This window comes from Hoeflea sp. 108, assembly GCF_000372965.1.
Taxonomy (GTDB): Bacteria; Pseudomonadota; Alphaproteobacteria; order Rhizobiales; family Rhizobiaceae; genus Aminobacter.
This window is the reverse complement of sequence record NZ_KB890024.1, coordinates 3597744-3655414: the sequence shown is the minus strand read 5'-3', so window position 1 is coordinate 3655414 and position 57671 is coordinate 3597744. Positions and strand designations below refer to the sequence as shown.

49 protein-coding genes and 1 tRNA gene (2 of these 50 cut by a window edge) are annotated in these 57671 nt (G+C 64.6%); 21 read left to right on the top strand and 29 right to left on the bottom strand.

Annotated features, from left to right (window positions below):
* The 14 genes from B015_RS0118150 to B015_RS0118085 all read right to left on the bottom strand — a co-directional run.
* Window positions 1–1101, bottom strand: the 5' portion of a protein-coding gene (locus B015_RS0118150) for an aminobutyraldehyde dehydrogenase (RefSeq protein ID WP_018429154.1). 333 nt of this gene lie to the left of the window's left edge; 1101 of the gene's 1434 nt are visible here — the first part of the coding sequence; its start codon is at window positions 1099–1101; its stop codon lies off the left edge, out of view.
* Between the two features lie 49 nt (window positions 1102–1150).
* Window positions 1151–2191 (bottom strand): ABC transporter ATP-binding protein, encoded by a 1041-nt coding sequence (locus B015_RS0118145; protein ID WP_018429153.1) that lies wholly within the window; start codon window positions 2189–2191, stop codon window positions 1151–1153.
* A gap of 2 nt (window positions 2192–2193) precedes the next feature.
* On the bottom strand, window positions 2194–2997 hold the full coding sequence (locus B015_RS0118140; RefSeq protein WP_018429152.1) for an ABC transporter permease: 804 nt from the start codon (window positions 2995–2997) through the stop codon (window positions 2194–2196).
* Entirely contained in the window at window positions 2990–3811 is an 822-nt protein-coding gene (locus B015_RS0118135) for an ABC transporter permease (protein ID WP_026227435.1), read from the bottom strand. The genes B015_RS0118140 and B015_RS0118135 overlap by 8 nt, the downstream gene beginning before the upstream one ends.
* A 26-nt stretch (window positions 3812–3837) precedes the next feature.
* Complete coding sequence (locus B015_RS0118130) at window positions 3838–4878, bottom strand: ABC transporter substrate-binding protein (protein WP_026227434.1); 1041 nt, start codon at window positions 4876–4878, stop codon at window positions 3838–3840.
* A gap of 42 nt (window positions 4879–4920) precedes the next feature.
* Complete coding sequence (locus B015_RS0118125) at window positions 4921–5397, bottom strand: DUF3830 family protein (RefSeq protein WP_018429149.1); 477 nt, start codon at window positions 5395–5397, stop codon at window positions 4921–4923.
* A 525-nt stretch (window positions 5398–5922) separates the two neighbouring features.
* Window positions 5923–6696 (bottom strand): gamma-glutamyl-gamma-aminobutyrate hydrolase family protein, encoded by a 774-nt coding sequence (locus B015_RS0118120; RefSeq protein ID WP_026227433.1) that lies wholly within the window; start codon window positions 6694–6696, stop codon window positions 5923–5925.
* A 188-nt stretch (window positions 6697–6884) separates the two neighbouring features.
* Complete coding sequence (locus B015_RS0118115) at window positions 6885–7667, bottom strand: exodeoxyribonuclease III (protein WP_018429147.1); 783 nt, start codon at window positions 7665–7667, stop codon at window positions 6885–6887.
* Window positions 7668–7677: 10 nt separating this feature from the next.
* Window positions 7678–8319 carry an alpha/beta fold hydrolase gene (locus tag B015_RS0118110; protein WP_018429146.1) on the bottom strand — a complete coding sequence of 214 codons (642 nt, stop codon included), beginning with the start codon at window positions 8317–8319 and terminating at the stop codon, window positions 7678–7680.
* A gap of 1 nt (window position 8320) precedes the next feature.
* Window positions 8321–9421: a tetratricopeptide repeat protein gene (locus tag B015_RS0118105; protein ID WP_018429145.1), complete on the bottom strand. Its 1101-nt coding sequence runs from the start codon at window positions 9419–9421 to the stop codon at window positions 8321–8323.
* Window positions 9418–10290, bottom strand: a complete 873-nt coding sequence (locus B015_RS0118100) for a Ku protein (RefSeq protein WP_026227432.1) — start codon at window positions 10288–10290, stop codon at window positions 9418–9420. The genes B015_RS0118105 and B015_RS0118100 overlap by 4 nt, the downstream gene beginning before the upstream one ends.
* Before the next feature lie 25 nt (window positions 10291–10315).
* The gene (ligD, locus tag B015_RS0118095) at window positions 10316–12772 is read right to left on the bottom strand and encodes a DNA ligase D (RefSeq protein ID WP_018429143.1); all 2457 of its coding nucleotides are present in this window, start codon (window positions 12770–12772) and stop codon (window positions 10316–10318) included.
* 7 nt (window positions 12773–12779) lie between these two features.
* Entirely contained in the window at window positions 12780–13019 is a 240-nt protein-coding gene (locus B015_RS0118090; protein ID WP_018429142.1) for a hypothetical protein, read from the bottom strand.
* A 136-nt stretch (window positions 13020–13155) separates the two neighbouring features.
* Window positions 13156–14019 (bottom strand): MurR/RpiR family transcriptional regulator, encoded by an 864-nt coding sequence (locus tag B015_RS0118085; protein WP_018429141.1) that lies wholly within the window; start codon window positions 14017–14019, stop codon window positions 13156–13158.
* Between the two features lie 567 nt (window positions 14020–14586).
* On the opposite strand from B015_RS0118085, the gene B015_RS0118080 reads away from it, so the two are divergent.
* The 9 genes from B015_RS0118080 (at window position 14587) to B015_RS33340 (ending at window position 33888) form a co-directional block, all read left to right on the top strand.
* On the top strand, window positions 14587–16095 hold the full coding sequence (locus B015_RS0118080; RefSeq protein WP_026227431.1) for a M81 family metallopeptidase: 1509 nt from the start codon (window positions 14587–14589) through the stop codon (window positions 16093–16095).
* Between the two features lie 36 nt (window positions 16096–16131).
* Window positions 16132–18153 (top strand): beta-N-acetylhexosaminidase, encoded by a 2022-nt coding sequence (locus B015_RS0118075; protein ID WP_018429139.1) that lies wholly within the window; start codon window positions 16132–16134, stop codon window positions 18151–18153.
* 59 nt (window positions 18154–18212) lie between these two features.
* Window positions 18213–18698: a GNAT family N-acetyltransferase gene (locus B015_RS0118070; protein ID WP_018429138.1), complete on the top strand. Its 486-nt coding sequence runs from the start codon at window positions 18213–18215 to the stop codon at window positions 18696–18698.
* Between the two features lie 40 nt (window positions 18699–18738).
* Window positions 18739–20388, top strand: coding sequence for an ABC transporter substrate-binding protein (locus tag B015_RS0118065; RefSeq protein ID WP_018429137.1), 1650 nt, complete (start codon window positions 18739–18741; stop codon window positions 20386–20388).
* Window positions 20389–20440: 52 nt separating this feature from the next.
* Window positions 20441–21421: an ABC transporter permease gene (locus B015_RS0118060; RefSeq protein WP_026227430.1), complete on the top strand. Its 981-nt coding sequence runs from the start codon at window positions 20441–20443 to the stop codon at window positions 21419–21421.
* Window position 21422: 1 nt separating this feature from the next.
* Entirely contained in the window at window positions 21423–22313 is an 891-nt protein-coding gene (locus tag B015_RS0118055) for an ABC transporter permease (RefSeq protein ID WP_026227429.1), read from the top strand.
* Window positions 22310–23113 carry an ABC transporter ATP-binding protein gene (locus tag B015_RS0118050; protein WP_018429134.1) on the top strand — a complete coding sequence of 268 codons (804 nt, stop codon included), beginning with the start codon at window positions 22310–22312 and terminating at the stop codon, window positions 23111–23113. Before B015_RS0118055 ends, B015_RS0118050 begins: the two co-directional genes overlap by 4 nt.
* Window positions 23110–24015 carry an ABC transporter ATP-binding protein gene (locus B015_RS0118045; protein WP_018429133.1) on the top strand — a complete coding sequence of 302 codons (906 nt, stop codon included), beginning with the start codon at window positions 23110–23112 and terminating at the stop codon, window positions 24013–24015. The genes B015_RS0118050 and B015_RS0118045 overlap by 4 nt, the downstream gene beginning before the upstream one ends.
* Window positions 24016–24738: 723 nt before the next feature.
* Entirely contained in the window at window positions 24739–33888 is a 9150-nt protein-coding gene (locus B015_RS33340; RefSeq protein ID WP_157632781.1) for an autotransporter-associated beta strand repeat-containing protein, read from the top strand.
* A gap of 93 nt (window positions 33889–33981) precedes the next feature.
* On the opposite strand, the gene B015_RS0118035 is transcribed toward B015_RS33340, so the two are convergent.
* Complete coding sequence (locus tag B015_RS0118035) at window positions 33982–35316, bottom strand: FAD-dependent oxidoreductase (protein WP_018429131.1); 1335 nt, start codon at window positions 35314–35316, stop codon at window positions 33982–33984.
* A gap of 1 nt (window position 35317) precedes the next feature.
* The gene (locus B015_RS0118030) at window positions 35318–36724 is read right to left on the bottom strand and encodes a PLP-dependent aminotransferase family protein (protein WP_018429130.1); all 1407 of its coding nucleotides are present in this window, start codon (window positions 36722–36724) and stop codon (window positions 35318–35320) included.
* Between the two features lie 243 nt (window positions 36725–36967).
* On the opposite strand from B015_RS0118030, the gene B015_RS0118025 reads away from it, so the two are divergent.
* The 5 genes from B015_RS0118025 to B015_RS32245 all read left to right on the top strand — a co-directional run bounded on the left by B015_RS0118025 (window position 36968) and on the right by B015_RS32245 (window position 42529).
* Window positions 36968–38047: an ABC transporter ATP-binding protein gene (locus B015_RS0118025; protein WP_018429129.1), complete on the top strand. Its 1080-nt coding sequence runs from the start codon at window positions 36968–36970 to the stop codon at window positions 38045–38047.
* A gap of 53 nt (window positions 38048–38100) precedes the next feature.
* Window positions 38101–39150, top strand: coding sequence for an ABC transporter substrate-binding protein (locus tag B015_RS0118020; RefSeq protein WP_026227428.1), 1050 nt, complete (start codon window positions 38101–38103; stop codon window positions 39148–39150).
* An 88-nt stretch (window positions 39151–39238) separates the two neighbouring features.
* Window positions 39239–40483: an ABC transporter permease gene (locus B015_RS0118015; protein ID WP_040456900.1), complete on the top strand. Its 1245-nt coding sequence runs from the start codon at window positions 39239–39241 to the stop codon at window positions 40481–40483.
* Window positions 40483–41298 (top strand): ABC transporter permease, encoded by an 816-nt coding sequence (locus B015_RS0118010; protein WP_026227426.1) that lies wholly within the window; start codon window positions 40483–40485, stop codon window positions 41296–41298. Before B015_RS0118015 ends, B015_RS0118010 begins: the two co-directional genes overlap by 1 nt.
* Window positions 41299–41449: 151 nt before the next feature.
* Window positions 41450–42529, top strand: coding sequence for a glycosyltransferase 61 family protein (locus B015_RS32245; protein WP_018429125.1), 1080 nt, complete (start codon window positions 41450–41452; stop codon window positions 42527–42529).
* A gap of 110 nt (window positions 42530–42639) precedes the next feature.
* Here B015_RS32245 and B015_RS0118000 read toward each other — a convergent pair.
* A tRNA-Met gene (locus B015_RS0118000) sits at window positions 42640–42716 on the bottom strand.
* Between the two features lie 232 nt (window positions 42717–42948).
* On the opposite strand from B015_RS0118000, the gene B015_RS0117995 reads away from it, so the two are divergent.
* Window positions 42949–43905 carry a Gfo/Idh/MocA family oxidoreductase gene (locus B015_RS0117995; protein WP_018429124.1) on the top strand — a complete coding sequence of 319 codons (957 nt, stop codon included), beginning with the start codon at window positions 42949–42951 and terminating at the stop codon, window positions 43903–43905.
* Window positions 43906–43960: 55 nt separating this feature from the next.
* On the opposite strand, the gene B015_RS0117990 is transcribed toward B015_RS0117995, so the two are convergent.
* Complete coding sequence (locus B015_RS0117990) at window positions 43961–44338, bottom strand: DUF1232 domain-containing protein (RefSeq protein ID WP_018429123.1); 378 nt, start codon at window positions 44336–44338, stop codon at window positions 43961–43963.
* Between the two features lie 11 nt (window positions 44339–44349).
* Entirely contained in the window at window positions 44350–45540 is a 1191-nt protein-coding gene (gene mnmA / locus B015_RS0117985) for a tRNA 2-thiouridine(34) synthase MnmA (protein ID WP_018429122.1), read from the bottom strand.
* A 265-nt stretch (window positions 45541–45805) separates the two neighbouring features.
* Here mnmA and B015_RS0117980 point away from each other — a divergent pair, with 265 nt between their 5' ends.
* A complete protein-coding gene (locus B015_RS0117980) occupies window positions 45806–46081 on the top strand; it encodes a DUF1153 domain-containing protein (RefSeq protein WP_026227425.1) in 276 nt (91 codons plus the stop codon).
* A gap of 107 nt (window positions 46082–46188) precedes the next feature.
* Here the strand turns inward: B015_RS0117980 and B015_RS0117975 are convergent, their stop codons facing one another.
* Both B015_RS0117975 and B015_RS0117970 read right to left on the bottom strand, forming a co-directional pair.
* Window positions 46189–46650 (bottom strand): paraquat-inducible protein A, encoded by a 462-nt coding sequence (locus B015_RS0117975; RefSeq protein WP_018429120.1) that lies wholly within the window; start codon window positions 46648–46650, stop codon window positions 46189–46191.
* A gap of 91 nt (window positions 46651–46741) precedes the next feature.
* A complete protein-coding gene (locus tag B015_RS0117970) occupies window positions 46742–47668 on the bottom strand; it encodes an NADP-dependent oxidoreductase (protein ID WP_026227424.1) in 927 nt (308 codons plus the stop codon).
* 91 nt (window positions 47669–47759) lie between these two features.
* Here B015_RS0117970 and B015_RS0117965 point away from each other — a divergent pair, with 91 nt between their 5' ends.
* The gene (locus B015_RS0117965; RefSeq protein WP_026227423.1) at window positions 47760–48164 is read left to right on the top strand and encodes a helix-turn-helix domain-containing protein; all 405 of its coding nucleotides are present in this window, start codon (window positions 47760–47762) and stop codon (window positions 48162–48164) included.
* Between the two features lie 48 nt (window positions 48165–48212).
* Here the strand turns inward: B015_RS0117965 and B015_RS0117960 are convergent, their stop codons facing one another.
* On the bottom strand, window positions 48213–48590 hold the full coding sequence (locus B015_RS0117960) for a hypothetical protein (RefSeq protein WP_018429117.1): 378 nt from the start codon (window positions 48588–48590) through the stop codon (window positions 48213–48215).
* Window positions 48591–49038: 448 nt separating this feature from the next.
* On the opposite strand from B015_RS0117960, the gene ctrA reads away from it, so the two are divergent.
* A complete protein-coding gene (gene ctrA, locus B015_RS0117955) occupies window positions 49039–49734 on the top strand; it encodes a cell cycle two-component system response regulator CtrA (RefSeq protein ID WP_018429116.1) in 696 nt (231 codons plus the stop codon).
* Between the two features lie 147 nt (window positions 49735–49881).
* Here the strand turns inward: ctrA and B015_RS0117950 are convergent, their stop codons facing one another.
* Both B015_RS0117950 and B015_RS0117945 read right to left on the bottom strand, forming a co-directional pair.
* Window positions 49882–50250 carry a response regulator gene (locus tag B015_RS0117950; RefSeq protein WP_018429115.1) on the bottom strand — a complete coding sequence of 123 codons (369 nt, stop codon included), beginning with the start codon at window positions 50248–50250 and terminating at the stop codon, window positions 49882–49884.
* A gap of 218 nt (window positions 50251–50468) precedes the next feature.
* Complete coding sequence (locus tag B015_RS0117945; protein WP_018429114.1) at window positions 50469–51098, bottom strand: histidine phosphotransferase family protein; 630 nt, start codon at window positions 51096–51098, stop codon at window positions 50469–50471.
* A gap of 488 nt (window positions 51099–51586) precedes the next feature.
* Here B015_RS0117945 and B015_RS0117940 point away from each other — a divergent pair, with 488 nt between their 5' ends.
* Window positions 51587–52120 (top strand): EipA family protein, encoded by a 534-nt coding sequence (locus tag B015_RS0117940; RefSeq protein ID WP_018429113.1) that lies wholly within the window; start codon window positions 51587–51589, stop codon window positions 52118–52120.
* Between the two features lie 192 nt (window positions 52121–52312).
* Complete coding sequence (locus tag B015_RS0117935; RefSeq protein WP_018429112.1) at window positions 52313–53440, top strand: hypothetical protein; 1128 nt, start codon at window positions 52313–52315, stop codon at window positions 53438–53440.
* A 67-nt stretch (window positions 53441–53507) separates the two neighbouring features.
* On the opposite strand, the gene B015_RS0117930 is transcribed toward B015_RS0117935, so the two are convergent.
* The 5 genes from B015_RS0117930 to B015_RS0117910 all read right to left on the bottom strand — a co-directional run bounded on the left by B015_RS0117930 (window position 53508) and on the right by B015_RS0117910 (window position 57071).
* Entirely contained in the window at window positions 53508–54311 is an 804-nt protein-coding gene (locus tag B015_RS0117930) for an RNA methyltransferase (RefSeq protein WP_018429111.1), read from the bottom strand.
* Window positions 54312–54369: 58 nt separating this feature from the next.
* The gene (locus tag B015_RS0117925) at window positions 54370–54666 is read right to left on the bottom strand and encodes a metalloregulator ArsR/SmtB family transcription factor (protein WP_018429110.1); all 297 of its coding nucleotides are present in this window, start codon (window positions 54664–54666) and stop codon (window positions 54370–54372) included.
* A gap of 129 nt (window positions 54667–54795) precedes the next feature.
* Window positions 54796–55560 carry a HugZ family protein gene (locus tag B015_RS0117920; protein WP_018429109.1) on the bottom strand — a complete coding sequence of 255 codons (765 nt, stop codon included), beginning with the start codon at window positions 55558–55560 and terminating at the stop codon, window positions 54796–54798.
* Between the two features lie 146 nt (window positions 55561–55706).
* Window positions 55707–56468 (bottom strand): 3-hydroxyacyl-CoA dehydrogenase, encoded by a 762-nt coding sequence (locus tag B015_RS0117915; RefSeq protein WP_018429108.1) that lies wholly within the window; start codon window positions 56466–56468, stop codon window positions 55707–55709.
* 66 nt (window positions 56469–56534) lie between these two features.
* Entirely contained in the window at window positions 56535–57071 is a 537-nt protein-coding gene (locus tag B015_RS0117910; protein ID WP_018429107.1) for an N-acetyltransferase, read from the bottom strand.
* A 271-nt stretch (window positions 57072–57342) separates the two neighbouring features.
* On the opposite strand from B015_RS0117910, the gene B015_RS0117905 reads away from it, so the two are divergent.
* A protein-coding gene (locus B015_RS0117905) for a glutathione S-transferase family protein (protein WP_018429106.1) crosses the window boundary here: on the top strand, window positions 57343–57671 show its start. Its footprint extends 661 nt past the window's final position; 329 of the gene's 990 nt are visible here — the first part of the coding sequence; its start codon is at window positions 57343–57345; the stop codon falls past the right edge of the window.

Sequence of the window (57671 nt, the reverse complement as noted above, 5' to 3'; positions counted from 1 at the left end):
CGTCGGCGCGTAGAAGAAGCCGGGCTGGTCGGGCACGGTGCCGCCGGCGATGATGTCGCAGCCATTGTCGTGGGCGCGCGAGACGAAGCCGGCGACCCGGTCGCGCTGGCGGGCGGTGATCAGCGGACCGAATTCGACGTCGTCACGTTCGGGCGCGCCGTAGACCAGCGTGCCGATCATCGCGGCCAGCCGTTCGGTCAGCTCGTCGGCGATGTCGCGGTGGGCGAGCACGCGGCAGGCGGCGGTGCAGTCCTGGCCGGCATTGTAGAAGCTCGCCTCGCGCAGCGTCTCGACCAGGCTGTCGAGATTGGCGTCGGCGGCGACGATGACGGGCGCCTTGCCGCCGAGCTCGAGATGGGTGCGCTTGATCATGTTGCCGGCTGCGGCGCGCAGCACGGCGCGGCCGGTGCCGACATCACCGGTCAGCGAGATCATGCGGACGAGGTCGTGCGAGATCAGCGTGTTGCCGATGTCGGGACCATTGCCGCAGACGACGTTGACGACGCCGGCGGGCAGCAGTTCGGCGAAGATTTCGGCCAGCGCCAGAAGGCTGAGCGGGGTGTGCTCGGACGGCTTGATGACCACGGTGTTGCCGGCGGCGATGGCCGGCGCGATCTTCCAGGCAGCCATCAGCAGCGGATAGTTCCACGGTGCGATCTGGGCAACGACGCCGATCGGATCGCGGCGCATGACGCTGGTGCGCTGGGCGTTGCGATAGTTGCCGGCGGCGGTGGCCGGCATGTTGCGCACGGCGGTGGCATAGAAACGGAAGACGTCGGCGACGTTGGCCAGTTCGCCTGCATGAACGTAGCGCAGCGGCTTGCCGGCATTGCGCGACTCGATCGGCGCCAGCAAATCTGCCCGTGCCTCGACGGCGTCGGCAATCGCAAAGAGGGCGCGGCTGCGCTCCTTCGGCGTGGTGCGCGACCAGCCCTTGTAGGCCTGGCCGGCGAAACGCACCGCTTCGTCGATCTGTGCCGGCGTGGCCGACCTCACCGAGGCCAGCGGCTTGCCGGTTGCCGGCTCGTAGGCCTGCTCGGCCTCGCCCTGACCTTCGACGAACTTGCCATTGATGAATAAACGCGTTTCAAACCCGCTCATAGTCGGCTCCATTTTCCGTCTTGTCTTTGGGTTGGTCTGCTGGGGGCGATCAGTCCGCGATGACGCGGATGCGCGCCGGATCGATCGACAACGACACTGCCTCACCGCTGGCGAAAACGTGATCGTTGCCGCTGAGCACCCTGACCGGCTGTCCCGCCAGCACCATCACGTAGCGGTTGCGCGCGCCGAGATAGACGCGGGTGCGCACTTCGCCTTCGATGTCGCCTGACTTGCCGATGGCGAGGTCCTCCTGGCGCAGCACCAGCCGCGCCGGGCCGCGCACCGCCTCGCTCTGCGACAGTTGCAGGCGCTGCCGGTCTGCAAGCACGGCCACCGGGCCGGTGTCGGTCGATTCGATGGTGACGGGGATGATGTTGGCCGAACCGAGGAAGTTCGAGGCGAACTCGGTCGCGGGGCGGCTGTAGATTTCGGCCGGGCTTCCCTGCTGCTCGACGCGGCCGCCATTCAGCAGCACGACGCGGTCGGACAGGCTGAGCGCCTCTTCCTGATCGTGGGTGACGAACAGCGTGGTCAGGCCAAGCCGCTTGTGGATCTCGATGAGCTCGACCTGCATGTCCTCGCGCAGGCGGGCGTCGAGATTGGACAGCGGCTCGTCAAGCAAAAGCACCTTGGGCTTGGAGACGATGGCGCGGGCCAGCGCCACGCGCTGCTGCTGGCCGCCCGAGAGCTGGCGCGGCTTGCGCTCGGCGAGGTGGCCGAGCTGCACGGTCTCGAGTGCGGCCTTGACGCGTTCGGCCTGCTCCTCGCGCGAGCCGATGCCGCGCATCCTGAGCGGAAAGCGGACGTTTTCCGAGACGCTGAGATGCGGCAGCAGTGCATAGGACTGGAACATCATGGCGATGTCGCGCTTTTCGGGCGGCAGCTCGGTCACGGTCTGGCCGTCGATGGCGACCGAACCTGAGGTGACGCTTTCGAGGCCGGCGACTGCGCGCAGCAGGGTGGTCTTGCCGCAGCCGGAGGCGCCGAGAAGGCTGACGAATTCGCCGGACGCGATGTCGAGCGTGATGCCATGCAGCACCTTCACATTGCCGAAGGATTTCTTGATGTCTTCAAGCCGTACGTTGGCCATGGTCAAGCACTCGCGAATTTCTTGATGCCGAGCAGCCGGTCGATGACCAGGATCAGCACGATGGTCAGGGCGATCATGATCGAGGACACTGCGGCCACGGAAGGATCGGGGCTGAATTCCAGCTGCCCGTAGATCTGCACCGGCAGGGTGGTCATGCCGGGCTTGCGCAGGAACAGCGACAGCACGGCCTCGTCAAAGGAGATGTTGAAGGCGAAAAAGGCGCCGGCCGCCAGGCCCGGTGCGCATTGCGGCACAACCACAAGCCACAGGCGCTGCATGCGGTTGGCGCCCATGGTCCGCGCCGCCTCCTCGAGGAAGGGATTGGATTCCGACAGCACGGCCAGCGTGGTGCGGATGACATAGGGCATGGCGATGACGGTGTGGCTGATCCACAGAACAGGCAGCGACACGGGGCCGACGACCGCGCTCCAGAACATCAACATGCCGATGGCGTAGATGATGGTGGGCAGCACCAGCGGCGACAGGAACAGCGAGGCCAGAACCTGCGAGCCGGGCAGCTGCTTGCGATGAATGGCAATGGCTGCAGCACCGCCGACGAACGTGGCCGTCACCGTCACCAGCAGGGCGACGATCAGGCTGACCAGTCCGGAGCTCAGATATTCCGGCGACGACAGCACCTTCTCGTACCACATCAGCGACAGGCCCTGCGGCGGGAAGCTGACGAACTGGTTGGCGGTCAGCGATGCGCCGACGACCACGATCAGCGGCGCAAGCAGCAAAAGGGCGGTCAGGGCGACGAAGACGATTGCCGCGATGCGGATCGAGGTGGGGACAGCCTTAACCATCGGAACGCCCCGTAAGCTTGATGTAGGGGATCAGCACCAGGATGACGCCGACGAAGAGGATGACGGCCTGGGCGGCGGCGAAGGGCCAGTCGAGCGTCTGGGTCACCGAATTGTAGATCGAGGAGGCGAGAACCTGGATTCGGGCGCCGCCGAGAAGGTTTGGCGTCACGAACGAGCTGGCCGAGAGCGTGAAGGCAAGCAGCGAGCCGGCGACGATGCCGGGCAGCGACAGCGGCAGCACGACCGAGCCGATGGTGCGCAGGAACGAACAGCCCATGGTGCGCGCGGCTTCCTCGAGGCGCGGGTCGATGCGGGTGATGACACCGAGGATCGACAGCGTCATGAAGGGCAGTAGCACCTGGACCATGCCGATGACGACGGCGGTCTCGGTCTGCATCAGATTGAAGCTGCGGCCGGCGAGGCCGAGATCGCGGAAAAGCTGCGGAATGAGGCCCGAGCGGTTGAGCAGCACCATCCAGCCGAAGGTGCGGACGACCACGCTGGTCATCAGCGGCAGGATCACCATGATCACCAGCCACAGGCGCAGCGACGGGCCGACGCGGGCCATGATGTAGGCGAGCGGAAAGCCGATGACGGCGCAGACGGCGGTGATGATCAGCGCCAGCTTCACGGTGCGCCAGAGCACGCTGAGATAGAAAGGATCGCCGAGGAAACGGGCGAAGTGTTCAAGTGTCGGGCCGCCAGGGCCCGACACCGAAAGCGCCAGCATCTGAAAGATAGGGAGGAAGAATGCCAGCGCGAGGAGGAGCAGGCCCGGGAGGACCAGTAAGAGGTTTTCAGTACGGTCGCTCACGGTGCCCGCTCTCCTGACGTCGAATGTTACTTGGCGATGGCCTTGTTCCAGGCCTCCACCCAGGCGGCGCGGTTGGCCTCGATCTTGGCCGGATCGAAGCGGATCAGGCCCTTCACGCCTTCTTCGCCGTAAGCGACGTCGGCTGCAACCTCAGGCGCAAGCTTGGCCTTCGAATTGGTGGGCGTGTAGCGCAGCGCTTCGGCAAAGCAGGTCTGGGCCTCGGCCGAGATCGACGTGTCGATGAACTGCAGCGCCAGGTCCTGGTTCGGGCGGTTGGCGACGAGGTTGGTCGTGATGTAGCTGGCCGGGGTACCTTCGGCGCCCTGGACGAACTTCGCCGGCAGTCCGGCAGTGCGCAGGGTGAAAGCGTAGTCCGAAGCATAAGGCGCAAGCCAGGCGTCGTTCTGGGCGAATTCCTGCTGGATCTCGGGCGACTTGGAGACGACGATGGCGCCGCCCTCGAGAAGCTTGCCGACGGCATCGAGACCCGGCTGGATGTTGTCGAGGTTGCCGCCCTCGACCTGATTGAGCATCAGGAAGCCGAGCATGCCGTAGCCGTTGGAGATGTCGGTGAGCACGAGATGTTCGCCGACGGCCGGATCGAGCAGGTCCTTCCAGCTCGACGGCGCCTTCGGTGCCTTGTCGCTGTTGTAGACCAGGCCGATGGCGGCGATCGAGTAGGCCGGGCCTTCGCCCTTGGCGAGGTTGGCCTTGGCGAAGTCATAGAGGTCGCCGGCGTTCTTCAGCTTGGTGGCGTCGATCGGGGCCAGCAGGCCTTCCGAAGCACCGACGATTTCCTGGCCGCCGGAGAAGTTGATGATGTCGAACTGGGGTGCCGCCTTCTGGGCGCGCAGCTGGGCGAAGGCATCGGAGGAGTAGGCGGTCACGATCTGGACCTTGGCGCCCGTCGCCTTCTCGAACGGCTCGATGATGCACTTCTTGTGGGCGGCCTCATAGGCGCCGCCGAAGGAATTGATGACGAGCGTCTTGTCCTGGGCACTGGCAGCACCTGCCGCCAGTGCAAGGATGGACGTGCTGAGCACAGCGATACTGAACCTGGATTTCATTGTAGTTCCCCTTCGGATTTAAGGTTGCAGTTAGAGGGTCGATCAGGCCAGGCGGCCGATTTCCACGACCTTGGCGCCTTCCGTACGGATCAGGCGGCACTGGGCGGCAATGCCCTCGAGATTCTCGGTCATCTTGCCGAAATAGGTGCAGGATATCCATCCGGTCGGGCCGAAGGTGCGGCCGCCGACGCCGTAGAACAGGCCGATCTCCCAGAACTCGGTCGGGTCGATCTTGAAGAAGTTCTTCGGCTGGTAGAACCACAGCAGCTCGCCGACTTCGGGCAGCACGGTCTGATTCTCGGGCGGAATGGTGGTCGGGTCGAAATTACGGGCTTCCTCGGGCAGGCCCATCATGATCTCGGGGCCGGAGAACATGGCGTGCGTTGCAGGCCACTGGATCGGCTTTTCCAGCGCGCCCCAGAGAGCCTTACAGGTCTCAGGAGCATTCTCCCAATAAAGCGTAATGATACCCGTCACGTCGGAATCGACGAATTTCAGGTATAGTTTGCGGTCGGTCATTGCGGCTCCTGTACGCTAAGAATGCCGTATTTCCGCGTTTTCGAGGTCCGATGTCCAATCGTCATTCGAAATTTGCCAGATAAAGAATTTTTATCGATGTAGGCTCGCCGGGGCATTTTTGTTCATTCGCTGCGGCTGGGGCGCAATAATATGCGCGGCGGCTTCAGTAGCTGACGTCAGGGCAACCGGAGCAGCCGCCAGTCGAGAGGCAAGCCGAAAGAACAGGATGAGCTGAGGAGGTGGCTTTCTGCGTTGGCGAGGCCGACAAGCTTGCTTTGCGCCAATGCGCCTTCATCGGTTTGCCACGCAAGCCACCTCTCCGCCATTTCATGGGGGCGAGGAAACGCCGATCGCCGACGCAGCACCCATAGCTGAGCAGTTGCTGCGATGTTGACGTGCGACCTCACAGAACTTGGGGTCCTCGCCCCCACGGAGTGGGGGAGAGGTGGCGCGGCGAAGCCGTGACGGTGGGAAACGAAGCCCGCTGTCGGTGGTCGCGACGGTGAGGAAAGGCTGGAGCGGATTTTACTCCGCAGCAGCCCTTGCCGCCTGACGCGCCACCGCATGGGCCCGCACGGCATCGCCAAACGCCTTGAAGATGCGCTGCGAGACATCGTCCGACTTGACCCAATATTCGGGGTGCCACTGCACGCCCACGGCAAAGGCCCTGGAATCGCGCACCGACACGGCTTCGACCGTGCCGTCGGGCGCGATGGCCTCGACCTGCAGCTTGGCACCGAGCCGCTCGACCGCCTGGCGGTGGACCGAGTTGACCAGGATGTCGCCGGGGCCGAATACACCGGCCAGGCAGCTGCCCGGCTTGATCGTCGCCGTCTGGCGGATGGCGAAACGTTCGTCCTGGTTGTCGCTGACGGGGGCGCGGTGATCGTCGATGCCGTCGCGCTCCTGGATCTCGGTGGCGAGCGAGCCGCCAAGGGCGACGTTGAGCTCCTGGATGCCGCGGCAGATGGCAAGCAGCGGCACGCCGCGCTCGATCGCCTTGCGGATCAGGGGCATGGTGGTGGAATCGCGGGCGAAATCGTAAGGACCATTGGCTTCCGTCGCCTCTTCGCCGTAAAGGCGCGGATCGACATTGGACTTGGAGCCGGTCAGCATCACGCCGTCGACCGACGACAACAACACGTCGAGGTCGAGGCGATCGCCGAAGGACGGCACCAGCACAGGCAGCACGCCGGCACCCGAAATTGCCGCCTCCAGATATTGCTGGGGCGCTGCATACCAGGTGTAGTTCTCGAACTGCTTGACGTCTGTCGACACGGCGACGAGCGGCTGGTGCATGATGGGACCTTCCAAACAACTGAGGTAACGAGGCAGGAATGCCTTGTCGCGGCGGCTGCCTTTCGGCCAAACCACCGCATCCTGGATGTCAGCTTATCTGCTCGCGGTCGGGTCGCTGTCCAATCGTCATTGGCAATGCGCCGCATAAGCGAGCGCTATCGAGGCCAGAGTTCCAGGATAAGTGCGCTCTAAGCCTGCGGCGCGCCGAGCTCGATCCAGACCGGCGCGTGGTCGCTGGCGTCGGCGAGGCCTCTGACGTCGCGGTCGATGCCGGCGGCTGAGAGGCGGCCGGCGAGATCGGGGCTCAGGAGCAGGTGATCGAGGCGCAGGCCGGCGTTGCGCTGCCACCTGTTTCGCCGATAGTCCCAGAAACTGTAGACGCCGTCGCCGGGAAATGCCCTGCGGATGCTGTCGGTCCAGCCTCGCTCGAGCAGTGCCTGGAACGCCGCGCGGCTCTGAGGCTGTACCAGCGCGTTGTCGTCATAGGACTGCGTCGCATAGACGTCGCGCACTTCGGGCGCGATGTTGTAGTCGCCGGCGAGCACGACAGGTATGCCGGCGGCGAGCAGGGCTGCGGCGTGTGCATTGAAGCGCTTGTGCCAGGCGAGCTTGTAGTCGAATTTCGGCCCCGGCTGCGGGTTGCCGTTGGGCGCGTAGAGGCAGCTAACGAGAATGCCGCCCACCGCAGCTTCGATGTAGCGGCTCTGGTCATCGTCGGGGTCGCCGGGCAGTTCCCATCGCGTCACCACAGGTTTTCCGTCCCTGGCCAATATCGCCACGCCGTTCCAGGCGCGCTCGCCGCGCCATACGGCGCCGTAACCGGCGTCTTCGAGCGCCTTGGCAGGGAACTCATCGTCGGCCGCCTTGAGTTCCTGCAGGCAGACGACGTCGGGTTTGGCCTGCTTCAACCACGCCAGCAGGTTTCCGAGCCTACGGTTGATGTTGTTGATGTTGAACGTGGCGATCTTCACGCCATTCGACCTAACGCTTCAGCTGCGCCGACCAAGACGCGACCTTGTCGGCCATCGATTTCAGATGGTCGGCGGCGGAGAAGCCCGAGATGCTCTTGCGCGGCTTGAGGTCGTGGTCGCCGTCTTCCAGCCAGAACAGCTCGATCTGGTCGGACAGGTCGTAGCCTGCAACCTCGTCGCGGGTGCCGAATTCGTCACGGGTGCCTTGCACGATCAGCGCCGGCGTCTTCAGTCCCGCCAGATGCTTCGTTCGCAATTGTTCGGGCTTGGCCGGCGGATGGAACGGATAGCCGAGGCAGAGCAGGCCGGCGATCCTGCCTGCTGCGAACAGCTCATCGGCGACCATGCTGGCGACGCGCCCGCCCATCGACTTGCCGCCGATGATGAGCGGGCCTTTGGCGCCGAGCTTTTCGATCGCAGCCTTGTATTCCGGGTTCAGCGTTTCCGCGCGCGGCGGCGGCTTGCGCCCGGCCTCAGTGCGTCGGGCAGCCATATAGGGAAACTCGAAGCGGGCGACGCGGAAGCCTTGTGCGGCCAGCGCCTTGGCAGTCGCTTCCATCGACGCCGAATCCATCGGCGCGCCGGCGCCATGCGCCAAAAGGATGGTGACGGCGGCGTCTTCGTCGCCGTTGAAGAGAAATTGCGTGTCCATGTCAGCCGGCTGAACGTTTCCTGAGGTGGAGGTCGGCATACTGGATGCCTTTTTCGGCGGTGCGCGCCCATTCCGACGTGCTGTCGAGCTGGAGATAGACAGACCACCAGTGCCGGGCCGCCGCGAGATCGCCAGCCTGGTATTCGAGATTGGCGAGGTTGTAGACGGCGTCGGCATATCCCGGGTCGAGCGTCACGGCTGCCTTGAGATGACGCCGGGCCGTTGCGACCTTGCCCTGTTCGGCGAAAAGCCCGCCGAGATTGAACCAGGCTTCGACGAAATTCGGGTCGAGCTTGATTGCCTGCATGTAGGCACCCGCTGCCTCTGTCGTCAGCCCGCCGGCGCGCAGGCAGTTTGCCCGGTTGAAGGCCGCGATGCCGTCGCCGGGGTCGGCTGCCAGATAGCGCCTGTAGAGTGCCGCCGCCTCGAGGTGGCGGCCTTCGTCCTCGGCTTCTTCGGCGAGGGAAAAAAGGGCCTCGATTTCAGTGTCGTTGGTCCGATCCAGCGGCAGCAGGCCCTGGCCGTCCAGTTCGGTCAGTTCGGTCCCCTGGCGCGCGTAGATCGCGTCCCCATCCTCCGTGTGCAGGTTCAGCGCCGTCAGCGAGGCGACCGGCCCGGAACGACGGACGGACCGTGCGATCCGTCCCCAGCTCGCCCCGCCAACCAGCAGCCCGGCATATTTCCTGGCGAGGATCAGGTCGCGGAAGGAGTAGGGCTCCATATGGTGCTCGAAGGCGTCGAACAGGCCGAGAAGCGCGAGCGCCTTGGGATCGAGCTTCGATTGCTCGCCGATCGATGCCTGCGAAAGGGCCGCGGCTTCGGGCGGATCGAGCAGGCCGAGCATGCGCAGGAAGCCGTTCTCGCTGAGCACAGTCATCTGGCCGCCTGACACGGCCTCATACTTGCCGGCGATACGGGCATCGCTTTCACGCCCAAGCAGGCCGCGCCCGAACACGACATGGGTCGTCCGCCGGGTCACGCCGTGCTGGAGGTCGCCGCCGAGGCGCCTGACCTCGCGCAGGGCGAGGCGCCGTGGAAACGCTTCCAGTGCGCCCACGAGACCGAAGGTCGTGCCCTGGAGAGACGATGCCGGATCTGTCACTTCTTGCCCTTGGCTGCCGATTTGCCGCCCGATGCCGCCACTTTTTCAGCCGGCTTGGCTGCTGCATCCACCTTGGGCTTGCTCTTGGCCGGCGGCTTGGATTGGCCCAGGCTCGCCTTCAGCGCGTCCATCAGGTTGATGACATTGCCGCGTTCGGGGGCGGCTGCGATGATCGGCTTGTGGCCCTTCAGCTTCTCCTTGATCATCTTCATCAGGGCGATCTCATAGCGATCCTCATAGTTCTTCGGATCGAAAGTCGTCAGCTTCTGCTGGATCAGCGCTTCCGCAAGCTGCAGCATCTCGGGGTCCGGATCGCCGGCCGGGATGTTGCCGAAATACTCGGCTGTGCCGCGCACTTCGCTCGGGTTCCTCAGCGTGCAGACGAACATGCCGTTCTCGCGCGAGCCGATGGTGACGACGCGTTCGCGGCTCGACAGCACCAGTCGGGCGATGGCGAGCTTGCCCGTCTTGTGCAGCGCCTCGCGCAGCACCGCGAAGGTTTCCTCAGCCATGGCCCCGTCGGGCGCCAGATAATAGGGGGCGTCCTGGTAGATCACGTCGACTGAGCCTTCCTCGACGAAGGCCTCGATGTTCATCGTGTGGTTGGACTCGATCCTGACGCTGTCGAGGTCGGCCTCGTCGATGATGATGTACTTCTTGTCTTCGTATTCGTAGCCCTTGACCAGATCGGTGCGTTCGACGAGCCCGAGTTCGGGGTCGACCGGCTTCATGTTGATCCGGTTATGGGTGTCCTTGTGCAATTGGTTGAAGGCGATGCGTTCGCTCGAGCTCGTTGCCGGGTACAGCCTTACCGGGCAGCTGACCAGACTGAGCTTGAGATATCCCTTCCAAGATGCCCTGGGCGCCATGCTTGTCTCCTACGCGACGACACAACTAAGCTTTACCTGTGAACGCTGCCGGCAATTCTCGGGCGTGATCGTCGATATCGGCCCAGGGATCGCCTGACGTAGCCAAAAGTCCGGGAAGCGAAGAATAGTTCAAATCCTGCGGAGCGTCGATGGACTCGAGATCACTCCAGACAAGTGGGGTCGAAGCCGGCATGTGGGTTCGCGCCCGCAGCGTGTAGGGGGCGGCGGCCGTTGCACTTCGCGCATTGCGATGGAAGTCGATGAAAATAAGCTGCTTGCGGTTGTCCTTGCCCATCACTGTTGTGAACGTCTTGGGCGCGGTGGCGGCGATACGGGAGGCGATGGCGCTGCTTGCCTGATGGATCTGCTTCCAGCCGAGTTTCTTCTTCACCGGCACCACGACATGGATGCCGCTGCCGCCCGAGGTCTTCACGAACGGCACGAGGCCGATGGCTTCCAGCTCGCCCTTGACATGGACCGCCGCCTCGACAACCTCGCGCCAGCCGATGCCTTCGCCGGGGTCGAGGTCGAAGACCACGCGATCGGGCTTGTCCAGCTGCTTTCGCAATGCGCCCCAGGCATGGAACTCGACGACACCGAACTGCGCCAGCGCCAGATAACCCTTGGCGTCCTCGACGGCGATGTAGGTCTTGGTTTCGCCGTCGGAATTGCTGGTCTCGAAGGAGGCGATGGTGGCCGGCATGCCGGTGAAGGCGTGACGCTGGAAGAAGCAGTCCTGCGGCCGGCTCGACGGGCAGCGGAACAGCGATACCGGCCGCCCCAGAATATGCGGCAACATGAAGTCGCCGACAGCCGCGTAATAGACGGCGATGTCGAGCTTGGTCGGCCCCGCCTTGCCGAGAATCCGGCGGGTCGGGTTGGTGATCGAGATGCCGGCAAGGTCGGCATCTGAGATCAGGCGCTTGCGCTCCACCTGGGTCTCCTTGGCGCTCAGTTCCACTTCCCGCAGTCCCTTGAATACCGCATGCCGCAAGGCGTTGTCCGATGTGCGGTTGACGTAATGGATGCGGGCTATCAGCACAGGCCGCACCGGGATCACCTCCTTGGGGGCTCCGTCGAGCCGTGCCGCGCCATCCCTGATCGCTTCGAGGCGCGGCAGCAGGGTGTCCAACGTCTCGGTGTCGAAACCGGTTCCGACCTTGCCGCGATATTCGAGTTCGCCGTCGATCCATTCGCCGAGCGCAAGGGCCGCCAGTCCCTCGGCTGCTTCAGATGTCGTGTAGCCGGCGATGACGAACTCGCCGCGCTGCAGCGCCTTGGTCTTGGTCCAGCTGTGGGTGCGGCCGGAGACATAGGGCGCGGAAAGCTGCTTGGAGACGATGCCTTCCAGCCCCATCTCGCTGACACTCTCGAAAAACTGCCCGCCGTCGCCGCCGACATGGTCGCTGTACTGGATGGCGCTGCGCGCATCGATCTGGCCGGCCAGCAGCTTTTCAAGCAGCGCCTTGCGCTGTCCGAGCGTCACCTTGCGCAGGTCCCAGCCATTGAGGAAGACGAGGTCGAAGGCATAGAAGACAAGCTGCCGGTCGTGGCCGCCGGCGAGTGCGTCCTGCAGCGCGGCGAAGCGGCTGATGCCCTTGTCGTCGAGCACGACGATCTCGCCGTCGATGATCGCCTCCGAGCAGGGCAGGCGGCGAAATGACATTGGCAGCGTGCCATAGCGCTTCGTCCAGTCGAGCCCGCTGCGCGTGATCAGCCTGGTAGCGCCGTCGGCGATGTGGGCCATCGTCCGATAGCCGTCGAGCTTGATCTCGTGCAGCCACTTCTTTGGATCGGCTGCCGGCCTTTCGGTCGCGGTGGCGAGCTGTGGCTCGATCCGCGCCGGCATGGCCGAGCGAACAGCGCCGGCAAGCGTTTCTGGCTTGATATTCTCGGGCTTCGTCGGCGGCTTTCTCTGGGGCACCAGCTCTTCGATCAGCCTGCCTGATTTCACGCTCTCGGGGCGCACCGCAAGGATGTCGGTCTCGGTGTCCTCGGCCTGGTCGTGCTCCTTGATCAGCAGCCAGTTGCGCTTGTCCTCGTCCGGCCTGGGTTTCAGCCGTGTCAGCATCCAGCCGCCCTTGAGCTTTTCGCCCCACAGCCGGAACTTGAAGGCGCCCTTGTCGAGAGCCGAGCGCGCATCGTCCATCGGCGCCCAGCTGCCGGCGTCCCAGACGATCATCGGCCCGCCGCCATATTCGCCCTCCGGGATCACGCCCTCGAAGTCGATATATTCGAGCGGGTGGTCCTCGGTCTCGACCGCCAGCCGCCGGTCGGCGGGGTTGAGTGAGGGGCCGCGGGGCACAGCCCAGCTCTTGAGCACGCCGTCGAGTTCGAGGCGCAGGTCGTAATGGTCGGCGGTGGCGTGGTGCTTGTGGACGACGAAGCGGTTGCCGTTGCTCGCCGGTATGCCGCCGCGCGGTTCGCGGGTTTTGGAAAAGTCGCGCTTGTCGCGGTAGCTGCGAAGCTTTTCGGCTGCCATGCGAGATTTAGGCCGGCCCGGGCTCGTCGGGAGCGGGATCGAGCTCCAGCTCGCGTGGCGAAGCACCGTCGAGAAGCTGCTGCAGCAGGGTGTCGCCGACGTCGTAATAGCGACCGGAAACGAGTACCCGCGAGATCGGCTGCCCGTCGCCCCTGAAGCGCCTGGAGGCAACAAAAACCTTCTGCCGCTCGCGAGCCTCCGCGACGGCCTTGCGCTTGGCGATCTGGTTGGCAACCGGTGTACGCATGCGCCTGCGGCTCCCAAGGGACGAGGCGAGTATCGTTCAAAGCCGGCTGGCGATCAACATGAAGCGATTTTTCACCTGACATCCCGTCGTCGCCGTGGTGTCAGGGGCGAGGTCGGGCGGCCTTCAGGGTTTGAAATCAGTCGCCCAGCACCTGCCGGTCGTCGCCGTCGCGGCGGCGCACGAGCTCTTCCTTGATGGTGCGCAGGGCCTTTGCCGCCTTGTTGCGGTCGGCATAGGCGACGAGGTTGGCGAGGATGTCGATCGCCGCCAGATAGGCATAGCGGGTCGAGGTCGGCCGGAAGATGTTCTTGCCTTCCGGCAGGTCGATGGTGATCACCACGTCGGCCGCGGCGGCGACCGGCGAATTGCTCTGGGTGATGACGACGGTGGGAATGGCGCGTTTGCGCAGCAGTTCCAGGCTCTGCACCAGGCCGGGATCTCGCCCGCTGAAGGACGAGCCGAACACGACCGTGCCCGGCTGGGCTGCGGCGGCCAGCATGATGTTGAGGTTGTGGTCGTTGGAGGCGTTGATGCGGCACCCCAGCCGGAACAGCCTGTTGTGCAGTTCGTTGACGATCATCGACGAGTTGCCGCTGGCGCCGAAGGCGTAGATGAATTCGGCCCCGCGGAGAAGCTGGGCCGCCTTGCCCAAGGCTTCGGGGTCGAGCTGGCGATGCAACTGAAACAGGGCGTTCTGGGCCTTGGCGACGATGTCTTCGGCGACCTCCGCCGGCGTGGCGGTCTGTGCCTCCGGCATCACATAGCGCAGCCCGACATAAGGCATCTTGGCCAGCTGGACCTTGAAGTCGGAAAAGCTCTGGCAGCCCAGCCTGCGGCAGAAGCGCGTCACCGTTGGCGGCGAGACCTCGGCGCGCGCGGCAAGGTCTCCGATCGAGGAGTTCACGGCGAAATCGACATCTTCCATCACCAGCCGCGCAAGCTTCTGCTCGAGGCCCGAGAGCTTGCCTTCCTCGTCCGACAGGGCGTGATAGAGGTCCATCAAAGCTCTCCAGTTCGAGTGCGCGGGCGCGGTTGTCGAACGACTCAATCGTGAAAAGGAATTTCTTTCAGACATGCCTCCATAACACAGGAAGCCTCTTCAGCAACGCCACCCGATATGCTCAGCCGGCGTCGAAGCGTCCGTGTAGATTGGCGCTACCCAGTTGAAATAAAACCACAAAAGCCATCAGTTCCACCTTGCCGGGAACTCGTTCCGTTTGTCAGTCGGCACCGTGTCGATCCGGCAGCATGTTTTTCAGTTACGTAAGTGAATTACATATTTGGGGAAAAATAGCCAGAATCTCGTTGACGAGAGCGAGATTGTCGCCCTAATATGAAAATTAATTACACCGCATGACGGTGCAGGGAGGAAAAACACTAAAATCGCACGCTCATGAGCGCAGTCGGCATGCTGCTCGCGACAACCGGTAAAGGTTCGAGCGGCGCGCAGCGTCCTGCGGCAGGTGGCGTGCGCCCAACAATCAGGAATGGCTGCTGCGGGCATGGACCTTCTCACGGAGGGGCAATGCCGTGCCGCCGTGTCGAAACCACTCGGATCGTCGGTTCAATGCGCATTTTCACGGCCTCGCTGGCAACGGAAACAAACACGTTCTCTCCCGTGCCGACGGACATCAACGCGTTCAAGGCTGCGTTCTATGCCGAACCGGGCGAGCATCCCGACACGCCGACCTTGTGTTCGTCGGTGGTGCCGATCCTGCGCCGCCGTGGCCGCGACGAGGGGTTCGAGGTGATCGAGGGAACGTCCTGCTGGGCCGAGCCAGCCGGCCTGATCCAGCGCCAGACTTATGAGATGCTGCGCGACCAGATCCTGGCCGAACTCGAGGCGGCCATGCCCGTCGATGCCGTCGTGCTCGGCCTGCATGGCGCCATGGTCGCCCAGGGGTACGATGACCCGGAAGGCGATTTCCTGCTGCGGGTTCGCGGCCTTGTCGGACCCGACGTGCTTGTCGCCGCCGAGTTCGACCCGCACAGCCACCTGACGGGGCTGCGCGTCGCCAATCTCGATCTGATGGCCACGTTTCTAGAATTCCCGCACACCGATTTCGAGCAGCGCGGCGAGCACGTCGTGGAACTTGCGCTGCAAGCGCTGCGCGGCGAGATCAAGCCCGCGATCTCGACCTTCGACTGCCGCATGATCACCATCTATCCGACCAGCCGCGAGCCGATGCGCTCCTTTGTCGACCGGCTGACTGACCTGGAGGGCAAGGACGGGGTGCTGTCGATTTCGGTCATCCATGGCTTCATGGCCGGCGATGTGCCCGACATGGGAACGCGCATCGTGGTGGTGACCGACAACGACAAGGCGAAGGGCGATGTCCTGGCGCGGACGCTCGGGCACGAGCTCTACGGCCTGCGCAAGCGGACATCCATGCCGATGCTCGATACGGAGGCCGGCCTCAATCGCGCGATCGAACTGCGCGACACCAATCCGGACCAGCCCGTCGTCATTGCCGATGTCTGGGACAATCCCGGCGGCGGCGTCGCCGGCGATGCGACCTATATCCTGCGCCAGATCCTGGCGCGCGGCCTTGATGATGTTGCCGTCGCCACGATCTGGGACCCGATTGCGGTCTCCTTCTGCCACGCGGCGGGCGAGGGGGCGGTGCTCGACCTGCGCATCGGCGGCAAGTCGAGCCCGGAGGGCGGCGAGCCGCTCGACCTGAAGGTGACGGTCATGAGCACTGCCGACGCCGGCTGGCAAAGTTTCCGCAACAGCCGGGTGACGCTCGGGAATGCCGCCGTGGTGCGCCCGCTCGGCACGTCGATCGACATCCTGTTGATCACCAGCCGCACCCAGACCTACGAACCCGACATCTTTTCCAACCAGGGCATCGATTTCGCCGCCAAGGCCTACCTCCTGGTCAAGTCGACCAATCATTTCCATGCGGGCTTCCAGCCGGTCGCGTCCGAGATCGTCTATGTCGCGGCCCCCACGTCCTATCCGACCGATCCGGCGACGACGCCTTATCGCAAGGCGAGCCTGCAGATGTGGCCGCGCGTCGCCGATCCGCTGGGGCTGGACAGCCCCGAGGCCCAATCGCGGCTGGCCAGCTGACGATTGCGGCAAAGATCACTTGAGGACGAGAACGAGATGACTGCGCCTTTCGAGCCTTCACATTCCCTGGTTTTCGAAACGATCTGGACGCCGGCCAGCGAGGGCAAGGCACCGATCTACACGATGCGTCTCACCAACAGGGGCGATGCGCCGCTCGCCGATTTCGTCCTTTGCTTCAGCGGGCCGGCACGGCTGGAAGCCAATGCGGCCATCGAAAACGGCCGTCTCGTTCGCCGTTTCTCCAATCACAGCGAAGTCGCACCTCCCAAGGACTTCGTACTGCAGCCGGGCGCCGTCTGGGAGTGCTCGGCCCGCCAGCTGTCTTATCCGCTGCGGCATTGGAGCGACGGCGCCACCAGCGCCTATGTCGTGAAATCGGACGGATCGATTGTCGTTGCCGGCACGAAACCTACGGTTTCGACCGTCGTCGAGAATGCACCCAGGCGCGGAACTGCGACCCTTGGCGATCCCGCCTCGTCGCCGGTTCCGCTCTCCATCCTCCCGTGGCCGGGCAGTGTCGAGGCCATCGTGCCGGGCCAGACGCCCGACGGGCTGGCGCTCGCGCCTGAAACCCAGGTCCAGCGCGGGGCCTGCCAGGCATTCGCCGACTTGACCCAGCGCCTGTTTCCAGGCGAGGCGCTGGTGCGCGAGGCCCATCAGGGCGGCCGCACGGTCCGTCTGGTCGAACGCAGCGGCGATGCCGAAGCCTATCGCATCGATTTCAGCGAAGGCGAGGTCGTCGTCACGGCGTCAGGCGTCACCGGTTATCTCTATGGGCTGATCACGCTCGGCCAGACGCTGCGTGGCGCCAGGCGCCACCGCCAGTCGTTTGTCTTCCCGGCGGCAGGCACCATCGAGGACGCTCCGCGCATGGGCTTCCGCGGCTGCCATCTCGACGTCGTGCGACAGTTCTACTCAAGCGGCGAGGTCGAGCAGTTCCTGGCCGTCATGGCCTGGAACAAGCTCAACCAGTTCCACTGGCACCTGACCGACGACGAGGCGTGGCGCATCGAGATCGTGGCCTATCCTGAGCTGTGCACGCGCGCAGCCTGGCGTGGCCATGGCCTGCCCGTGCCGCCGATGCTGGGTTCCGGCCCGCAGCCGACCGGCGGCTACTACACCCAGACAGAGGTGCGCGAGATCGTAGCCCTTGCCGGCAGCTATGGCATCGATGTGATCCCGGAGATCGACATCCCCGGCCACAGCTATGCGCTGCTCGAGGCGTTGCCCGAACTGCGCGATCCCGGCGAAACAGGCGAATACGCTTCGGTTCAGGGCGTGCCCAACAATTGCATCAACCCGGCGCAGCCGAAGGCCGTGGCCTTCATCAAGGAGGTGTTCCGCGAGCTGGCCGAGCTGTTCCCGTCCAAGGTGCTGCATATCGGCGCTGACGAGGTGCCGCTGGGCGCCTGGTCCGGTTCGCCGATGGCGCTCGACATGCTGCGCCAGCTTGCCGGCGACAATGCCGCGCGCTCGCATGCGGGCCTCACCAACACACTGACCAACCATGACGGCGCCGACGACATCGAGGGCGCTACCACCTCGATCCTTCAGGCGGCGTTCGTCCGCGAGATCCACGAGCTCATCAAGTCGCTCGGCTGCGTGACCGGCGGCTGGCAGGAGGCCGCCCATGGCGGCGCGCTCGACAAGGACGCTTCGTATCTTGTCGGCTGGCGCGACGTGCCGATCTGCGGTCGTCTGGCCGGCGAAGGCTACGACATCGTCGTCGCCCCGGGGCAGGCCTATTATCTCGACATGTCCCAGTCGACCGACTGGAACGAGCCCGGTGCTGGCTGGGCCGGAGCGCCGCTGCCGCGCGAGACCTACGAGTTCGACCCTGTCGGTGGCTGGACCGCCGAACAGCTCAAGCATTTCAAGGGCATCCAGGCCTGCATCTGGAGCGAGTCCATGACCGATCGCGCCGTGTTCGATCGCCTGGTCTTCCCGCGCCTGTCGGCCATCGCCGAGACGGCGTGGACGCCATGGGAGCGGAAGTCGTGGGACCGGTTCGCGGCCACGGCAGGCCTGATGCCCAACCTCTACGGACACTGGGAATAGCGCGAGCCGGCGCGCGGCCTGAAGCCGATGCGCGCTGGGATCGACAAGGGAGAAACAAGGTGCCTGATCTGCTCGTCAGTCTCCATTCGGCAAAGTTCGAGGACCTGCGTTCGCGTCGCCATGTGGCGGGCGTGGCGATCCGCCCGGCGCTGGCGCCGGAGATGGCGCTGGTCGTCGACTGGGTGCGCGAACACTTCAGCGACAACTGGGCCAGCGAAGTGACGGTGGCGTTTGCGCGGCGGCCCGTCGCCTGCCTCGTCGCAGTCGAGAACGGCAAGCTCCTGGGCTTTGCCTGCTACGACATCGTCGCGCGCGGTTTTTTCGGGCCGACCGGTGTTGGCCCGGAGGCTCGGGGCAGGGGTGTCGGCGTGGCGCTGCTCGCCGCCGCCCTCGAAGCGCTCAAGGCCGACGGTTACGCCTACGCCATCATCGGCGATGCCGGACCCGTCGATTTCTACGTCAATTCGGTCGGCGCCGTTCCGATCCCGGCACCCGACAAGGGTGTCTACGAAGGCATGCTCCGCCGTCCGAAGGCAGACCGCTGATTACCAAACCAACGACAATACGACTGAAAGGGGAACTGACGTGAAACTGCATACACTTACCGCCATCTCGGCGCTTCTGCTCGGCATTGCGCCGGCTGCTGCCGAAAACATCCTGACCGTCAATGTCGAGCCGGCGACGACCTGGGTGCGCAACTTCAACCCGTTCAACCAGGCCTCGGCGCGCCAGAGCACGCTCGACTTCATCTACGAGCCGCTGGTGGTGTTCAACCGCTTCGACAGCAACAAGCCGGTCTACCGCCTGGCCGAGAGCTTCAAGCTTGCCGACGACCTCAAGAGCATCGAGTTCAAGCTGCGCGCGGGCCTGAAGTGGTCGGACGGCAAGCCGTTTACCTCGGAAGACGTCAAGTTCACCTATGACCTGCTCAAGAAGTTCCCGGCGCTCGATTTCGTCAGCATCTGGTCGCAGATCGGCGGCGTCGAAGTCGTCGATGGCCAGAAGGTCCGCTTCACGCTGAACAACCCGAGCTCGCTCGCGGCCGAAACCCTGTCGCAGATTCCGATCGTGCCGCAGCATGTCTGGAAGGACATCGCCGACCCGGTCACCTACGCCAACGAGAAGCCCGTCGGCAGCGGCCCGATGACCGAGGTGCCGCGCTTCACCGGCCAGACCTACGACCAGTGCCGCAACCCGCACTACTGGGACGCCGAGACCCTCAAGGTCGACTGCATGCGCTTCCCGCAGCTGGCCGACAACAACCAGATCCTGACCGCGACCGTCAGCGGCACGCTGGACTGGGGTGTGTCCTTCATTCCCGACATCGAAAAGGTCTACGTCGCCAAGAACCCCGAGCACTTCCACTACTGGTATTCGCCGAGCTCGATGGTGGCCTTCATCTTCAACCAGGAGACGGCCAACGAGAACAACCGGAAGGCGTTCACCGACCTTAACTTCCGTCGCGCTGTGTCGATGGCGCTCGACCGCAAGGGCATGATCGATATTGCCGGCTACGGCTATCCGACGCTGAACGAGGATCCGGGCCTGATGGGCGAGCTCTACAAGAGCTGGTCCGACGAGACGGTCAAGGCCGACTTCGGCAAGTACGCCACCTATGATGAGGCCGCCGCCAAGGCGATGCTCGACGAGGCCGGCTACGCCGACAAGGACGGCGACGGCATGCGCGAGAATCCCGATGGCACCAAGCTCGCCTTCTCGATCATCGTGCCGGCAAGCTGGACCGACTGGATCGACACCGTCAACATCGCCGTCGACAACATGAAGGCGGTCGGCATCGACGCCAAGATCGAGACGCCGGAAGAGGCCGTCTGGACCCAGAGCCTGATCGAAGGCAAGTTCGATGGCGCCATCAACAGCCTGCCGGCATCGGCTTCGCCCTACTACCCCTACAAGCGCGCCTTCACGGCCGCCGACAAGGGCAAGACCCGCTTCACAGCCCAGCGCTGGTTCAATCCTGAAGTCGAGAACCTGGTGAAGGAGTTCACCCAGACCGCCGACCTCGAGAAGCAGAAGGAGGCCATGAACAAGGCGCAGCGTATCGTTGCCGAGAACATGCCTCTGGCGCCGGTGTTCAACAACCCGAACTGGTACCAGTACAACACCACGCGCTTCACCGGCTGGTCGACGAAGGACAATGCCTTCGCCAATCCGTCGATCACCAGGAACAATCCTGCACGTCTGCTGAACCTCCTGGCCCTGCGCCCGGTGAAGTAACGTCCTACTAGGGAGTTGGCGGGGCCGGAAACGGCCCTGCCAATCTGAGCCGATGCCATTCCTTCTCCGACGGACATTGTTCTACCTCGCCGCGTTCATCGCGGCGGCGACGATCAATTTCTTCCTGCCGCGCATGATGCCGGGCGATCCGGTGGCGCTGATGTTTTCGAGCGCGGCCACGGAGCTGCCGCCGGAAAGCCTTGCGGCGCTGAAGCTCACCTTCGGCTTCGTCGACGGGCCGATCTGGCAGCAATACCTGACCTACCTCGCCAGCATCTTCACCGGCGATCTCGGCATGTCGGTGAAGTATTTCCCGCTGCCGGTGACCGAGCTGCTCGGCCGGGCGCTGGTCTGGACCGTGGGGCTTGTCGGTACCGCCACCATCATCAGCTTCATCCTCGGCAGCTTCCTCGGCATGGTCGCGGCGTGGCGGCGCGGCACCCGGATCGACGTGGTCATATCGGTCTGCTCGATCTTCGCCACCTCGATCCCTGCCGTGGTGACCTCGCTGGTGGCGCTCTATTTCTTTGGCTTCACCTTCGGCTGGTTCCCGACCGGCTATGCGCATGATCCGGCGCTCGATCCGTCCTTTACCCTGCAGTTTGCCGGCAGCGTGCTTTATCACGCGCTTCTGCCGATGATTACGCTGTGCGTGGTCCTGACAGGCGGCTTCACCGTCACCATGCGCAACAACATGATCAACCTGCTCGGCCAGGACTATGTCGTCATGGCGCGCGCCAAGGGCTTGTCGGACCGGCGCGTGATGGTGTGGTACGCCGCACGCAACGCGCTGCTGCCGGCCGTCTCCAGCCTCGCGATTGCGCTGGGCACCGTGCTTGGCGGCTCGCTGGTGACCGAGGTCGTCTTCAATTATCCGGGTCTCGGCAACACGCTCTACCAGGCGATCCTCGCCCGCGACTATCCCGTGATCCAGGGCCAGCTGCTCGTCATGACGGCTGCCATGCTGGTCGCCAATTTCATCGTCGACGTGACCTATGTCCTGCTCGACCCACGCCTGAAGGGGAGTGGCTGACATGGCTCAACTGCTCATTGGCCTCAAGCGCAACCGCAAGGCGGCCGTCGGCCTGACGATCGTGACGATCATCGTCCTGATCGCCATCTTTGCGCCGCTGTTGACCGAATATGCGCCTGCCGCCCGCACCGGCCGGCCGCACCAGCCGCCGTCTGCCGACCACATACTCGGCACGACGCGACTCGGCCAGGACGTCTGGGCGCGGCTGATCTACGGCGCCCGCACCTCGCTTGCTGTCGGCTTCGCCGCCGGCCTGCTGATAACCGTCGTCGGCACCGCGCTCGGCATCATCGCCGGCTATCGCGGCGGCAAGACCGACGAGGTCATCAGCTTCCTCACCAACATGGTGCTGGTGGTGCCCAACCTGCCGCTGCTGCTGGTCATCGCAGCTTTCGTCGGCCAGGCCGGCCCCATGGTGATCGCCGTCATCCTCGGCATCACGTCCTGGGCCTGGGGCGCGCGCGTCACGCGCGCCGAGACGCTGTCGGTCAAGCAGCGCGACTTCGTCAAGGCCGCCGAGATGATGGGCGAACCGCAATGGCGCATCATGGCCTTCGAGATTTTCCCGAACGTGCTGTCCATTGTCGGCATCAACTTCATCGGCAGCGTGATCTTCGCCGTCATCACCGAGGCGACGCTCGAATTCCTCGGCCTCGGCGACCCCAACGTCATCTCGTGGGGCACCATGCTCTACAACGCGCAGAAGGCCTCGGCTCTGTCGGTCGGCGCCTGGTGGGATATCCTTGCGCCTTGCATCGCGCTCGCGCTTTTGGGCATCGGCCTGTCGCTGCTCAACTTCGCCGTCGACGAGATCGCCAATCCGCGCCTGCGCACCGGCAGCAGCCTCGGCCGCTGGGCAAGCCTGGTCAAGTCGGGGGAGGGCCGCCTGTGAATGAAGCTCTGCTCTCGGTGAAGAACCTCACCATCGACTATATCGGCGCTGAAAAGGACTTCCGCGCCGTCGACCAGGTGTCCTTCGACGTGGCCCCGGGCGAGGTGTTCGGTCTCGCCGGCGAATCCGGCTGCGGCAAGAGCACGGTTGCCTTCGCCGTCAGCCGCCTGCACGGGCCGCCGGCGCTGATCCGCAAGGGCAGCGAAATCCGGCTCGCCGGCCGCGATGTGCTCGGGCTCGACGACAAGGCGCTGCGCGACTTCCGCTGGCGCGAGGTGGCGATGGTGTTCCAGAGCGCCATGAACTCGCTTAACCCGGTGCTGCGCATCGAAGAGCAGTTCTACGACGTGCTCGCCACCCACAACCGCTGCACGCGCAAGCAGGCGCGCGAGCGGACCGCCGAGATGCTCAGGCTGGTCGACATCAAGCCCGAGCGCATGCGCGACTATCCGCACCAGTTCTCAGGCGGCATGCGCCAGCGCATCGTCATCGCCATCTGCATGGCGCTCAATCCGAAGCTCGTGATCATGGACGAGCCGACGACGGCGCTCGACGTGGTCGTCCAGCGCGAGATCCTGCAGCGCATCGACGAACTCCGGCGACAGATGGGGTTCTCGGTGCTGTTCATCACCCATGACCTCGGGCTGATGGTGCAGTTCTGCGACCGCATCGGCGTGATGCTGCAGGGCAAGCTCGTCGAACAGGGTCCGTCGGACGAGATCTTCCGTCGCCCGCAACATGACTACACCAAGAAGCTGTGGGCGTCGTTCCCATCGCTCAAGGGAGGGGTGCTGGGATGAGCGAACCGCTTCTGCGCTTCGATGCCGTCAGCAAGTCGTTCGGTCACGGCAGCTTTGCCGTCCATGCGGCGCGCTCGATCAACTTCTCGCTCAACAGCGGCCGGGCGTTGGCGATCGTCGGCGAATCCGGCAGCGGCAAGACCACCTGCGCGCGCATGGCGATGCTGGAATACATGCCCGGCGCCGGCCGGGTGCTGTTCAAGGGCGCGCCGACCGCGGGCCTGCGCGGCCGCGATCTCGCCGCCTACCGGCGCGCCGTGCAGATGATCTTCCAGGACCCGTTCGCCTCGCTGAACCCGGTCCACACCATCGCCTATCACCTCAAGCGCACGCTGAGCCTGCACCGCCCCGACATCGCTTCCCGTGACATCGACGCGGAGGTGAACAAGCAGCTCGAAGCGGTGAAGCTCGACCCTGCCATCGTCGCCGCGAAATATCCGCACGAGCTTTCGGGCGGCCAGCGCCAGCGTGTCAACATTGCGCGCGCGCTCTCGGCCCAGCCGCAGGTGCTGGTAGCGGACGAACCGACGTCGATGCTCGACGTCTCCGTCCGCCTCGGCGTGCTCAACCTGCTCAACGAGATGAAGACGAGCCGCAACCTCGGCATCCTCTACATCACCCACGATATCGCCACCGCGCGCTATGTCGCCGAGGACATCGCGGTCATGTACAGCGGCCAGATCGTCGAGTGGGGCGATTGCGGCTCGATCATCGACAACCCGCAGCATCCCTACACCAGGCTTCTGCTGTCGGCCGTTCCCGACCCGGAGCGTCGCTTCACGGACATGGCCTCGCGGCTCGATCCTGAAGAGGCCGACGCCGTCCGCCGTGCTGCTGCCATGGATGGGCGCGAGGTCCTGAGGGCCGGCGACAATCACTTTGCACTGGCGAGTGCGGGATAGGGTGGGATTTCGCCCGGGCGCCCGCCCGAAGCCGCGCTTTGGTCGTTGTCGCCGGGACATCCATGGCTGAGTCTGGCTGCCGGCGAATGTCTATTGAACTGCCGATGTCGCGGCAGCCGCACGAGCATTCGGCGCGGATCGGTTCGACAGCTTTCTCCGGCCGATCATCGGGTCGCGCCCGATGATCCGATCAAAACTTGCACGCTACGCCTATGCGAATATCGTCTTATGCGCCCGCGAAAGCGACACCGTCGGCGACATAGGGCAGAACCGCTCAACAGCATAACCAAGCCGAATTCTGGCAGCTCCGACCGCGTCGATATCCAGCGCATCTGGATTTCCGACCGGTAAGTCCTGCCGGGTTGAAAACCGTGCTTCTGTAGTCTGCATCGCTCCACGCAGCATCGGCATCGACGCCAAGCGTCACCTTGTTTGGGAACTGGTAGGCATCGCGGCGACCGCTGTATTCGATGCATTAGATTTTGCTTAAGCATCTAGGAATGCTGGCAAAAATGGCCCCAATAATAGTCAACCTCTAACAATTGACCGCATTTTTGGGCAGGCATAGGGTCCGGCGCGTCGGTGCTTGGGGTTTTGGGGCGAGCGCCGCAGTGAACTTGAAATCAGTGTGACCTGCGACCGACAGCCCTGCTGTTTTCGGCGGTGGCGGAGCTTTGCGCTTCGCCGGCTGACGGTCTGCGTCCGCGAGCCAGGGAAGACCACGTGAGCAGCATCCGCAGCCGCCGACCGAACGCCGGCCATGACGAACGTGTCGCGCCGGAGCCTCGGAGCCAGGCCGCCGGCAGGGCGGCAGGGCCTTCCTGTTACGGCCGCTACCGCTTCGCCTTGCTTGCCTGCACGGCGCTTGTCGCGCCGTTGGTGCTGTCGCCCGCAATCCAGTCCGCATCGGCGCAGACACGGGGCAATGATGGCGGAGCTGGCGGCAATGGTTCCGGCACCAGGGCCGGAGGTACCGGCCTCCCGGCGGTCTTGGCTGCTGGCGGCGGCGGCGGCGGCGGCGGCCAGTCCGGCAACGGCCAACCTTCCGGCAGCAGCGGCGGCAACGGCGGTACTTCGGGGTTTGGCGGCGGCGGTGGAGGTGCTGCCGACAGCGGCGGCGGCGGTGGCGCCGGCTACAACGGTGCGGGCGGCGGCGGTGGCGGAGGCGGCGGCGGCGCGGGGCTGGTCATCAACTCCGGCAACGTCACTGTCGGCCAGAATTCGTCTGGCGGCATTGGCGGCAAGGGTGGTTACGGTGGTGTCCAGATCGGTGGCACTTCGATTGCCGGTGGCGGCGGTGGCGGCGGTGGCGGCAGCGGTATTCTCGTCGGCGGCACCAGTGGCGCTGCGACCATAACCGTAGGCGCCGGCGTGTTTGTGCGCGGAGGAGCCGGCGGCGACGGGACCGAAGGCAATACCAATGGCGGGCCGGGTGGCGCCCTGCGAGCCAGCGACATGGGCGCCGGCGGCCATGGCGGCCACGGCATCTCCGTCACCGATCCGAATGGCGCAACGATTATCGTCAATGGCGATGTTGCTCCCGGTGGTGGCGGCTCCGGCGGCGGCTGGGGCTCCAACAAGGCCGCCAACGGCAGCGCGGGCGTCGGTATTCGCGGCCAGAATCTCGACATCACCATCGGTACTGCGGGGGCGATCCGGCGAGCCGACAACGGTCAGGACGCGATCTACATCACAGGCGGCACCAACAGGGTCAACAGCCTGGGCACCGCACCCAACCAGGGCACCGTACAGGGCGCGATCCACCTGGGCGCCGGCACGACCACGATTTCGGGCAACTATTCGGGCGGCACGCGCCCGACCTGGATACTGGTGGACGGCGGGGCCGAGATGAAGGTCGAAGGCAGCACGGCTGCCAACGATGCCAAGGCGATCCACGACCTGCAGAACTATGGCCTGGTCACGCTCGGTGCATCGAGGTGGCTGAGCCTCGGCGCCGGCACCAATTACGCAACGATCAATATCGGCTCTGGAGCGAAACTCGAAACCACCTATGCCGAATTCAACAACCGAGGCACGATCAACGTTGCCGATCAGGGCATCATCGACGCGGGAACCGGCTTTTTCAACTATGCCGGATCGGTTCTCAATCTCAACGGCACCGCGACGGTCAAGTCCAGCTGGGGGGCGGTGACCAATCTCGGGCAGTTCAACGTCAAGAATGGCGATGTGATTGGCGCCGGCATCTTCAACAACGATGGCGGCACGCTGTCGCTGTCGGGCGGCAGCCTGTCCGGCATCAGCGAGCTGGTCAATCGCACCGGCGCCACGGTCGACATCGCTGCCGGACGCAAGCTCTCCGTCGGCACCTTCACCGCATTGGGCGGCAGCGCCACCGGCGCCGGAACCATCGAGGCGTCGAGCGCTTTCAACCTGGATACCGGCTCCTTCGCAGCGAAACTCGGAGGCGCGGCAGCGCTTTACAAGACCGGCACCGGCACGGCGACGCTGAGCGGAACCAATGATTACAGCGGCGGCACCGTCATCAGCGCCGGCACCCTCGCCATATCGTCGGATGCTAGCCTCGGCAGCGGGGACCTGACTTTCGACGGCGGCACCCTGCAGGCGACATCGACGCTGACGACCAGCCGCAACGCAACGCTCGGTTCCGGAGGCGGCGGGCTCGCGGCGTCGGCGGGGGCGACGCTGACCTACAACGGCCTGCTCAGCGGAGCGGGTGCGCTCACAGTGTCCGGGGTCGGCAAGGTCGTCTTCAGCAGCGCAAACACGTATCTCGGCGGCACCAGGCTCATTGGCGGAACGCTCTCGATCCTCGACGACTCCAGCCTTGGCAATGCCGCCGGCGTGCTCACGCTGCAGGGCGGGACGCTCGAGACGCGCGGCACCACGACCGCCAACCGCAGCATCGTGCTTGCGGGCCCGGGCGGAGGACTGGCGGCTGCCTCGGGAACGACGCTGACCCAGGCAGGCCAGATCACCGGCACCGGCGCGCTCAACGTCAACGGCGCCGGCACGCTGAAGCTCACCAATGCAACCAACAGCTACAGCGGCGGCACCACACTCAGCTCCGGCACGCTGGAGATCGCCGGCGACAGCACGCTGGGCACCGGCGGGCTGACGTTCGCCGGCGGCACGCTCGCCTCGACCACCACCTCGACCATCAGCCGGGCCGTCAGCCTGTCGAGTTCGGGTACGATCACCACGGCTGCCGACACGACATTGTCGCTCTCGGGCGTGCTCAGTGGCGCAGGCGGCCTCACCGTCGGCGGCAGCGGCAAGCTGGCGCTGTCAGGTACAAACACCTATTCCGGCGGCACCACGCTTGCCGGTGGAACGCTGTCCGTCGTCGCCGACGAGAACCTGGGCACCGGTGCGCTTAACTTCAACGGCGGCACGCTCGACGTCGGGTCGAGTTTCAACATGACCCGTTCGGGTACGATCGGGGCAGGCGGCGGCACGATTGCGCTCGGCAGCAACAGCCTGACCTCCTGGATGGGCGGCTTCAGCGGCGCCGGCGCGCTGAACGTGACGGGCACTGGAACGCTCGTCCTGGCAGGAACCAACAGCTACACGGGCGGCACCACCATCACCGGCGCGACGCTGCAGGTCGGCAATGGCGGCGCCGGTGGGGCGCTGGCCGGCGCTGTCACCAACAACGGGAAGCTGGTCGTGGACCGTGCCGCATCGACTATGCTGAGCGGCGTCATCAGCGGCAGCGGCGGGTTCGAGCAGAAGGGCACCGGCTCCACGACGCTGGCCGCTGACAATACCTACACCGGTGGCACCAAAATCTCGGGCGGCACGCTGCAGATCGGCCAAGGCTCGACCACCGGCTGGATCGCAGGCGACGTCGAAAACAACGGCCGGCTTGCCTTCAATCGCTCCGACGAAACCACCTATGGCGGCGTCGTCAGCGGCAGTGGCTCTCTGGTCAAGAGCCAGAACAGCAAGATGACGCTGACCGGGGCCAACAGCTACACCGGCGGCACGACCATCACCGGCGGCACGCTCGTCGTCGGCGACGGGGCGACGTCGGGCACGCTTGGCAGCGGCGGGATCGAGAACTACGGCACCATCGCCTTCAACCGCTCCGATGTCGTCACCATCGACGACGTCATTTCGGGCGACGGCCAGTTCAGGCAGGAGGGCTCGGGCACGACCGTCCTGACCGGGACCAGCACCTATACGGGTACGACCAGCGTCACGAGCGGCAAGCTGGTGGTCAACGGGTCCATCGCCTCGTCCTCCGGCATCACCGTCGGGGCGAATGGCGCGATCGGCGGCGCTGGCACGATCGGCAGCACCTATGTCTACGGCACGCTCTCGGCCGGCAACAGCCCGGGCACGCTGACCGTCGATGGCAACCTCACGCTCGACGCCAGCTCGACCAGCGTGTTCGAGCTCGGCACATCGGGCGTGGCCGGCGGTCCGACCAACGACCTCGTCATCGTCAACGGCGACCTGACCCTCGGCGGCACGCTGGAAACGCCGGATGCCGTGACCGGCTATTACCGACTGTTCAACGTCTCGGGCACGGTCACCGGCTCGTTCGACACGCTGCCGACGGACGCCTTCATCAGCACGGCGGTCGCCAACCAGGTCAACCTGCTCATCCGCAACGGCGACCAGTTGCTGCAGTTCTGGGATGGCTCGGACCTGACCGGCAACGGCACCGTCGATGGCGGCAGCGGCACCTGGAATGCCTCGAACGGCAACTGGACCGGCGCTCCGGGTGAGGCCAACTTCAACGACGGCTGGCGCGGCGAGGTCGGCGTCTTCGCGGGCACGGCCGGCACGGTCACGGTCAGCGGTACGCTTGCCTTCCAGGGGCTGCAGTTCGCGACGAACGGCTATTCACTGACCGGTGGCATCCTGGCCCTGTCGGGCAATCCCTACGACAATGAGGATGCGAGCTTCATCAACACCGACAGCAGCGTGAAGGCTGTCATTTCGTCGGTAATCGCAGACGGCGACAAGACCAGTCTCGACAAGCTCGGCCTCGGCACGCTGGTGCTGGCAGCAGACAACACCTACACGGGCAAGACGACCATTTCGGCCGGCACCCTGCAGATCGGCAATGGCGGCACGTCGGGTTCGGTGGCCGGCGACATCATCAACAACAGCGTGCTGGCGTTCAACCGCTCCGACGACGCCCTGGTGTTCGACGGCTACATCGCGGGCACCGGCCGTCTTGAGCAGAACGGCACCGGCACGACCACGCTGACCGGCTACAACTATTACACCGGCGGCACCTACATCAACGCCGGCACCCTGCAGATCGGCAATGGTGGTTCGATCAAGGGCAACGTGTTCAACAACAGCGCGCTCGTCTTCAACGACACGGTCGCCAATGGCGAGTTCGAAGGCGACATCTCGGGTACCGGAACGGTTCTGGTCACCGGCAACAGCATCGTCGTGATGAGCGGCGATGTCAGCCACTCAGGCGGCACCACCATCGACAGCGGCAGCGTCCTGCAGATCGGCGACACCGAGACCAGCGGCACCTTGTCGGGGGACGTCAGCAACTCCGGGCAACTGGTGTTCGATCGCTCCGACGACTCCTCCTTCGGCGGCGATATCAGCGGTTCAGGCGATCTCAAGAAGTATGGTGCCGGCAAGCTTACGCTTTCGGGCGACAGCAGCGGTTTCGACGGCATCGTCTACATGAACGCCGGCACGCTGCGCGTCGAAAACAGCTCGGCCGCCGGCACCGGTTATCTGATGATGTTCGGCGGCGGCCTCGATTACGGCGCCGATGTCGACCTCGCCAACACCATGATCCTGCAGCAGGAAAACACCGTGCTGTCGGTCGCGTCGGGCACGGCGACGCATTCGGGCTACATTCTCGGCGGTGGCAGCGAACCGCGCGCCGTGGAAAAAACCGGCGACGGCACGCTCGTGGTCAAGGCCATGCAGCATGGCGGCGACACCGTGGTCAGTGAAGGCACGCTCAAGGCCGGCAATTCGGGCGCGCTTGATCTCGACAGCGCCGTAACCGTGAAGGCCGGCGCGACGCTCGATTTCGACGGCTTCGACCAGACCATCGGGTCGCTCGCCGGGGCAGGTTCGCTCACGCTCGGCGCAGGTTACCTGACCACGGGCGGCAATGACGGCTCCACGGAATTCTCGGGTGTCATCTCAGGCAGCGGCGGCCTCAGCAAGGCGGGAACCGGCGTCTTCACGCTCAGCGGCGCCAACACTTACACCGGTCCCACCTGGGTCGACGCCGGCAGGCTCAAGGCCGGCGCGACCAACAGTTTCTCCTCGCGCAGTTCCATCGACGTCGCCTCCGGCGCCACGCTCGATCTCGACGGCTACGACCAGATCATCGGATCGCTCACCGGCGCGGGCGGGGTGGCGCTGGGCGCGGGCACCCTGACCACTGGCGGAGACGACAGCTGGACCAATTTTTCCGGCATCATCAACGGCACGGGCGGGCTGATCAAGAAAGGCACGGGCACCTTCACCCTGTCGGGCGCGAACGCCTATACGGGCGCCACCAAGGTCGATGCCGGCACGCTGAGGGCCGGGGCAGCGAACACGATCGACTCGGCCAGCGCCGTCAGCGTCGGCTCAGGGGCCACCTTCGACCTGAATGGCCACAACCAGGCCATTGCCTCGCTGGCCGGGGCCGGCAACGTCAAGCTCGGCAGCGGCACGCTGACGGCAGGCAACGGCAACGACACCGAGTTCTCGGGCGTCATGTCGGGCACCGGCGGTTTCACCAAGCAGGGAACGGGCAAGCAGACAATGTCCGGCGACAACACCTACACGGGTGACACCTCGGTCAATGCAGGCGAGCTCCAGGTCAACGGCAAGCTTGGTGGCACCGCCGTCACTGTCGACAGCGGGGCGACACTGTCCGGTTCGGGCACCATCGCCGGCAGCGTCACGGTCTCCGATGGCGGCCATATCGCGCCCGGCGCCGGCAAGGGCACACTGTCAGTCGGTTCGCTCCTGCTGCGGAGCGGCGCCAATCTCGACTTCGAGCTGGGCGAAGACAGCGACCGCATCGACGTCGACGGCAACCTGACGCTCGATGGCACGCTCAACGTCAGCGGCGGCAATGATTTCGGCGCCGGCATCTACCGACTGATCAACTATGGCGGCACGCTTGTCGACAACGGGTTGGTGATTGGCACGGTGCCCGGGGCCTTCCAGGCCAGCGACCTCAGCATCCAGACGCAGGTGGCCAGCCAGGTCAACCTGATCAACACCGGCGGCACGGCCCTGTCGTTCTGGGACGGCGGCGCCAATGCCAATCTCAACAACGGCATCATCGACGGCGGCGACGGCACATGGAGTGCCGGCGGCGGCAACTGGACGCGCCAGGACGGCGCCTACAACGCGGCGATGGCGCCAAGGCCCGGCTATGCCATCTTCCAGGGCACTGCCGGCACGGTGACCGTCGAAGACGATGAGGGCGACATCGCCGTCACCGGCATGCAGTTTGTCACCAGCGGCTACACCATCAAGGGCGACGCAATCGGTCTTGCCGATGCGGCGACGACCATCCGCGTCGGCGACGGCACCGTTGCCAGCGCCGGCACCACCGCCACCATCGAGTCCGAGCTCACCGGATCGGGCGGTCTGGTCAAGGACGATTATGGCACCCTGGTCCTGAGTGGTGCGAACACCTATGCCGGCGGCACGGTCATCAAGGGCGGCACGCTGTCGATTTCGTCCGACGCAAATCTCGGTGCTGCCTCCGGCGGCCTGGTCTTTCTCGGCGGCATCCTTACCAACACGGCCGAGATGACGACCGCGCGCGGCATCGAGCTGCGCTTGGCGGGCGGCACCTTCGACACGGAGGACGATCTTACGGCCTCGGGTGTCATTTCGGGCCAGGGCAAGCTCACCAAAACCGGTGATGGCAAGCTGATCCTGACTGGCGCCAACACCTACGAAGGCGGCACCAGGATCAGCGCCGGCACGCTGGAGCTGGGTGGCGGCGGCACAAGCGGCTCGATATCGGGCGCCATTGAAAACAATGCCGTGCTTGCCCTCAACCGGTCGAACCTCATGACCCTTGCCGGCGCGATCTCCGGCAGCGGGTCGGTCAGGCAGGTCGGCTCCGGCAAGACCGTGCTGACGGGAACCAACACCTACACCGGCGGCACCACCATCTCTGCAGGCACGCTGTCGGGCTCGGCGACGAGCTTCGGCACCGGCACGATCCTCAACGATGCGGCCCTCATCGTCGACCAGGGCACGAATGCCAGCATGGCGAATGTCATCAACGGCACCGGCACCTTCACCAAGTCGGGCACGGGAACACTGACCCTGACCGGGATCAGCCTGCTTTCCGGCGCCACCACGGTCAGTGCCGGCAAGCTCGCCGTCGATGGCTCGCTGGCGGCGTCGAGCGTCACGGTAGAAGGGGGCGCGGCGCTTGGCGGCAACGGTACGGTCGGCAAGATCACGGCGCTTTCGGGGGCGACGGTCGCGGCCGGCAGCAATCTCGGCAAGCTCACCGTCAAGGGCGACGCCAGCTTCGCCTCGGGCTCGACCTTCCAGGTCGACGTCGACACCACCAGGTCGGGAAGGCTCGAGGTCGAGGGCAAGGCCACGATGTCGGGCGGCGCCGTGCGGGTGCTCGCGGGCAGCGGCACTTACGCACCGTCGACGCAGTATACGATCCTGACCGCGGCATCCGGCGTCTTTGGCCAGTTTGCCTCGGTCACCACCAACCTGGCGTTCCTGACGCCGACACTGACCTACACCGCCAACTCCGTCGGCCTGTCGCTCGACCGCAACGACATCAAGTTCTCTGACATCGCGCTGACCCGCAATCAGTTCGCCACCGGCAAGGCAACCGAGGCGCTCGACAACAAGCATGCGATCTACAAGGCGATGGTCAACCTCGACGAGGACGGTGCCCGCAGGGCGCTCGATTCACTGTCGGGCGAAATCCATGGCTCGGTGAGCGGAATGCTGGCCGAGGACAGCCGCTTCCTCGCCAATGCCGCCAATGACCGTATCCGCGCGGCCTTCGGCGACGTCGTGCCGGCGGCGCTGCCGGTCATGGCATACGGGCCCGGCGGTCTGGAGCTCGCCGATGCGGCGACCGAGCGCATGGCGTTCTGGTCGCAGGCCTATGGCGCCTGGAGCAACATAAGCAGCGACGGCAATGCGTCGGGCTTCGACAGCACCACCGGCGGCCTCATTGCGGGGGCCGATGCGGCGTTCGGCGACAACATCCGCCTCGGCGTCTTCGGCGGCTACAGCCACAGCTCGTTCGATACCGATGCCCTGAAGTCCAATGGCAGCAGCGACGGCTATCATGCCGGCGTCTTCGCCGGTGGGCAGTGGGGCGCGTTCGGCCTGCGCGGCGGTGCCGCCTACAGCTGGAACAGCATCGACACCAGCCGCAAGGTCGCCTTCGGCGGCTTCTCGGACAACCTGACTGCCGAATATGACGCGGCCACCACCCAGGTCTTCGCCGAAGCCGGCTATCGCCTGGAGCGCGGCGACGCCATCGTCGAGCCGTTTGCGAACCTTGCCTATATCAATGTGAGGACTGACGGCTTCACCGAGAAGGGCGGTCCGGCGGCGCTGACCGCATCCGCTTCGACCACCGAGACGACTTTTGCGACGCTCGGCGTCAGGGCCAGCAGGGATGTCGTGCTGGGCGATGCCAAAGCCACGCTGCGCGGCATGGTCGGCTGGCGGCATGCCTTCGGCGAGATCACGCCCTTGACGTCGGTCGCCTTTGCCGGCGGCAACGCATTCACCATCGCCGGCGCCCCGGTTGCAAGGGATGCAGTCGTGGTCGAGGCCGGCGTCGACTTCGACCTGTCGCCGGCAGCGACGCTCGGACTTTCCTACACAGGCCAGCTCGGCGGCGGCGCCGTCGACCAGAGCTTCAAGGCCGATCTCGCAGTGCGTTTCTGACGTGGGGCAAGCACGACAACAACGCACAGCACGAGGCCGCGCTCCAAGCCCCCGGAGCGCGGCCTTATGAACAAGGCTGCAACGCTGCAGCCGCTATCGGGAGCGGTCGACCGGGGTGTTGCGGCCGCCCAGCCAGCTGAACCGGTCCGGCCGAAACGCATCGAGGTCGGGTACCTGCTCGCGCCCGACCAACCCTGCAACCAGCCGGCCGGTGATTGCTGCGAGCGTCAGGCCAACATGACCGTGGCCGAATGCATATGTGACACGCCTGGCCCGGGGCGAATGACCTATGACAGGCAATGAATCGGGCAGGGACGGGCGGAAACCCATCCAGCGCGAACCGGCATGTCCGGCGCCCGGCAGCAGGGTTTCGACGGTGCGGGCGATGGCGTCGGCGCGGGCACGGTTCGGCTTCACCTTGAGGCCACCGAGTTCGACCGTGCCTGCGGCGCGCAGGCCGTCGGCCATCGGCGTCATGTAGAAGCCATGGGCCGTGTAGCAGACCGGTCGGCCGAGCAGTTCGCCTGCGTCCGGGAACAGCACATGATAGCCGCGCTCGGTTTCCAGCAGAATCCGGTCGCCTATCTGGCGCGCGAGCTGCGCCGACCAGGCGCCGGCGGCGACAACGACGTGATCCGCCTTGATCGTCTGTTCGGCGACACGGATTTCGACACCGTCAGCCAGCGGTTTCAGCGCTGCCTCACCGCTGACGAAGTGCCCGCCACGGCCGACGATGTCCAGTGCGAGTGCCTGAGCCAGCGCTCTCGGGTTCGAGAATGTGTAGGCGTCGTTGTAGAGGGTGCCGCTGTGGTAATGCGGCGCGAGGTTGGGCTCGAGCTCCCGGATGGTGCTGGCGTCGACCCGTTCGAGCCTGACGCCATGCCGCTCACGCAGCCGGTTGAAGGTCTCTGCGCCAAGCTTTTCCTTCTCGCTCTTGTAGAGGTAGAGAACCCCCTTGCGCTGTTCCAGATGCCCGGCACCAGCCTGCCGGACGAGCGGGCGCCATGCCGCGTCGGCCTGTCCAAGCAATCCGGCAAGGATTGCTGAAATGCGCTCGACCTCGGCTTTGGAACTGACGGCCAGGAACGCGCGCAGCCATGGTGCCAATTGCGGCAGGTAGCGCCAGACGATTGCCAGCGGGCCAAGCGGATCGGCGAGCATGCCCGGCACCTGGCGGGCAATGCCCGGGGTCGCGACAGGAATGATGCTCTGCGGGGCAACGGTGCAGGCATTGCCGAAGGAACAGGCCTGCTCCCATGCATTGCCCGGCAGCGGCGGCTCGCGGTCGACAAGCGTCACCTTGTGTCCGGCCATTTGTAGCCACATCGCCGAGCACAGCCCGACGAGGCCGGCGCCAATGACGACAACGTCGCGCCGTTCGGCCTCGGGGAGGGGGGCGACCTCGAGATCCACGTCGAGCTCGCTCATCTCAGACGCTCCCGAACAGCGAACGCGGTCGGTCGGCCAGCGTCGAGGCGATGATGCGCAGCGCCGTCGCCAGTTCCTCGCGCGAGGTGGCGCAGCCGATGTTGACGCGGACCGCGTGCTCGACAGCCTCGCGGTCGCTGGCAAAGGCAGTCGACGGCATCACGGCGACACCATGGGCACGGACATTCGTGGCAAAATCCTCGGCGCGCCAGGGCGGCGGAAGGCGCAGCCAGATGAACATGCAGCGTGCATCGGCATTGAAGGAATGGCCTGCCAGGATCGACATGACCAGGGCATGGCGCGCCCTGAGTTCGGCCAGCTGGGCCTTGAGGATGGAATTGGCCGTGCCGTTCTCGAGCCACCTCGTGGCGATCAGCAGCGGCAGCGGTGCCGGCATCCAGGCGGTGGTGCGGACCGCCTCTGCCATCATCACCGCCTTGCCCGGCGGGCAGGTAAGGTAGCCGACGCGCAGGCCCGGCGCGAGCGCCTTGGAAAGCCCTGATATGTGGTAGGTGCGTTCCGGTGCCCGCGTGATGATGGCGGCCTGGCGGTTGCCGAGCATCGGGCCATAGACGTCGTCTTCTATGATGGCGAGATCGTAGCGGGCCGCGATATCCACCAGCTCCCGCCGCCGCTTGTCACTCATGGTGACGACGGTCGGATTGTGCATCGACGGCACGGTGAAGACAGCCTTCACCCGTTCCTGCCTGCAGACGCTGTCGAGTTGCTCGGCCGACATGCCTTCGTCGTCGGCATCGACGCCGACGATCCGGAACCGGTACATCTGCGCCAGCGCCTTCAGGCCGTAATAGGTGAGGCGGTCGGAGACGACGACATCCCCGGGCTCTATCAATGCGCTGATGACGGCCAGCAGTGCATGTTGTGCGCCCGAGGTGACGACAATGTCCTCGGCGGCCGGGTCGAAGCCGTTGAGGCCTATCCAGCGTCGCCCGGCCGCACGGGCCCAGGCCGGGCCTTCCGGCGGCTGATACTCCTGCAGCTCGCGGAAGCGCTTGTCGGACGATAGTTTCGGCAGTTCTTCGGCCAGGCGCTGCTGGAAGTCGTCGACGGCAGGCCTGTTGACCGTGAGGTCGATGATCCCCGAGGGATTGGATGCCCGGTCGACACGCGGCATCGCACTCTCGGCATTGACGATGGTGCCGCGCCGCGTGCTGCCGGTGACAAGGCTCCAGTTCTGCAGCTCGCGATAAGCGCGTGTGACTGTCGAGACGTTGAGTGCCCGCTCGCGCGCCAGGTCGCGTTGCGGCGGCAGCTGGCTGCCGGGTTGCAATTCGCCGGAGCGGATCTTGGCCTCGAGCTCGGTTGCCAGTTCGAGATAGGTCGGCACACGGACGGTCTTCCTGTCCGTCTCCGCGTTTGTCTCGCTCTGGCTTTCGTTGTCATCCATACAAATAACCGTCACCACACATTGCCAGCGTTCTTGGCCAGCGTTCTCGGAAAGAGTGGGGGCAAGCCCGGCCGAGCCATATTTATCCACGTATCATCATTTCTGGCGATGATCGAGTGTCATTCGATGATTTTTGAGACAATGCATTTGTGTGGCTTGACAACAAATTATTGACCAAGACAATATGAGAGCGTGCCGGGACAAAAAGAGGCTGAAGCCTTCCGGCGCACGGAGGATCACGACATGAACGAGCGCTTCATCGCTTTCGAAGGCGTGCGCAAATCTTATGACGGCGCGAGCTATGTCGTGCGCGGGCTGGATCTCGATGTGGCCCAGGGCGAGTTCCTGACGCTTCTCGGGCCGTCGGGGTCGGGCAAGACGACCACGCTGATGATGCTCGCCGGATTCGAGATGCCGACCGAAGGCAGCATCACGCTCGGTGGCAAGCGCATAGACAGTGTTCCGCCGCATCGCCGCAATATCGGTGTGGTGTTCCAGAACTATGCGCTGTTTCCGCACATGACGGTCGGCGAGAACGTTGCCTTTCCGCTGAAGATGCGTCGCCTGGGCAAGGCCGAGGTGACCCAGCGCGTGCGACGCGCGCTCGACATGGTGCGCATGGGCAATTTCGAGGCGAGACGGCCGGCCCAGCTGTCCGGCGGCCAGCAACAGCGCATAGCGCTCGCCAGGGCGCTCGTCTTCGAGCCCGAGCTGGTGCTGATGGATGAACCGCTGGGCGCGCTCGACAAGCAGCTGCGCGAGCATATGCAGCTCGAGATCAAGCACCTGCATGCCCGGCTTGGCATCAATGTCGTCTACGTCACGCACGATCAGGGCGAAGCCTTGACCATGTCCGACCGGGTGGGCGTCTTCAACGACGGCACGCTGCAGCAGGTGGCGCCGCCCGCAGCGCTCTACGAGGCTCCCGCCAACCCGTTCGTCGCCACCTTCATCGGCGAGAACAACGCCATTGCGGGCGACGTGGTGGACCTTGGCGCCGGTGCCTGCCGCATCAGGACTTCGGATGGAGCCACAATTTCGGCGCTTGCCGGGGAGGGGCTGCGGCAGGGGGCGAAGACGACATTGGTGCTCAGGCCAGAGCGTATCGTGCTGGCGCCCGCGGCCGACGTTGCCAACCGCTTCACCGCCAGGGTCGAGGAGCTGATCTATCACGGTGACCATATCCGTCTCCGGGTCGCCACCTGCGGCTGCACCGACATCCGTATCAAGGTGCCGGCTCATACAGGCGTGACCCCCGCACCGGGCGGCGAGATCGCCATCGGCTGGCGGCAGGAAGATTGCCGGGCGCTGGCGCTGTCTTGAGGACAAAGGCCGCCGCTCGTCCAACGCAGACCAACAACAACAGGGGAACCGACATGACACGCATTGCCTTGCTGCTTCAGACTTCTGCCTTTTCCCTCGCTCTGATGATGCCGGCTCTGGCCGAGGAAACGCTGACCGTCACCTCCTGGGGCGGCGCCTACACCAAGAGCCAGGAGCAGGCGTTCATGGCGCCCTATTCCAAGGAGACCGGCGTCAAGATCCTCCAGGATGAGTGGGACGGGTCGACCGCCAAGCTGAAGGGCATGGTCGAGACCGGTCAGGTGACCTGGGACGTCGTCGATGTGGAACCTGGACATGCGCTGCAGGGCTGCGACGAAGGCTGGCTCGAGGAGATCGACTACTCGAAACTCGGCGGCAAGGAGGCGTTCATCGACGGCGCAGCGATGGATTGTGCTGCCGCCACCATCGTCTTCGGCACCATCTTTGCCTACGATGCCGACAAGTTCCCGAACGGCGGCCCCAAGACAATGGCCGACCTGTTCGACACGCAGAAGTTCCCTGGGCCGCGCGCGCTGCGCAAGTCGCCCAAGACAACGCTTGAATTCGCGCTGATCGCCGACGGCGTGGCGCCTGCCGACGTCTACAAGGTGCTTGGAACGCCAGAAGGCGTCGACCGTGCCTTCAAGAAGCTCGACACCATCAAGAAGGACGTGAAGGTCTGGTGGTCGGCCGGCGCGCAGCCGCCGCAACTCCTGGCCGACGGTGAAGTGCTGATGACCACCGCCTGGAACGGCCGCATCTATGACGCGGTCAAGAACAGCGGCAAGAACTTCAAGATCGTCTGGGACGGCCAGGGCATGGACTTCAACCTCTGGGCCGAGCCCAAGGGCTCGAAGAACAAGGCGGCCGCCGACAAGTTCATCGCCTATACGATGAACCCCGACGTGATGGCGCGGCAGTCGCAATACATCTCCTATGGTCCGACGCTGAAGGCGGCGATCGCCAAGGTTCCGGCCGCAATCCTGCCCGACCTGCCGACCGCGCCCGAAAACACCAAGACGGCCTTCGTCGTGAATGCCGAGTTCTGGGCCGACCATGACGAGGAATTGACCGAGCGCTTCAACAAGTGGCTCGCGCAGTAGTCCCCTTGGCGGGCGGGTCGCCTCTCCGGACTCGCCCGCATTTTTCTCCGGGACCAGCTCGGAAGGCAGCCGGACAATGACGATAGCGATGACGGATCACACCGCCAGGACGAATGTCGACGGGGCAGCGCTGGCGCGTCGCCTGCGTGGCCTCAGGCGCAAGGGGCAGGTGAAGGCGCTGCTCCTTGTCGCCCCGCTCATGCTGTTCCTCTTGGCGATCTTCGTCCTGCCGATCGGCATGCTGTTGACCAGGAGCGTCGACAACAGCGACGTCTCGCGCACCTTGCCGGCGACGGTTTCGGCATTGGCGGGCTGGGACGGGCAAAGCGTGCCCGGCGAAGCCGTGTTCGCGGCCTTCGCCGCCGATCTCAAGGCGGCGTCGCGTGAGGATGTCGCCGAGATCGCCAAGCGGCTCAACTATTACGAAACGGGCATGCGCTCCAGGCTGCTGAAGACGGCACGCACGATCCGCAATGCCGAAGCGCCTTTCCAGCAGGCCTTTGTCGACATCGACGAGATGTGGGGCACGCAGCGCGCCTGGCAGGTTCTGCAGCAGGCGATGCCCCGCTACACCGATTTCTACCTGCTCGGCGCGCTCGACCTGACCCGCGACGCAAGCGGCAATGTGGCAAGCGTGTCGCCGGATAACGCCGTCCACCTCGATGTCCTGGTCCGCACTTTCGTCGTCAGCGCATCAGTGACCTTGATCTGCCTGGTGCTTGGCTACCCCCTTGCCGCGTTGATCGCGCGCTCGAAAGGGGTCGTTGCCAACACGCTGCTGGTGCTCGTGCTGCTGCCGTTCTGGACGTCGTTGCTGGTGCGCACCAGCGCCTGGGTGGTGCTGCTCCAGAGCCGCGGCGTGGTCAACTCGGCGCTGGCGTGGATCGGCATCATCGATCCCGCCCAGCCGCTCGAGCTTATCTACAACCGCATCGGCGTGCTGGTGGCGATGACCCACATCCTGCTGCCCTTCATGGTGCTGCCGATCTACAGCGTCATGCGCGGCATCCCGCCTGTCTATCTGCGCGCTGCCTCGTCGCTGGGCGCGCCGCCGTTCATGGCGTTCTGGCGGGTCTATCTGCCGATGAGCCTGCCGGGCGTCAGCGCCGGCGCGTTGCTCGTCTTCATCCTGGCGCTCGGCTACTACATCACACCAGCCCTTGTCGGCGGCCCGCGCGACCAGATGGTCAGCTACTTCATCGCCTATTATTCGAACCAGGTGACCAACTGGGGCATGGCGGCGGCACTGAGCGGCATCCTGCTGGTCGCCGTGCTGATCCTCTATGCCGTCTACAACCGCCTGGTCGGTATCGACCGCCTGAGGATTGGATGATGATCAACGCGCGGTCCCCGATCCACCTCTTTCCCGTCCTGCTCTGGCTCGCCGGCGGCCTGGTCATCCTGTTCCTGGTCGCGCCGATCGTGGCCATCGTGCCGCTGTCGTTCAATGCCGAGCCGTTCTTCACCTATCCGATGCCGGGCCTGTCGCTGCGCTGGTACCAGGAGTTCTTCGGCTCCGAGGTCTGGCAACTGGCGCTGAAGAACAGCATCATCGTCGCCGTCCTGGCCACCATCCTGTCGACTGTTCTGGGCACGCTCGCCGCCATCGGCCTGACGCGACCCGACTGCCCTGCAAGGGCAACCCTGACGGCGATCCTGATCTCGCCGATGATCGTGCCTGTCATCGTCTCGGCGGTCGGCATCTACTACGCGTTCGCAGCCGTCGGCCTGCTCAACTCGCTGACGGGGCTGGTGCTTGCCCACACCGCCATCGGCGCGCCCTTCGTCGTCATCACGGTGACGGCGACGCTGGCGAGCTTCGACCACAACCTGATGCGGGCGGCAGCGAGCCTGGGCGCCACCCCGGTCGAGGCGGTGATGCGCGTCATGCTGCCGATCATCGCGCCAGGCGTCGTGTCAGGCGCGCTGTTCGCCTTCGTCACCTCATTCGACGAGGTGGTTATCGCCCTGTTCATTTCCGGCTCCGAACAGCGCACCCTGCCGCGGCAGATGTGGAGCGGCGTGCGCGAAACGCTGTCGCCGACGATTGCGGCTGTCGCCACGCTCCTGATCCTGTTCTCGACCGTGTTTCTGATGACCGTGCAATGGCTGCAGCGGCGCGCCGAGCGGCAGAAAGTCACGGCCTAGACCGGATGAGTTCGTCCAGGCCTCGGCACCGCACGGTTTTGCCTCGGCTTCGGATATTGTTCGTTCGGCGGAGAGATGGTGCGAACAACGATGGAGATGAGCAGTCCATGCGTCTATAAATGCCCAAGCTCTTTGTCAGAGAGGCGGGTGCATGTCGGCCATTTCACGGCTCTATCCTCTTTCAGGCTCGATTTTCGAGCGGCTCCGCAAAGTGCGGGGCACGCTGGCAGGGCTTCCGTCCGAGCTTGTTGCCGAAGCTGAAACGCTCGAACAGGCGCCTGCTTACATGGACCCAGCCGATTGGGATCGCGTCCGGGGCGCGGAGCAGTCGACGACGCTCGACAATGAAAGGCTGCGGATCGCGGGCGGGTTGCGACAACATGGTGCGACCACGCGCTATCGACTCGGCGATGCATTGGCGACCCCTCGCGGGGTGTTCAGCCTGTTGCGTAGCCTGCAGCGCCATGGTCCCGCACCTCTGCAAGCCGTGCTGACCGAGCCCATGCTGCATGTGGACAAGGCATTTTTCGCGATGACTTCGGTGGCGCTTGCCTATTTTGGCCACCTGGCAAACGATTCCTTGCCAGCCTCCCTGCTTGCCCGGCCAGACGAGATCCTTTGCCTGCCCTACAACCCGTTCTGGCATCACGCCCGCGGCTATTGCGAGATGCTCGGCCTGTCGCCGGCACCCGCTCCATTGGTCTATGCCCGTGAGATGTGGCTGACCGACGACCGTGGAATGAACACGCACCGCCGCGCCCGTACGCGGGACCTGCATGGAAGGCTGCATGCAGAGTTGGCGCCATCAGGGCACGCCGGCGTGTTCTTGCGGCGGGGCGGAACCGGCGCCAGCCGCAGCCTGCAAAATGAAGACGAGGTGGCCGAGGCTCTGGCTGCCCGCGGCTATGTTGTCTGCGATGTCACCTCGCCATTGCCGGAGCTGCTGGCAGCGCTGGCGCAGGTGCCTGTCGTCGTGACCGTCGAAGGCAGCCAGTGGGTGCATGGCCACTTTGGCGCCGCACTTGGAGCGCTGATCGTGGTGATCAATCCTGCCGACCGCTTCAATGCCCTGATCGCCGATATGGTGCCGGCGCTTGGCCAGCGCATGGCGACCATCGTCGCCGACAAGGCGGAAGATGGATATCATGTCGATGTCCAACGCCTTCTGGCGCTGATAGACCGAGCGCAGGACGACATGGCCCGAACGGGGGAAAGCCTGCAGCGCGGGTGATCGAGGCATCCCTGCGCAGTTCCTGATGTGCCAGGCCGGCATCATCTCGTGCAAACGAGATCGGCCCGTCAGACTGCTCTGCGGGCTTCACATAAAATCATCTATGGAAGTGGTAGCGGGAGAGGGACTTGAACCCCCGACCCCAGGATTATGATTCCCGTGCTCTAACCAACTGAGCTACCCCGCCAGGGCCGGCAAAATGTTCGACTTTCTGTCCCGATTTCGGGGCGGGCGTCGAAGCGTTCGCCAAGGTCGGGCGGATATAAGGTTGGCAGGGCGAACCTGTCAACACCTTCATTTGCGAAATTCGCAAGTTGCTGTTTCAGCCCGTCCTGAGCCGTTAGGACACAGGCTGCGGGGTTGAGTTCGTACCCCTTGGCCATTATGTCTGCCGCAGATTTTTCCCGGGAAAGAGCCTGATGAAACCGCGTATTGCTGTCCTTGGATGCGGATATTGGGGCGGTAACCACATCCGCACCCTGAAGTCGCTCGGTGCTCTCCATGCCGTCTCCGACGTCGATCCGGCCCGCGCCGCACGTTTTGCCGGCGAACATGGCTGTATCGCGCTCACCCCGGACGAACTGATGACACGCGACGATGTCGATGCCATCGTCATGGCCTTGCCGCCGCAGTTCCATGCCGATTTCGCCGTGCGTGCCGTCCAGGCGGGCAAGGACGTGCTGGTCGAAAAGCCGATCGCGCTGACGGTGGCCGATGCCGAGCGCGCGGTGCAGGCGGCGCGCGACAATGGCCGCGTGTTCATGACCGGCCATGTGCTGCGTTTTCATCCGGCCTTCGAAGGCCTCAAGGCGCTGGTCGACAGCGGCGAGCTGGGCGAGGTCGGCTACATTCATTCGCACCGCCTCGGCCTTGGAAAGTTCCACGCCGAAAACGATGCGCTGTGGGATCTCGCGCCGCACGACCTGTCGATGATCCTGGCGATCACCGGCACCGATCCGGTCGAGGTCAGGGGCGAGGGGGCTGCACTGCTCAATCACCTCAGCGACTTTGCGCATCTGCACATGCGCTTTCCCAACGGCCTGCGCGGCCATCTCTTCGCCTCGCGCCTCAATCCCTATCGCGAGCGCCGGCTGTCGGTGGTCGGCACCAAGGCGATGGCCGTGTTCGACGATGTCGAGCCGCAGGAGCGTAAGCTCGCCGTCTACCGCCACGCTGTCTGGCAGGAGGATGGCGGGTCGTGGACGTCGACCATGAAGGATCCGACCTACATTGCCATCGAGAACGCGATGCCGCTGACGCGCGAGCTCGAGCATTTCATCCACTGCATCGAGACGCGCGAAGAGCCGCGCACGGGCGGTGACGAGGCGATCGGGGTGCTGAGGATCCTGACGGCGGGCACGGTGACGCACGACTGAGTGAGTAGGGAATAGCGAATAGGGGGATGCGTCGTGCTCCCCGGCTTTTTCGCTATTACCCTCGCTTGGTCAACACCCACCAGCCGGCAAGCGCAATTGCTGCCAGCCACACCACCACGATGAAGGCGAGGCCGGCCATGCTGCGTGGCTTGGCGGTAATGTTTGCCGCCTCGGCGCGGAAGCCCGCCATCTGCTCGGCCGGGATCATGCGGATCACCAGCCAGATGCCCAGGGGCACGATCAGCAGGTCGTCGAGATAGCCGAGCACCGGCACGAAATCGGGAATGAGATCGATTGGGCTGAGCGCATAGGCGGCGACGCAGGCAGCCGCCACGCGGGCAGGCCACGGCGTCAGCGGGCTGCGCGCGGCAAGATAGAGCGCCACGACATCGCGCTTCAGAAGCCGCGCCCAGCGCTTGGCTGCTTCCAGCATGGTGTCCAGGCTTATTCGGCTGCGATCGGGCCCGGCATGGCGGCCAGCCTGGTCAGCATGGCCTCAGCATCGGCGCGCCGCTCGGAGCGCTCGATGAAGCCGCCGCCGAAGACACGCGCTTCGTTGCCGTCGTCGGAATAGAGCACGCAGGCCTGGCCGGGGGCGATGCCCGACTCACCGTCCGACAGCTCGACCCAGGTGGCACCGTTCTGGTGATGCAGGACCGCAGCGCGCGGCGGGCGCGACGAGCGCACTTTGGCAAACATTTCGAGGCCGCCTGCGGGCACATCGGCAAGGGTGCCATCGCCCAGCCAGTTCATGTTGCGCAGGAAGATCTTGTGCGTCTCCAGCGCCTCGCGCGGGCCGACGATGACGCGCGCCCGCTCGGCGTCGATGTGGACGACGTAGAGCGGCTCGCCCGAGGCGATGCCGATACCGCGGCGCTGGCCGATGGTGTAGCGCAGGATGCCCTCGTGGCGGCCGAGCACGCGGCCGTCGATGTGGACGATGTCGCCGGGGTTGGCGGCCGACGGACGCAGCTTGGCGATGATGTCGGTGTACTTGCCCTGCGGCACGAAGCAGATGTCCTGGCTGTCCTGCTTGGCGGCGACCGTCAGGCCCATGCGCTCTGCGGCGGCGCGCACGTCGGGCTTGGACATGCCGCCGAGGGGGAAGCGCAGATAGTCGATCTGCTCCTGCGTGGTGGCGAAGAGGAAATAGCTCTGGTCGCGGTCGGCATCGACAGGGCGATAAAGGGCGCGGTGGGCGCCGTTCTGGCCCGAGCGGATGTAGTGGCCGGTGGCCAGCGCATCGGCACCGAGCTCGCGGGCGGTGGCCAAAAGGTCGGCGAACTTGACGGTCTGGTTGCACGACACACAGGGGATGGGCGTTTCGCCGGCGACATAGCTCTCGGCGAACGGGTCGATCACGGCCTTGCGGAAGCGCTCTTCATAATCGAGCACATAATGCGGAATGCCGAGCGTCTCGGAGACGCGGCGGGCATCGGCGATGTCCTGGCCGGCGCAGCACGAGCCGGCGCGATGGGTGGCGGCGCCATGGTCATAGAGCTGCAGCGTCACGCCGACGACGTCGTAGCCTTCCTGTTTGAGCAGGCCCGCGACCACTGAAGAATCGACACCACCCGACATGGCTACAACCACGCGGGTGTCTTCGGGGCGTCCGGGCAGGTCCAGGCTGTTCATCGGGATTGCGTTCCGCTGTCTTTGGTCGGCTGCATGCCAATGGCTGCAATATAGGTCAACCCCGGCCGCAGTGCCACCCGCGCCGTGTGCGCGCTTTTTGCGCTGCAAATACAAAGCTCTGGGCAGGTGGTTAAATTGCGGATCAAGAGTCTAACGATCCATTCACGTTCGTTACTTACCCCTTAGGGAACGCTTAGGCAATTTTTAAAGCTGTGGCGTTAGTGTGGCGGATGATTGGGTCTTTGAGTTTTTAGTAGAGAGTACGATGACCGATCTGGTTAGACCGCGTGTCAAATATGTTATCGGGCCGGACGGCAGCCCGCTTACGATTGCCGATCTGCCCCCGAGCAACACGCGCCGGTGGGTTATCCGCCGCAAGGCGGAGGTGGTTGCCGCCGTCAGGGGTGGGCTGCTCAGCCTCGAAGAGGCGTGCCAGCGCTACAAGCTGACGACCGAGGAGTTTCTCTCCTGGCAGGCATCCATTGACGAATACGGTCTTGCTGGCCTGCGCACCACGCGCATCCAGCAGTATCGTCACTGACACCGGCCGTTAGGGCCAATCAAAGAAAAGGGTGCGGGAAACCGCACCCTTTTTGCTTTTCGGCGGGGTTTTCCGAGCCCTGGCTTTGAGGGCGGAGAGCTCGGTTATCAGTGAGCCGTCCGGTCTTCCGGTCGCGGCGCGCGCTTGATCATGGCGGAGGCGGTGGCCGTCAGCACCACCGACGCCGCAAAGAACCACAGTCCGGGCTTGGTGAAGGCAGTTGCCAGGCCGGAGGTCTTGGCGGCGAAGATCACGAGCGCGACCAGGATCACGTCCAGCATCGACCAGTTCGACAAAGCGCGAAACCAGCCGGGAATGCCTGCGCCCGATCGGCCATAGGCTGCGTTGTGCAGCAGGCCGAGCTTCATGGCGGGGAACGCCACGGAAAACAGCGCCACGACAGCCGCCAGCAGCCAGTCGCCGCCGCTCCACAGTGCTGCGATCATGCCGATCAGCGAAGGTTCGTCGGAGAAGAAATACAGCCGGTCGACATGGATCAGCGGCAGGACGATGCCGAGCGAGAAGCAGATGGAGGCTGCAAACAGGATCAGTGGCAGAAGCGATCGCATCGCCAAGCTATAACGGACGGGTGAACAGCAGAGAAGCCGGGCAGCCGCCTGCTGTCCGGCTTCTTCATCATCGCGCTTGAGGGCGTTGCTCTCAGGCCGTCAGCACCACCTTGCCGATGGGCTTGCCGGCAAGGAAGTCGTGGGCAGCGGCAGCCTCCGCCAGCGGGAAGCTTTTGGCGACATGCACCTTGAGCTTGCCCGCGTCGATCAGCTTCGCCAGATCTTCCAGGCCGGCGCGGTCGGGGCGCACGGAAATGCGCTCGATCCTGATGTCGCGCTCGGCAGCCTCGGCCGCCACCTTGTCGCTTGTGCCGAGCAGGACGACGAGCGTGCCGCCCGTCTTCAGCGTCTTCAGCGACTTTTCGGGATGGTCGCCGCCAAGCGCTTCGAAGACGAGATCGACCTTGCCTGCCTTCTGGACAAAGTCGTCCCTGGTGTAGTCGATCACCTCGTCGGCGCCGAGCGAGCGGACGAAGTCGACCTTGCCGGGGCTGGCCGTGGCAATGACGTAAGCGCCGCGCGCCTTGGCGATCTGCACGGCGAGATGGCCGACGCCGCCGGCCGCGGCCTGGACCAGCACGCGGTCGCCGGCCTTGATGCGGCCGAACGTCACCAGTCCCTGCCACGCGGTGAGGCCGGCCAGAGGCAATGCGCCGGCGTCGAGATGGTCGAGGCTCGCCGGCTTGCGGGCGACTTCCGACGCGGGTGCCGCCACCAGTTCCGCATAGGCGGCCGCCCCGGCGGGGAAGCGCGGCATGCCGAAGACCTCGTCGCCAGGCGCAAGGTCGGTGACGCCGGCGCCAATGGCTTCAACCGTGCCGGAAACGTCCCAGCCGAGCACGAAGGGCGGTTCGCCGAGCAGCGGGTAGTAGCCGCCGCGTACGGCGGCATCGACCGGGTTGACGCCCGCCGCCCTGGTGCGGATCAGCACCTCGCCGGGCTTCGGCTGCGGGGCGGGCAGGTCGGCAAGCGTCAGCACTTCGGGGCCGCCGACGGTGTTCTGGGTAATGGCTCGCATCGTGATGTTCTCCTTGGGACGATGTGCCACTATCATTTGGATAGTATAGGTATCTTGTCCAGTATGTACCTTTTTGATATATAGGTACCTCATGGATAGTGAATGCGCCCCCGATACCCCCTTCGGCTATGACGCCTTCAAGCGCTCATGCATGTCGCACACCGTGCTCGAGATGCTGGCGAGCAAGTGGGTCTATCTTGTCGTGGGGGCTTTGAAGACGGGCAGGCGTCGCTATGGCGACCTGTCGCGCAAGGTGGAAGGCATCACGCCGAAGATGCTGACACAGACCCTGCGGGTTCTGGAGCGCGATGGCCTGGTGCGGCGCGAGATATTTCCCGTCATTCCGCCGCGCGTCGAATATGAGCTCACCGAACTCGGCCAGAACGTCGCCGAGTTGCTCAATCAGATCAGGGTCTGGTCGGAGAGGCATGCGCCCGAGATTCGCGAAGCGCGCGCACGTTCGCAGGCCGGCGAAGGGCAGTTCGCCGAACTCTGAGGCCTTGCCGGCTGGGGCCGGCGTGCCGGTTCCTTGAAATCGGGCTTTTCAGCCGATCATTGCGCTGCGGCCGCCGGTTTCGGCCTCGCGGTTGGTGCGATCGCGCGATTCCAGCATTTCCGCCTTGGACAGCTCCGCTTCAGCTTCAGCGAGTAAGGCTTCTGCTGCGGCGCGCTGTTGCGCCAGATCGTGTTGGGAGTTTTTCAGATTGTCGCGCCGCTGGCGCGCGGCCTTGGCGAATGTCGGATAAGCGAAATGATTGAGATCGGTGATCCCAGCCTTCTTCTCCTCAGCGACGATCTGCAATTCCAGTTCGTTCGCCATTCGATCGAATTCGGCGATCATCGAATCAAGCTGCATCAGTTGCCGGCGCTTTTCGTTCACCTGGAACTGCTTGAGCCTGACCAGGTTCTCCCGTGACTTCATGACCCGATACTCCCGAACACCGAAAAACGCACTCTTACTGTCACTCTGGCCCCGAAGGACCTGCCGCAACCGAACGGACCCTGATCCCCAATGATGGAAAACAAACTTTTAAAGTTTTTCACCGTTGGTAACCATTCGTTTACGGGCATCGTTAATCATACCTACCGAGACTTAAGACCCGGTAAAGATTCCAGTTTTCGCTGTGAACCTGCGGGTCCGTTTCCAGAGTCGCTTAGGCAACCTAGTTAATGCAGCGCGTTAAGATGTTGACCTTGTGATTCATGTTTGGATTCAAGTGGGTGTATGCGCCGGTTAAAATTTCTGATATGGTCTTCCATACGAAATTAGGTTTTGTTAACCATTCGGTGGCAGCCTGCGATTCAGGTAAGCACTGGGCCGGGATGGATAGGACCGCGAAGGCATCCGGCAGCAGAAAAGGGGATTTTGAATGCGCGTTCTGCTGATAGAAGACGACAGTGCAACCGCACAGAGCATCGAACTGATGCTCAAGTCTGAGAGCTTCAACGTCTACACGACCGACCTCGGCGAAGAAGGCGTCGATCTCGGCAAGCTCTATGACTACGACATCATCCTTCTCGACCTGAACCTGCCCGACATGTCGGGTTACGAGGTTCTGCGCACTTTGCGCCTGTCCAAGGTCAAGACGCCGATCCTGATCCTCTCCGGCATGGCCGGCATCGAGGACAAGGTGCGCGGCCTGGGCTTCGGCGCCGACGACTACATGACCAAGCCGTTCCACAAGGACGAATTGGTGGCGCGCATTCACGCCATCGTGCGCCGTTCGAAGGGCCACGCCCAGTCGGTCATCATGACCGGCGACCTGATCGTCAATCTCGACGCCAAGACGGTCGAGGTCGGTGGCCAGCGCGTGCACCTGACCGGCAAGGAATACCAGATGCTGGAGCTGCTCTCGCTGCGCAAGGGCACCACGCTTACCAAGGAAATGTTCCTCAACCACCTCTATGGCGGCATGGACGAGCCGGAACTGAAGATCATCGACGTCTTCATCTGCAAGCTGCGCAAGAAGCTCGACGCTGCATCCGGCGGCCAGAACTTCATCGAAACGGTCTGGGGCCGCGGTTATGTGCTGCGCGAGCCGGAAGAGCTGCGCGAAATCGCCTGATATCTGCTTTACCTTCAGTCAAAGCCCGGCCTCTGTGCCGGGCTTTCTTTTTTGTGCCGAATGGAGCGCCCTGCGCCCGTTGGATGTACTAACCTATTGAATCGACGTGCTTGTCTCCCGGAAACCGGTTCCGGTTTTCGGCCGCGCTCAGGCGGCCACGTCGAAGGCGCGGAAGCGGTCGAGCAGCTGCGGCCGGGTGAACGGCTTCAAGAGATAGCCCTGGGCGCCGGCGCGCTTGGCGCGCATGATGGCGCCGATGTCCACCTCGGTCAGGCAGATGGCGATCTGCGGCTTGACCGGGCTCGGCATCGCCCGCACGCGGCGGATGAAGTCGACGGTGGTGATGTCTTCGAGCGCACCGTCGACGACGATGATGTCCGGCATATCGTAAGCGCAGACGTCCAGGCCCTCGGCGCCCGTGGCAGCCTCGACCACCAGCATGTCGGGGCCGTTCAGGATGCGTTTGGCGACTTTGCGGATGACGCTGGAATCGTCGACGAACAGGCAGCGCTTCATATCCCGGACCTCTCTGCGGGAGCCGGACACAAGGGCGTTCGGCGTTGTCTGCGGACCGTAGTGCGGTCCGGTAAAGAAGCCGAAAAGCCGGATGGTAAAATTCTTGGAAACATTCGGGCCGCCAGTTGCCGGCGAAGACTGTGCCCAAACGAAAACAGTCCCGCCGGATGCCGGCGGGACTGTCAGAAACGTCTGGAATATTCGACGTCCGGCCGGATTTATTCGGCCGTGAACAGGATCTCTTCCGGCGTGGCGTGAACCGAGATGGTCATGCCGGCCTCACGGGCCAGAAGCAGGGTGTAGTAAGGCTGCACCGAATGGGCGTCGATCGGCTCTTCGGGCTTCTGGCCGGAGTGCAGCTCGAGGAACTTCGGCGGCACGCGCAGCATCGGACCCGAGGCTGACAGGGTGAACTTCGGCGCGGTCTCGAGGTTTTCGAGCGTGGCGTTCAGCTTGCCGCCCCTGGGGATCGCGGCATTGGCGACCAGGAGCAGGTTGAGCAGCAGCTTGACCTTGTTCTTGGGCAGCAGCGCGCGGCCGCCGGTCCAGGTCAGTTCCGGCTTTTCGTTCTTGAGGAAGGCGGTGGCGACCGCTTCGGCGTCGCCGGTGTCGATCAGCATGCCGGCGGAGCCTGCCGCGCCAAAGGCGATGCGGGCGAATTGCAGCCGCGCCGAGGCGTTGCGGGCGCTGGTGCGGATCAGGCGCATCGCGTCTTCGTCGGCGCCGCCCTCATCGAGCAGTTCGAGGCCGTTGTTGATGGCGCCGACCGGCGAAATGATGTCGTGGCAGACCCTGCTGCACAGCAGCGCCGCGAGATCGGGGGCGGAAAGCGACAACAATTCGGCCATGTGGGCATCCCTTAGAGCGGTGGCTTCAAGCTCAATTCCGAGACCAGGACCCCGGAGCGTATCGGCCCGAAAGCCGCGACCGGTTTTCGGAAATCACGATGCGCCGACTCAACAGGCTAGGACGCCTTTTGTGTGTCCTCATGGACGCACGGCGCCCTTGCGCGAATCAGGGCTGGCCAACTGTACCCTTGGTTACACAGGGCTGGTTAACGCGGCAAGAAACAGGGGGCGCAAGATGGTTAAAATGCCCGCACTTTGGCGCATAACAGGCCTTTTTACGGCCTCATGTCGCCTTCGATATGCCATCTTCTTAAGGCAGTTTAATGGTTGAAAAAGGATTACGGCATAGTTTGCCGAGTTGGACAGGCGAGCCACCAAAAAGAGTGGCAGCGGGTCCGGGGCGTCGGAGAAAGTGTGCTCCCTGACGGAGATTTGGAAGCATGATTTCCCGATTCTATAGCCGGGCGTTTACCCGGCTTTTTGCCGCGATGTTCGTCCTGGCCGGCGTTCTGGCATTTTCGACATCCGCGTCTCGCGCACAGGAATACACTGCGCAGGAGATCCTCGATTCCGGTCATCGCTTCTTCGGTTCGACCTCGGGCGGACTGGCCAGCGTCGTCGAGAAGATTTTCGCGTCCTATGGCCTGCCCAACGGCTATGTGCTGGGCGAAGAGGGCTCCGGCGCCTTCGTCGGCGGCCTGACCTATGGCGAAGGCTCGCTCTACACCAAGAATGCCGGCGACCATAAGGTGTTCTGGCAGGGTCCGTCGCTGGGCTGGGACTTTGGCGGCCAGGGCTCGCGCATCATGATGCTGGTCTACAATCTCGACGACGTGAACAATCTCTATGACCGTTATGCCGGTGTCGCCGGTTCGGCCTATGTGATCGCCGGCGTCGGCTTCAACGTGCTCAAGCGCGGCAACATCCTGCTGGTGCCGGTGCGCACCGGTGTCGGCGCGCGTCTCGGCATCAATGTCGGCTACCTGAAGTTGACCCAGCAGCCGACCTGGAATCCCTTCTGAGCCTGTCCGGGCGGCGTCCGCGCCGCCCGGCAATGCCTCGCCTGTCGGAGCGCATACACGCAAAAGCTGTGCACGATCTTGTGAGAAAACCGCGCGAAGGCCTGCCAAGTGCGGTGGAGCATTTGCAGCGGTGCTGGATTCCTGCCATGGGATCATGGCAAACTCGCACCTGTCCGTAACGGGTAAAGTGCCTTGGTCCAGTCGATCCTGTTTTTCGTTCTTGGCTTCCTGACCGCAGGGTTCCTCGTGCTGCTGATCGCACCGGCGGTGTGGCGGCGCACGGTCTCGGTGACGCGCCAGCGCGTCGAGGCGAAGCTGCCCATGACGCTCGAGGAAATCCGCGCCGACAAGGACAGCCTCCGGGCCGAACATGCGATGGCGCTGCGCAAGGTCGAGGTTCAGCTCAAGGCCTCGCAAGAAAAGGCGCTTTCCCAGGCGGTGGAACTCAGCCGCCTGCACGAGGCGCAGAAGCTGCTTTCCGACGGACATGCCGACAAGGACCGCACGGTCAACGAGTTGGAAGCCAGGCACGGCAGCCTGCATGACGAGGTCGGAAAGCGCGACGAACAGATCAAGGCGCTCGCGGGCCAGCTTGCCGAGGCCGAAAGCCTGCTGGACAAGCGCGCCGTGGAATTCGAGGAGCTTGGCCGCCTCTATGACGAGGCCAGCCTGTCCTCCTCCAATCGCCAGATCGAGCTGGTCAGCCGCGAAAGCGAACTCGGCAAGCTGACGGACGACATGTCGAGCTTGCGCCAGCAGCGCAAGGTCTTCGACAAGCGCGTGGCGGAGATCGAGGCCGACAACAAGGCGGTGCGCGATGCGCTGAAGGCAGAAACCAAGCGCGCCTCCGACCTGGACAAGAAGATCGAGAAGATGGTGTCGACGCTGAGCGACCGGGACGAAAAGATCGAACGGCGCGAAAGAGAACTCGCCCGCCTGCGCGAGCAGGCCAAGGCCGCGCAGCAACAGCCGGCAGCGGTGCCGACGGCCAATGGCAGCGGCCAGACGGCCGAGCGCGAGCGCTTCGAGGGGCGCATCGCCACCCTGATCCGCGAGAACAAGCGGCTGAAGGGCGAACTTTCGCGCTCGGGCGATGCCGTGCCGAGTGCCGGCCAGGACGCCGTCCTGCGTGAACAGATGCATGAGCTGGCGGCCGAGGTCGTGGCGCTGACTGCGCGCCTCGAAGGGCCGGAATCGCCGATTTCAAAGGCCCTGGACAAGGTCGTGGAAGCGCCTGTGCCGGCCGCAAGCGACCGCGGCACCGTGGTCAGCCTCGCCGACCGCGTCCGGGCGCTGCAAAAGGCACCGGCGGCCGAATAGGCAAATCCAGGCAGTTGCGTCGTCCAGGCCGCCCTGCGTCCGAGGGGATGTACCGGCGCGCGGCGGCTCAGTCGGTCGCGTCGGTAAAATGGTGCAGGGCGATTGCCGAGGCGGCGGCGACGTTCAGGCTGTCGAAGCCGGGCGCCATCCTGATCCGCGCCGTGGTCAGCCGCGCCATCAGCGCCTGCGGCAGCCCTTCGCCTTCGGTGCCGAGATAAAGCGCCTGCCGTGCCGGGCGGGCGATGTCCCTGATGTCGGCCTGTCCCGCCGGAGACAGCGCCAGCTGGCCGAAGCCGTGGCGCGACAGCGCGTCCGCGATCTCGCCCGCCGAACCGCCGACGGCAAAGGGGACCTTGAGCACGGCCCCCACCGACACACGGATTGCCTTGCGGTAGAGCGGGTCGCAGCAGGTTTCGTCGAGCAGCACGGCATCTGCGCCGAAGGCAGCCGCGTTGCGGAAGATCGAGCCGATATTGTCGTGGTTCGAAATGCCGACAGGCACCGCCACGAGCGCGCGCTCGGGCAGGGCGGCCAGCAGGCCGTCGACAGTGGCGGGCTCTCCCTTGCGACCGATGGCAAGGATGCCGCGATGCATGTGGAAGCCGGCGATGGCATCCATCACTGCGCCCGACACGACATGGACAGGCAGGTGATCTGGAGCGAGCGCCAGCGTCGCCGCCAGCCCGTCCAAGCGGTTTTCCAGGACGAGCGCCGACTCCGCCTCGAAGCGGCGTGCTGAAAACAGCACGTTGAGGACAACCTTGCCTTCGGCCACGAAGCGGCCCTCGCGCCCGACGAGATCACGCTCGCGTATGTCCAGATAAGGCGCGACGCGCGGGTCGGCCGGGTCGTCTATGCGGATAATGTTCATCCATGCTCCATAGCGGAGGGCAGGCCGCCATGGGAGCCCTGAGAAGCCTGGTCGTGTGTCAGGCGTCCTCGAAAATACCTTCAAGCGTGCCGAGCAGCTTACGCACTGCTTCGGACTTGCAGGTGTAGTAGATCATTTGCCGGTCGCGACGGGTCTCGACCAGCTCTTCGTTTCGCAGGCGTGCAAGGTGTTGCGAAAGCGCCGATTGGCTCAGAGAGACCTTCTCGGCGATAGCTCCCACCGACATCTCCGTGTCGAGAAGGTGGCTCATTATCAACAGCCGTTTTTCGTTGCCCATAAGCGTCAGCAAAGAGGCAGCGGCTTCCGCATTGGCCGTCAGTTTCTTCGGTTTCATGGGTACCCCGTGTATCCGCAATGCTCTCCGGCGCCATGGGGGCAATAACGCCAGATCACGATACCAATTCGCCAGTGAATCGTTTGACGAATTAGCAATTCAAGGAGAAATCAGCTTTCCTTCAAAAAATCAAGACCTTGCTGCGCGCCCCTGTTTGGCCATTTCGACGAGGCTCCGGCGAAGATCGGCAGATTCGCCAAGTATCTGAGGAAAAAGCACGCGTCCGGCCTCATCCCCCAACGTAAGATCCATGCCTTCTGGGTCGAAGCCGCTGAGCGACCAGCCGGTGCCCTGCAGGCGGCCGAAATGCGCGGCATAGATGTCGATCGCCTCGCGGTGGTCCGAATTCATGTGGTCGAGCGCAGATTGCTCGGCACCCGCGATTGCTTCCACCGCCGGCCCCTGCAGCAGCAGATCATCGCGCGTCAGGAGATACGCCTTGCCGAAGCCGCCGTTGAGGTTGGCGCGTTCCAGTTCGAGGCGGAAGATGGCGAAGTCGCCGAGCCCGACATAAAGCTTGGCCTTCGGGTTGCGGTTGAGGTAGCGCCGCTCGGCGCGGGCCTGTTCCGGCGTGCCGCGCTCGAGGCGGCGGGCACGGCAGAACAGGGTGATGCGCGGATAGGCGAGGGGATCGCCCTTGCCGATCTCGCCGACAAGCAGCGAGCAGCGGGGATCGGCCGTGATGCCCTTGGTGTGGGCCGAAAGTCCCGAGATCAGGATCAGCGGCGTGCCGTCGACGTCGGTGGCGGTGCCGACCCGGCTTGCCAGAGGGGCGCCGGTCTCGGGCTCGATGACGGCCAGTGCGCCGTAGCGCGCCGTCCGCATCAGTGAACGTGCCAGGGCAATCGCCTCGGCATCGGTCTCGCGAATGACATCCTTCTTGCGCTCTTCCACGGCATCACCAAAATATGACTGTTGAAATCCACTTATCAGTCAGGTCGCCGCCGTTTGGCAAGAGGCAGCATTGTCGCAAACGAAACAGCCCCGGAAGCTTGCGCTGCCGGGGCTGCAGAATAATCGATCCGGGCAACAGGCGGCCGTTATTTCGGCGCCATGCGGATCGCGCCGTCGAGGCGGATGGTCTCGCCGTTCAGCATCTGGTTCTCGACGATGTGGGTGGCAAGGGCGGCATATTCGGACGGCTCGCCCAGGCGCGGCGGGAAGGGGACGGCAGCGCCGAGCGAATCCTGCACTTCCTGCGGCATGGCGGCCATCATCGGCGTCTTGAAGATGCCGGGCGCGATGGTGCAGACGCGGATACCCGAGCGTGCGAGGTCACGCGCGATCGGCAAGGTCATGCCGACGACGCCGCCCTTGGAGGCAGAATAGGCGGCCTGGCCGATCTGGCCGTCATAGGCGGCAACGGAGGCGGTGTTGACGATGACGCCGCGCTCGCCGCCGGCCAGCGGCTCGAGCTTGGCTGCCGCGTCGGCAAACAGGCGGATCATGTTGAACGAGCCGATCAGGTTGACCTCGATCACCTGGCGGAAGACGCTGAGCGGGTGCGGGCCGTCCTTGCCGATGGTCTTCACGCCGACGGCGATGCCGGCGCAGTTGACCAGCATGCGCGCCGTGCCGAGCCTGGCTTCGATCTCGGCGAAGGCTGCGACAGCGCTTTCCTCGTTCGAGACGTCGCAGCGCACGGCGATGCCGCCGATTTCATTGGCGACCTTTTCGGCGCGCTCCAGGCTGAGGTCGAGGATCGCAACCTTGGCGCCCTTGGCTGCAAGTGCCCGTGCGGTTGCTTCGCCAAGGCCGGAGCCGGCGCCGGTGACTGCTGCGATTTGCCCGTTTGGATTCATGTCAGCCTGTCCTCTTCTACTGTTGATGAATTAGGAAGATGGGCGGCACGGGCAAGTCATCGGCGGCTAGGCCGGCTCGGTCGTGCGTCGCGGGGTCTTTGCCAGATTGGCGTGGCAGACCTCGCCCGAAAGTTCGGCCACGGCACCCGGCACGATCTCATGTGCGAGCAGCCGGTTGAGGTCGACGGGGCGGGGCATCTCGATCTGGCCGCGCGGGATGCGCACAAAGCCGAGCGGGCCATAATAGGGCTCGTCGCCGACAAGGATCACGGCCGGTTCGCTGGCCTCGGCCGCTGCGGCAAGCGCCATGGCAACAAGCCTACGGCCAATGCCCATGTTCTTGAAATCGGGCCGCACCGCGAGAGGGCCCAGCATCTGCGCACGGCCGGCGCCGGCGGCGATCGGCGTCATCCGGACCGAGGCGATCACCTGGCCGCCCTGCATGGCGACAAAGGACAACGAGCGATCATGCGGGCCGCCTTCGCGGATCTTGTAGGCAGCGCGCGTGAACCGACCGGGGCCGAAGGCCTCAGCGTTGATTTCGTCGATTTCGAGATCGTGCGCCGGTGCTTCCGGCATGTAGGTGACGTCGGAGAGTTTCATGGTCTTTGCAGTCCGGTATCCGAGGATGAGGTGCCGCGGGCATGCCGCAGCAGTCGCAAGTCAGCGCTTCAAGCGCGTGCGCTCATTCGTCGTCGGTCGATCCGGATCTGTGCAAAGGTCTGCGACATGAAAAGCCCGCTACCATCATTTTTCGCGTCCGTCCATCGTGCATTTGGCCGATGTGCGTCCGGCGTTGACGATCCGTTCAAACTGTTGCCCTTCGGTTTGCGCCCTTGGTGTCCTACATCGTGGCAAACGAAAGGATTTCGCGATGGGATTGCTGGTTGAAGGCAAGTGGCAGGACCGCTGGTACGACACCAAGTCGACGGGCGGCAAATTCGTGCGTTCGCATGCGCAGTGGCGCGACTGGATCACCGTCGACGGCAAGCCGGCGGCGGGCCGCACGCGCGGCTTCAGGGCCGAGCCGGGGCGCTACCACCTCTATGTCTCGCTCGCCTGTCCGTGGGCACACCGCACGCTGATCTTCCGCGCGCTGAAAGGGCTCGAGGACATCATCTCGGTTTCAGTCGTCCACCACTATATGGGCGAAAACGGTTGGACCTTCCGCACCGACGACGGCGCGACCGGCGACACGCTCTA

Coding starts and splice junctions, on each gene's coding strand:
- B015_RS0118090 (WP_018429142.1), bottom strand. CDS start 13,019: ATGCGTACACCGGTTGCCAACCAGATCGCCAAGCGCAAGGCCGTCGCG.
- B015_RS0118100 (WP_026227432.1), bottom strand. CDS start 10,290: ATGGCGCCCAGGGCATCTTGGAAGGGATATCTCAAGCTCAGTCTGGTC.
- B015_RS0118140 (WP_018429152.1), bottom strand. CDS start 2,997: ATGGTTAAGGCTGTCCCCACCTCGATCCGCATCGCGGCAATCGTCTTC.
- B015_RS0118130 (WP_026227434.1), bottom strand. CDS start 4,878: ATGAAATCCAGGTTCAGTATCGCTGTGCTCAGCACGTCCATCCTTGCA.
- B015_RS0117960 (WP_018429117.1), bottom strand. CDS start 48,590: ATGAAGTCACGGGAGAACCTGGTCAGGCTCAAGCAGTTCCAGGTGAAC.
- B015_RS0117910 (WP_018429107.1), bottom strand. CDS start 57,071: ATGAAACTCTCCGACGTCACCTACATGCCGGAAGCACCGGCGCACGAT.
- B015_RS0118110 (WP_018429146.1), bottom strand. CDS start 8,319: ATGGACACGCAATTTCTCTTCAACGGCGACGAAGACGCCGCCGTCACC.
- B015_RS0118085 (WP_018429141.1), bottom strand. CDS start 14,019: ATGGACCTCTATCACGCCCTGTCGGACGAGGAAGGCAAGCTCTCGGGC.
- B015_RS0117970 (WP_026227424.1), bottom strand. CDS start 47,668: ATGCGAGCCATTACCCAGAACACCGTCGGCGGCCCCGAAGTGCTGACG.
- B015_RS0118035 (WP_018429131.1), bottom strand. CDS start 35,316: ATGAGCGAGCTCGACGTGGATCTCGAGGTCGCCCCCCTCCCCGAGGCC.
- B015_RS0118075 (WP_018429139.1), top strand. CDS start 16,132: ATGACTGCGCCTTTCGAGCCTTCACATTCCCTGGTTTTCGAAACGATC.
- B015_RS0117915 (WP_018429108.1), bottom strand. CDS start 56,468: ATGAATCCAAACGGGCAAATCGCAGCAGTCACCGGCGCCGGCTCCGGC.
- B015_RS0117940 (WP_018429113.1), top strand. CDS start 51,587: ATGTTCGTCCTGGCCGGCGTTCTGGCATTTTCGACATCCGCGTCTCGC.
- B015_RS0118030 (WP_018429130.1), bottom strand. CDS start 36,724: ATGGATGACAACGAAAGCCAGAGCGAGACAAACGCGGAGACGGACAGG.
- B015_RS0118020 (WP_026227428.1), top strand. CDS start 38,101: ATGACACGCATTGCCTTGCTGCTTCAGACTTCTGCCTTTTCCCTCGCT.
- ligD (WP_018429143.1), bottom strand. CDS start 12,772: ATGGCAGCCGAAAAGCTTCGCAGCTACCGCGACAAGCGCGACTTTTCC.
- B015_RS0117945 (WP_018429114.1), bottom strand. CDS start 51,098: ATGGCCGAATTGTTGTCGCTTTCCGCCCCCGATCTCGCGGCGCTGCTG.
- B015_RS32245 (WP_018429125.1), top strand. CDS start 41,450: ATGTCGGCCATTTCACGGCTCTATCCTCTTTCAGGCTCGATTTTCGAG.
- B015_RS0118055 (WP_026227429.1), top strand. CDS start 21,423: ATGGCTCAACTGCTCATTGGCCTCAAGCGCAACCGCAAGGCGGCCGTC.
- B015_RS0118120 (WP_026227433.1), bottom strand. CDS start 6,696: ATGCACCAGCCGCTCGTCGCCGTGTCGACAGACGTCAAGCAGTTCGAG.
- B015_RS0118010 (WP_026227426.1), top strand. CDS start 40,483: ATGATCAACGCGCGGTCCCCGATCCACCTCTTTCCCGTCCTGCTCTGG.
- B015_RS0118015 (WP_040456900.1), top strand. CDS start 39,239: ATGACGGATCACACCGCCAGGACGAATGTCGACGGGGCAGCGCTGGCG.
- B015_RS0118025 (WP_018429129.1), top strand. CDS start 36,968: ATGAACGAGCGCTTCATCGCTTTCGAAGGCGTGCGCAAATCTTATGAC.
- B015_RS0117975 (WP_018429120.1), bottom strand. CDS start 46,650: ATGCGATCGCTTCTGCCACTGATCCTGTTTGCAGCCTCCATCTGCTTC.
- B015_RS0117925 (WP_018429110.1), bottom strand. CDS start 54,666: ATGAAACCGAAGAAACTGACGGCCAATGCGGAAGCCGCTGCCTCTTTG.
- mnmA (WP_018429122.1), bottom strand. CDS start 45,540: ATGAACAGCCTGGACCTGCCCGGACGCCCCGAAGACACCCGCGTGGTT.
- ctrA (WP_018429116.1), top strand. CDS start 49,039: ATGCGCGTTCTGCTGATAGAAGACGACAGTGCAACCGCACAGAGCATC.
- B015_RS0117965 (WP_026227423.1), top strand. CDS start 47,760: ATGGATAGTGAATGCGCCCCCGATACCCCCTTCGGCTATGACGCCTTC.
- B015_RS0118060 (WP_026227430.1), top strand. CDS start 20,441: ATGCCATTCCTTCTCCGACGGACATTGTTCTACCTCGCCGCGTTCATC.
- B015_RS0118080 (WP_026227431.1), top strand. CDS start 14,587: ATGCGCATTTTCACGGCCTCGCTGGCAACGGAAACAAACACGTTCTCT.
- B015_RS0117930 (WP_018429111.1), bottom strand. CDS start 54,311: ATGAACATTATCCGCATAGACGACCCGGCCGACCCGCGCGTCGCGCCT.
- B015_RS0118125 (WP_018429149.1), bottom strand. CDS start 5,397: ATGACCGACCGCAAACTATACCTGAAATTCGTCGATTCCGACGTGACG.
- B015_RS0117980 (WP_026227425.1), top strand. CDS start 45,806: ATGACCGATCTGGTTAGACCGCGTGTCAAATATGTTATCGGGCCGGAC.
- B015_RS0117950 (WP_018429115.1), bottom strand. CDS start 50,250: ATGAAGCGCTGCCTGTTCGTCGACGATTCCAGCGTCATCCGCAAAGTC.
- B015_RS0118145 (WP_018429153.1), bottom strand. CDS start 2,191: ATGGCCAACGTACGGCTTGAAGACATCAAGAAATCCTTCGGCAATGTG.
- B015_RS0117990 (WP_018429123.1), bottom strand. CDS start 44,338: ATGCTGGAAGCAGCCAAGCGCTGGGCGCGGCTTCTGAAGCGCGATGTC.
- B015_RS0118045 (WP_018429133.1), top strand. CDS start 23,110: ATGAGCGAACCGCTTCTGCGCTTCGATGCCGTCAGCAAGTCGTTCGGT.
- B015_RS0117995 (WP_018429124.1), top strand. CDS start 42,949: ATGAAACCGCGTATTGCTGTCCTTGGATGCGGATATTGGGGCGGTAAC.